General features: G+C 68.8%; 48 protein-coding genes (1 of these 48 cut by a window edge). 19 read left to right on the top strand and 29 right to left on the bottom strand.

Going from position 1 to position 57,457, the window contains the following annotated elements; genetic code table 11:
* Positions 1 to 747 precede the first annotated feature (747 nt).
* The 3 genes from ABD893_RS13725 to ABD893_RS13735 are packed head-to-tail and all read left to right on the top strand — an operon-like array spanning position 748 to position 3,917.
* Positions 748 to 1,209 carry a hypothetical protein gene (locus ABD893_RS13725; RefSeq protein WP_345081323.1) on the top strand — a complete coding sequence of 154 codons (462 nt, stop codon included), beginning with the start codon at positions 748 to 750 and terminating at the stop codon, positions 1,207 to 1,209.
* Between the two features lie 11 nt (positions 1,210 to 1,220).
* Positions 1,221 to 2,510: a hypothetical protein gene (locus ABD893_RS13730; RefSeq protein ID WP_345081326.1), complete on the top strand. Its 1,290-nt coding sequence runs from the start codon at positions 1,221 to 1,223 to the stop codon at positions 2,508 to 2,510.
* A gap of 57 nt (positions 2,511 to 2,567) precedes the next feature.
* Positions 2,568 to 3,917, top strand: a complete 1,350-nt coding sequence (locus tag ABD893_RS13735; RefSeq protein WP_345081329.1) for a tyrosine-protein kinase domain-containing protein — start codon at positions 2,568 to 2,570, stop codon at positions 3,915 to 3,917.
* On the opposite strand, the gene ABD893_RS13740 is transcribed toward ABD893_RS13735, so the two are convergent.
* From ABD893_RS13740 to ABD893_RS13750, 3 genes are read right to left on the bottom strand one after another with little or no spacing between them, the layout of a single operon-like run.
* The gene (locus tag ABD893_RS13740) at positions 3,893 to 4,975 is read right to left on the bottom strand and encodes an acyltransferase family protein (protein ID WP_345081332.1); all 1,083 of its coding nucleotides are present in this window, start codon (positions 4,973 to 4,975) and stop codon (positions 3,893 to 3,895) included. The genes ABD893_RS13735 and ABD893_RS13740 overlap by 25 nt on opposite strands.
* 3 nt (positions 4,976 to 4,978) lie before the next feature.
* Positions 4,979 to 6,478, bottom strand: a complete 1,500-nt coding sequence (locus tag ABD893_RS13745; RefSeq protein ID WP_345081335.1) for a lipopolysaccharide biosynthesis protein — start codon at positions 6,476 to 6,478, stop codon at positions 4,979 to 4,981.
* Complete coding sequence (locus ABD893_RS13750; protein ID WP_345081338.1) at positions 6,475 to 7,578, bottom strand: polysaccharide pyruvyl transferase family protein; 1,104 nt, start codon at positions 7,576 to 7,578, stop codon at positions 6,475 to 6,477. The genes ABD893_RS13745 and ABD893_RS13750 overlap by 4 nt, the downstream gene beginning before the upstream one ends.
* Before the next feature lie 347 nt (positions 7,579 to 7,925).
* Here ABD893_RS13750 and ABD893_RS13755 point away from each other — a divergent pair, with 347 nt between their 5' ends.
* On the top strand, positions 7,926 to 8,570 hold the full coding sequence (locus tag ABD893_RS13755) for a CDP-alcohol phosphatidyltransferase family protein (protein WP_345081340.1): 645 nt from the start codon (positions 7,926 to 7,928) through the stop codon (positions 8,568 to 8,570).
* Positions 8,571 to 8,572: 2 nt separating this feature from the next.
* Here ABD893_RS13755 and ABD893_RS13760 read toward each other — a convergent pair whose 3' ends face one another.
* The 4 genes from ABD893_RS13760 to ABD893_RS13775 are packed head-to-tail and all read right to left on the bottom strand — an operon-like array spanning position 8,573 to position 12,967.
* Entirely contained in the window at positions 8,573 to 9,736 is a 1,164-nt protein-coding gene (locus tag ABD893_RS13760; protein WP_345081343.1) for a glycosyltransferase family 4 protein, read from the bottom strand.
* Positions 9,733 to 10,632, bottom strand: a complete 900-nt coding sequence (locus ABD893_RS13765) for a hypothetical protein (protein ID WP_345081347.1) — start codon at positions 10,630 to 10,632, stop codon at positions 9,733 to 9,735. The genes ABD893_RS13760 and ABD893_RS13765 overlap by 4 nt, the downstream gene beginning before the upstream one ends.
* On the bottom strand, positions 10,629 to 11,744 hold the full coding sequence (locus tag ABD893_RS13770) for a Gfo/Idh/MocA family protein (protein ID WP_345081350.1): 1,116 nt from the start codon (positions 11,742 to 11,744) through the stop codon (positions 10,629 to 10,631). The genes ABD893_RS13765 and ABD893_RS13770 overlap by 4 nt, the downstream gene beginning before the upstream one ends.
* The gene (locus tag ABD893_RS13775; protein ID WP_345081353.1) at positions 11,741 to 12,967 is read right to left on the bottom strand and encodes a DUF1972 domain-containing protein; all 1,227 of its coding nucleotides are present in this window, start codon (positions 12,965 to 12,967) and stop codon (positions 11,741 to 11,743) included. The genes ABD893_RS13770 and ABD893_RS13775 overlap by 4 nt, the downstream gene beginning before the upstream one ends.
* Positions 12,968 to 13,148: 181 nt before the next feature.
* Between ABD893_RS13775 and ABD893_RS13780 the strand changes: the two genes are divergently transcribed.
* From ABD893_RS13780 to ABD893_RS13790, 3 genes are all read left to right on the top strand, one after another.
* Entirely contained in the window at positions 13,149 to 14,750 is a 1,602-nt protein-coding gene (locus ABD893_RS13780) for a sensor histidine kinase (RefSeq protein WP_345081356.1), read from the top strand.
* Positions 14,747 to 15,436, top strand: coding sequence for a response regulator transcription factor (locus ABD893_RS13785; RefSeq protein WP_345081359.1), 690 nt, complete (start codon positions 14,747 to 14,749; stop codon positions 15,434 to 15,436). The genes ABD893_RS13780 and ABD893_RS13785 overlap by 4 nt, the downstream gene beginning before the upstream one ends.
* A gap of 88 nt (positions 15,437 to 15,524) precedes the next feature.
* The gene (locus ABD893_RS13790; RefSeq protein WP_345081362.1) at positions 15,525 to 16,049 is read left to right on the top strand and encodes a hypothetical protein; all 525 of its coding nucleotides are present in this window, start codon (positions 15,525 to 15,527) and stop codon (positions 16,047 to 16,049) included.
* Positions 16,050 to 16,245: 196 nt separating this feature from the next.
* On the opposite strand, the gene ABD893_RS13795 is transcribed toward ABD893_RS13790, so the two are convergent.
* Together ABD893_RS13795 and ABD893_RS13800 are read right to left on the bottom strand one after the other, a co-directional pair.
* Positions 16,246 to 17,034, bottom strand: coding sequence for a ferritin-like domain-containing protein (locus ABD893_RS13795; protein WP_345081365.1), 789 nt, complete (start codon positions 17,032 to 17,034; stop codon positions 16,246 to 16,248).
* A gap of 1 nt (position 17,035) precedes the next feature.
* A complete protein-coding gene (locus tag ABD893_RS13800; RefSeq protein WP_345081368.1) occupies positions 17,036 to 17,968 on the bottom strand; it encodes a hypothetical protein in 933 nt (310 codons plus the stop codon).
* A 102-nt stretch (positions 17,969 to 18,070) separates the two neighbouring features.
* Here ABD893_RS13800 and ABD893_RS13805 point away from each other — a divergent pair, with 102 nt between their 5' ends.
* Positions 18,071 to 19,888: a hypothetical protein gene (locus ABD893_RS13805; RefSeq protein ID WP_345081373.1), complete on the top strand. Its 1,818-nt coding sequence runs from the start codon at positions 18,071 to 18,073 to the stop codon at positions 19,886 to 19,888.
* A 116-nt stretch (positions 19,889 to 20,004) separates the two neighbouring features.
* On the opposite strand, the gene ABD893_RS13810 is transcribed toward ABD893_RS13805, so the two are convergent.
* The gene (locus ABD893_RS13810; protein WP_345081375.1) at positions 20,005 to 21,450 is read right to left on the bottom strand and encodes a pyridoxal phosphate-dependent decarboxylase family protein; all 1,446 of its coding nucleotides are present in this window, start codon (positions 21,448 to 21,450) and stop codon (positions 20,005 to 20,007) included.
* A gap of 194 nt (positions 21,451 to 21,644) precedes the next feature.
* On the opposite strand from ABD893_RS13810, the gene ABD893_RS13815 reads away from it, so the two are divergent.
* Positions 21,645 to 21,974: a GNAT family N-acetyltransferase gene (locus tag ABD893_RS13815; protein WP_345081378.1), complete on the top strand. Its 330-nt coding sequence runs from the start codon at positions 21,645 to 21,647 to the stop codon at positions 21,972 to 21,974.
* A gap of 217 nt (positions 21,975 to 22,191) precedes the next feature.
* A complete protein-coding gene (locus tag ABD893_RS13820) occupies positions 22,192 to 22,701 on the top strand; it encodes a mycothiol transferase (RefSeq protein WP_345081381.1) in 510 nt (169 codons plus the stop codon).
* 40 nt (positions 22,702 to 22,741) lie between these two features.
* Here the strand turns inward: ABD893_RS13820 and ABD893_RS13825 are convergent, their stop codons facing one another.
* Together ABD893_RS13825 and ABD893_RS13830 are read right to left on the bottom strand one after the other, a co-directional pair.
* Positions 22,742 to 23,086 carry a hypothetical protein gene (locus ABD893_RS13825; protein WP_345081384.1) on the bottom strand — a complete coding sequence of 115 codons (345 nt, stop codon included), beginning with the start codon at positions 23,084 to 23,086 and terminating at the stop codon, positions 22,742 to 22,744.
* Positions 23,083 to 23,553 (bottom strand): hypothetical protein, encoded by a 471-nt coding sequence (locus tag ABD893_RS13830; protein ID WP_345081387.1) that lies wholly within the window; start codon positions 23,551 to 23,553, stop codon positions 23,083 to 23,085. Before ABD893_RS13830 ends, ABD893_RS13825 begins: the two co-directional genes overlap by 4 nt.
* Before the next feature lie 215 nt (positions 23,554 to 23,768).
* Here ABD893_RS13830 and dnaB point away from each other — a divergent pair, with 215 nt between their 5' ends.
* Together dnaB and ABD893_RS13840 are read left to right on the top strand one after the other, a co-directional pair.
* Positions 23,769 to 25,148, top strand: coding sequence for a replicative DNA helicase (dnaB, locus tag ABD893_RS13835; RefSeq protein ID WP_345081390.1), 1,380 nt, complete (start codon positions 23,769 to 23,771; stop codon positions 25,146 to 25,148).
* Between the two features lie 277 nt (positions 25,149 to 25,425).
* Positions 25,426 to 25,971 (top strand): 2'-5' RNA ligase family protein, encoded by a 546-nt coding sequence (locus ABD893_RS13840; RefSeq protein ID WP_345081393.1) that lies wholly within the window; start codon positions 25,426 to 25,428, stop codon positions 25,969 to 25,971.
* A 56-nt stretch (positions 25,972 to 26,027) separates the two neighbouring features.
* On the opposite strand, the gene ABD893_RS13845 is transcribed toward ABD893_RS13840, so the two are convergent.
* Both ABD893_RS13845 and ABD893_RS13850 read right to left on the bottom strand, forming a co-directional pair.
* On the bottom strand, positions 26,028 to 27,923 hold the full coding sequence (locus tag ABD893_RS13845; protein WP_345081396.1) for an HNH endonuclease signature motif containing protein: 1,896 nt from the start codon (positions 27,921 to 27,923) through the stop codon (positions 26,028 to 26,030).
* Between the two features lie 167 nt (positions 27,924 to 28,090).
* Positions 28,091 to 30,679 carry an excinuclease ABC subunit UvrA gene (locus ABD893_RS13850; protein WP_345081399.1) on the bottom strand — a complete coding sequence of 863 codons (2,589 nt, stop codon included), beginning with the start codon at positions 30,677 to 30,679 and terminating at the stop codon, positions 28,091 to 28,093.
* 381 nt (positions 30,680 to 31,060) lie between these two features.
* Between ABD893_RS13850 and ABD893_RS13855 the strand changes: the two genes are divergently transcribed.
* Entirely contained in the window at positions 31,061 to 31,432 is a 372-nt protein-coding gene (locus ABD893_RS13855; protein WP_345081402.1) for a DUF485 domain-containing protein, read from the top strand.
* The gene (locus ABD893_RS13860) at positions 31,432 to 33,018 is read left to right on the top strand and encodes a solute symporter family protein (RefSeq protein WP_345081405.1); all 1,587 of its coding nucleotides are present in this window, start codon (positions 31,432 to 31,434) and stop codon (positions 33,016 to 33,018) included. The genes ABD893_RS13855 and ABD893_RS13860 overlap by 1 nt, the downstream gene beginning before the upstream one ends.
* A 224-nt stretch (positions 33,019 to 33,242) precedes the next feature.
* Here ABD893_RS13860 and ABD893_RS13865 read toward each other — a convergent pair whose 3' ends face one another.
* The 4 genes from ABD893_RS13865 to ABD893_RS13880 all read right to left on the bottom strand — a co-directional run bounded on the left by ABD893_RS13865 (position 33,243) and on the right by ABD893_RS13880 (position 37,727).
* The gene (locus tag ABD893_RS13865; RefSeq protein WP_345081408.1) at positions 33,243 to 34,172 is read right to left on the bottom strand and encodes a hypothetical protein; all 930 of its coding nucleotides are present in this window, start codon (positions 34,170 to 34,172) and stop codon (positions 33,243 to 33,245) included.
* Positions 34,173 to 34,181: 9 nt separating this feature from the next.
* Complete coding sequence (locus tag ABD893_RS13870; RefSeq protein WP_345081411.1) at positions 34,182 to 34,745, bottom strand: pyridoxamine 5'-phosphate oxidase family protein; 564 nt, start codon at positions 34,743 to 34,745, stop codon at positions 34,182 to 34,184.
* 204 nt (positions 34,746 to 34,949) lie between these two features.
* Positions 34,950 to 35,387: an OsmC family peroxiredoxin gene (locus ABD893_RS13875; protein WP_345081414.1), complete on the bottom strand. Its 438-nt coding sequence runs from the start codon at positions 35,385 to 35,387 to the stop codon at positions 34,950 to 34,952.
* Positions 35,388 to 35,789: 402 nt separating this feature from the next.
* A complete protein-coding gene (locus ABD893_RS13880) occupies positions 35,790 to 37,727 on the bottom strand; it encodes a solute carrier family 23 protein (RefSeq protein WP_345081417.1) in 1,938 nt (645 codons plus the stop codon).
* A gap of 490 nt (positions 37,728 to 38,217) precedes the next feature.
* On the opposite strand from ABD893_RS13880, the gene ABD893_RS13885 reads away from it, so the two are divergent.
* The 3 genes from ABD893_RS13885 (at position 38,218) to ABD893_RS13895 (ending at position 41,051) form a co-directional block, all read left to right on the top strand.
* Positions 38,218 to 39,429 (top strand): MFS transporter, encoded by a 1,212-nt coding sequence (locus ABD893_RS13885; RefSeq protein ID WP_345081420.1) that lies wholly within the window; start codon positions 38,218 to 38,220, stop codon positions 39,427 to 39,429.
* A gap of 80 nt (positions 39,430 to 39,509) precedes the next feature.
* A complete protein-coding gene (locus tag ABD893_RS13890; protein WP_345081423.1) occupies positions 39,510 to 40,328 on the top strand; it encodes an alpha/beta hydrolase in 819 nt (272 codons plus the stop codon).
* A gap of 189 nt (positions 40,329 to 40,517) precedes the next feature.
* Positions 40,518 to 41,051 (top strand): hypothetical protein, encoded by a 534-nt coding sequence (locus ABD893_RS13895; protein WP_345081426.1) that lies wholly within the window; start codon positions 40,518 to 40,520, stop codon positions 41,049 to 41,051.
* A gap of 30 nt (positions 41,052 to 41,081) precedes the next feature.
* Here the strand turns inward: ABD893_RS13895 and ABD893_RS13900 are convergent, their stop codons facing one another.
* The 3 genes from ABD893_RS13900 to ABD893_RS13910 form a co-directional block, all read right to left on the bottom strand.
* Complete coding sequence (locus ABD893_RS13900) at positions 41,082 to 42,440, bottom strand: alkaline phosphatase family protein (RefSeq protein ID WP_345081429.1); 1,359 nt, start codon at positions 42,438 to 42,440, stop codon at positions 41,082 to 41,084.
* A 118-nt stretch (positions 42,441 to 42,558) separates the two neighbouring features.
* Positions 42,559 to 43,443, bottom strand: coding sequence for a hypothetical protein (locus tag ABD893_RS13905; RefSeq protein ID WP_345081432.1), 885 nt, complete (start codon positions 43,441 to 43,443; stop codon positions 42,559 to 42,561).
* The gene (locus tag ABD893_RS13910) at positions 43,440 to 43,721 is read right to left on the bottom strand and encodes a hypothetical protein (RefSeq protein WP_345081435.1); all 282 of its coding nucleotides are present in this window, start codon (positions 43,719 to 43,721) and stop codon (positions 43,440 to 43,442) included. Before ABD893_RS13910 ends, ABD893_RS13905 begins: the two co-directional genes overlap by 4 nt.
* A 108-nt stretch (positions 43,722 to 43,829) precedes the next feature.
* On the opposite strand from ABD893_RS13910, the gene ABD893_RS13915 reads away from it, so the two are divergent.
* Positions 43,830 to 45,200 (top strand): serine/threonine-protein kinase, encoded by a 1,371-nt coding sequence (locus ABD893_RS13915; protein WP_345081437.1) that lies wholly within the window; start codon positions 43,830 to 43,832, stop codon positions 45,198 to 45,200.
* A gap of 264 nt (positions 45,201 to 45,464) precedes the next feature.
* On the opposite strand, the gene ABD893_RS13920 is transcribed toward ABD893_RS13915, so the two are convergent.
* From ABD893_RS13920 to ABD893_RS13935, 4 genes are all read right to left on the bottom strand, one after another.
* Complete coding sequence (locus tag ABD893_RS13920) at positions 45,465 to 47,129, bottom strand: serine hydrolase domain-containing protein (protein WP_345081440.1); 1,665 nt, start codon at positions 47,127 to 47,129, stop codon at positions 45,465 to 45,467.
* Positions 47,130 to 47,134: 5 nt separating this feature from the next.
* Positions 47,135 to 48,019 carry an SWIM zinc finger family protein gene (locus ABD893_RS13925; RefSeq protein WP_345081443.1) on the bottom strand — a complete coding sequence of 295 codons (885 nt, stop codon included), beginning with the start codon at positions 48,017 to 48,019 and terminating at the stop codon, positions 47,135 to 47,137.
* Positions 48,016 to 51,123 carry a DEAD/DEAH box helicase gene (locus tag ABD893_RS13930; protein ID WP_345081446.1) on the bottom strand — a complete coding sequence of 1,036 codons (3,108 nt, stop codon included), beginning with the start codon at positions 51,121 to 51,123 and terminating at the stop codon, positions 48,016 to 48,018. Before ABD893_RS13930 ends, ABD893_RS13925 begins: the two co-directional genes overlap by 4 nt.
* 63 nt (positions 51,124 to 51,186) lie before the next feature.
* Positions 51,187 to 53,049 (bottom strand): MinD/ParA family ATP-binding protein, encoded by a 1,863-nt coding sequence (locus tag ABD893_RS13935; protein WP_345081449.1) that lies wholly within the window; start codon positions 53,047 to 53,049, stop codon positions 51,187 to 51,189.
* A gap of 65 nt (positions 53,050 to 53,114) precedes the next feature.
* On the opposite strand from ABD893_RS13935, the gene ABD893_RS13940 reads away from it, so the two are divergent.
* Positions 53,115 to 53,912, top strand: a complete 798-nt coding sequence (locus tag ABD893_RS13940) for a protein phosphatase 2C domain-containing protein (RefSeq protein ID WP_345081452.1) — start codon at positions 53,115 to 53,117, stop codon at positions 53,910 to 53,912.
* 843 nt (positions 53,913 to 54,755) lie between these two features.
* Here the strand turns inward: ABD893_RS13940 and ABD893_RS13945 are convergent.
* From ABD893_RS13945 to ABD893_RS13960, 4 genes are all read right to left on the bottom strand, one after another.
* Positions 54,756 to 55,517 carry a winged helix-turn-helix domain-containing protein gene (locus ABD893_RS13945; protein WP_345081454.1) on the bottom strand — a complete coding sequence of 254 codons (762 nt, stop codon included), beginning with the start codon at positions 55,515 to 55,517 and terminating at the stop codon, positions 54,756 to 54,758.
* A gap of 170 nt (positions 55,518 to 55,687) precedes the next feature.
* Positions 55,688 to 55,813, bottom strand: coding sequence for a hypothetical protein (locus ABD893_RS13950; RefSeq protein ID WP_345081456.1), 126 nt, complete (start codon positions 55,811 to 55,813; stop codon positions 55,688 to 55,690).
* A gap of 74 nt (positions 55,814 to 55,887) precedes the next feature.
* Positions 55,888 to 56,634, bottom strand: coding sequence for an urease accessory protein UreG (gene ureG, locus ABD893_RS13955; protein WP_345081459.1), 747 nt, complete (start codon positions 56,632 to 56,634; stop codon positions 55,888 to 55,890).
* A gap of 53 nt (positions 56,635 to 56,687) precedes the next feature.
* On the bottom strand, positions 56,688 to 57,457 hold the 3' portion of the coding sequence (locus ABD893_RS13960) for an urease accessory protein UreD (protein ID WP_345081462.1). The gene runs 136 nt beyond the window's last position; only the last 770 of its 906 coding nucleotides appear in the window; the start codon falls outside the window, past its right edge — the gene reads right to left on this strand; its stop codon occupies positions 56,688 to 56,690.

Below are 57,457 nucleotides of genomic sequence, written 5' to 3' on the forward strand. Positions count from 1 at the left end.
TACCGTTCGGGTTCGGCGACAGGTCAGAACGTGATCAGTGTTGATGATTACCGCCTCCAGGACCGCGCCGTGCAGGCGCGTGCCGCACGGGCGACCGCCGTCACTCCTCTCGAGGAGACGACTCCTGACCAGGACTCGGTCATCACGAAGGATGCCGCACCCGAAACTGAGGTGCCTGACGAAGCAGAAACTGCTCCCACGGATGACTCGTCGCCGACGAACGATGCCGACTCGGTAACCGAGGGGGCGCCTGAGCCGGATCCTGCGCCTGCTGCAGAGCCGGACACTGTGTCTGATGCAGGTGCAGATGCTGTGCCTACCTCAGATCCGGAGGAACCTGCTCCGGTCCAGGATGACGGGAGCGCCACCGAAACCGAGCCTGCTTCCGAGCCGGACTCGGATACTGAGAGCAGCACTGAGGGTGATGCCGTGACAGGCGATCCTGGGGAAGCACCGAACGCCGACGATGAGACCGGAGCGACCAAGGCGCCGGACGAGGCCGATACGAGTGAGTCTGCAGAACCGTCAGACACCGCAGGCGCTGAAGACACGGCGGGCATCCCAGGGGACTCATCGATGCCCCCGGGCGATCCAGTCGCGCTGGATGACTTCGAGCAGAGCTCCGATGCCGGATGGGGCGAAGCCACCCGCGGTGGCATGTGGAGTCTCGCCGGAGTGCCTGAGCCGGCGGCCAGTGTCGCCGACGGTGCCGGACGGCTGGATCTTGCGGCCGGCGAATCGGCGCAGGTGCTGCTCGAGGACACCTCGCTCTCGCAGGGCACCCTCGATCTGACGTTCCACATCGAAGGACCAGCTGAGACTGCCGACGGCAAGATCGGTGTGATCGCCCGAGCAACCGAGAATTCGCAGTACTCGGTGCGTGCAGAGTTCCAGCCGGACGGCACGGTGCAGCTGATCGCGCTGAGCGGAGACGAAGTCATCGCGACGCAGCAGCTCGATGGCGTGACCTCCAGGACGGATACGTTGTACACGCTGCGCGTATCGGTAACCGGCTCCTCGCCGACGACGATCTCGGCAAAGATGTGGGAGGTCGGAACGGATGAGCCTGAGAACTGGCAGCTGACCACGACGGATGCCACTCCAGCCCTGCAGGAGGCAGGGGCTGTCGGGCTCGTAGCAGAGCAGTCGGGTGACGCGGATTCGCTCACTGCCCGGTTTGAGAAGTTTGGGGTGGTCTCAGCCGACTAGGATCAGCAAGTATGACCACCGTTGCGCCGACTGCGCTGCTTGCCCTGGGCGCGCTCGCCTCTGTGGTCCTCGCCGCCTTCCTCCTGCGTGCCCTTCCTCGCGCTGCCTTCACCGCCTGGACCCTGGTGCTGTTTTTCGTGCCGATCTGGGTCGGTGCGAATGCAGGGGTGTTCTGGTCAGCTATCACCGCACTCACCGTGGTGCTCATCGCCTCGCAGTGGATGTGGGTACCCCTGCACCCGGCAGACGGCTGGATGGCGGTCTTCACGGCACTCCTGGTCGGTCTCTTCCTGATGAAGGGAGTGACCTACACATCGATGTTGACCGCGGTGCTCGAGTGGGTGATCCCCTATACGTGGGGTCGGATCGCTTGCGCCCGGATCGGCACGATGTGGACCACCCGCACCATCGCGCTAGTGGCGACCGCCGCCGCCGGACTCGCCCTACTCGAGTTCGTCACGTCGTTCAATCCTTTTGTGCTCATCCCAGGGCCGGAACCGCTGTACTCGGCGTGGGATGACCTGCAGCCACGAGGCGGATTCCTGCGGGTGGAGGGGGCATTCGGTCATTCGATCGCACTGGGAGCGGCGCTGGCGATGTCGTCGGCCTTCGTGATCGCTGCGCGATGGCGGGTGATCCCCACGATCGCCGCTATCGGAATCATCGTCGCGGCGACGATTGTGACGTTCAGCCGCGCAGGGCTGATCACCCTCATCATCACCATCGTGCTGTCGGTCTGCTTGTTGCCGGGAATCTCCACCCGGCTCCGTGCGACCGTCGCGGCGATCGGTGCAATCGGTGCCGCCGTGATCTTCCCTGTGGTCGATGGTGTTCTCGGAGCGGCAGGTGAGGAGGCCGCCGTGAGCGCTGGGTACCGGACCGACCTCCTGGTGCTGATCCAGCAGGTGAGGCTCTTCGGCTCCTCGGGGGACTGGGCCTCCTTGGTGCAGGGCGACTTCTATCTCGGATACTTCGCTCGCTCCATCGACAATGCCTCGATGCTGATGCTGCTGAGGTACGGCGTGATCCCGACTCTCCTGCTGCTTGCGACCATCGCCTGCGCAGTGCTGCTCGCGGTGCGGCGGGTCGGCCGAAACCCAGCCGCACTTGCGGTCGCGGGGCAGCTCCCGAGCTTGGTCGTCGTCGCACTCATCACGCAGTACGGCACGTTCCTGTGGTTCTGCGTTGGGCTCGCCGTCGCGTGGGGTTCAGTGCGGCGCGCGGCGAGCGACGTCGCCGAGGGATCGAGGCGACAGGAAATGCCTCGCACTGAGGGGAGAAGGCGGGTTCTTCGTGGCTAGGGGAGACATGAGTGGGATCATCAGCCTAGAGAAGGTGGGGGTATGTACGAACCAAGAGTGAATCTGCGATTCCTGATCGCCTCAGCACGGAAATTCTGGTGGCTCGCCGTGCTCATGGCGATCATCGGTGCGGCGGGGATGTTCGGGTACTCCTCGACGCAGACCCCGCTGTTCAAGGCGACGACCTCGCTCCACTTCGCGCTCGACCGGGGAGCCTCGGCGACGGACCTCAACCAGGGCTCCGCTTATACGCAGAGCCAGATGCTCTCCTTCGCCCAGCTGGTGCAGGGATCGAGCGTCCTCGAGCCGGTGATAGACGAGCTCGATCTGGAAACGACGCCCAAGGGGCTCGCAAAGTCGCTGCAGGTATCGATCCCGCAGGACACGGTGACGATGCGGATCACCGCGACGACGACGGATCCTCGGGGCTCGGCCGCGCTCGCCACCTCCGTGGGAGAACATCTCATCGAAGAGGTCCAGGGCGTCGCACCGAAGAACCCCGACGGCACGTCGACGATTACCGCAGTGATCTACGACGATGCCGTTGCCCCAGCATTCCAGACCTCACCAGACAAGAAGAAGGACGCTCTGCTCGGCGGCCTCGTCGGCGGTATCGCGGGGGCTGCTGCCGCGCTGGTCGTCGCTCTTCTGGATACCCGGGTCCGGAGCGAGGAGACGCTCGCAGAGGCTTCACGGCATCCCGTGCTCGGCGTTGTCACGAAATCGCCGCTGCTGTCCGGGCGGACGATCGCGATGGCGCAGCAACCCCTCAGCCACACGGCGGAAGAGTTCCTCCGCATCCGTTCTGCGCTCACGTACGCGAGCGTCAACTCACGGGTGAAAGTGCTGTTGGTGACTGCCTGTCTGCCAGGTGAGGGAAAGTCGACCGTCTCCGTCAACCTGGCCATGGCACTGGCCGGCAAGCAGGACTCGGTGCTGCTCATCGATGCGGATCTGCGACGCCCACGGGCCCATGAATACGCCGGGATCGATGGGTCCGTCGGCCTCACGAACGTTCTGCTCCACGAGGTCGATGTCGACATCGCCAAGCATCGGATCCGCGGGACGGGCCTGGATATCCTCCCCGCCGGGAAGATCCCGCCCAACCCCGCGGAGATGCTGACCTCGCAGCGAATGGCGGACCTGGTCGCTTCGATGACGGACGAGTACAGCTACATCGTCATCGACACTCCTCCGGTGCTCAGTGTTGCTGACGCCAACCTGCTGGCACCCATCGTCGACGGCGTGATCCTTGCCGTCGACGCCTCGAAGACCCGGCGAGCGAACCTGACCCGCACCATGAAGACTCTCGAGAGCGGTGGTGCTCGGATACTCGGAACCGTGCTGAACCGTGCACGGGGCGACAGCCATCGCGAGAAGTACTACTCCGAAGACCTCGTGGACTGAGATGTCCGCGCGCCAACCTGCGCCGTGGAGATCTCACCCCGTATCGTTATCATGCTGACCACCTTCGTGGAAGTGGCGGTGATCCAACGCGGCGCCTGGAAGAGCCAGATAGCCGGGGGCGCCGACTTCCACACAGCGAGCACGCTGCCGAGGAGCACCGAGGCCGCCAAATTGAGGGTGGCCAGCAGCAGGAAGCTTCCCTCTGCGAGCGAGGACTGTGACAACAGCGCCATGATCGGGAAGTGGCTGACGTAGAAAACGATCGAGGACCGGCCGAGGAACTGCAGGCCTCGGGTGATCGGGCCGTCGATACGCGGCCGTGCGAATGCCGCAATGAGCACGAGGGCACCGGCGATGCTCAGCGGTGCACCCCACACTAGGAATTGCAGTGACTCCGTCCAGATCACCGAGGCCGCACCGAAAGCGATCGCTGGGATCGCGAGCAGCAATGCGGCGCGCGGACGAGCCAGCCTGTCGACCAGCCCTGATGTGTTCGCGATCCAGCTGCCGGCGAAGAAGAAGATGGCGAAATACCCCATGCGCTGTTCCGTGGAGCCTTGTTCCAGGAACGCCCCCGCAACCGCGCCGAGTGCGATCGGCACCCAGGACGGCAGGCGCTTCAGCAGCGGTGCCGCCGCATAGTAAACGCCGATGAAGAACAAGAACCAGAGGTAGGACGCCGCATACCAGGCGTGCCAATGCCACCAGGGCACCCCGGGCATGTCGAGGAAGACGATCTTGGCGATGATGAGCCAGACCAGATAGGGCCACAGCACCATGGCGATCTTGCCTGCGTAGTACGCCGGGAGCGGCTTGCGCAGGGACCGCGTCAGCAGCATTCCGGACAGCAGCATCAGCGTGGGCATCCGATACGGGAAGAAGAAAGCGTTGGCCGAGCGGATGAGGTCAGGCATCGGCGTCTCGAAGAAAGCGGGGATGGCGCTCGCATGCCAGAGGAGCAGGAGGAGGATCGCAGTTCCACGCACCGTATCCATCCACCCCAGCCGTCGCCCGGTGGCGAGCACCGTGCTCTCGGCCTGTGTAGTGTCACTCGGCACCGTCTAAGCACCCTTCCGATTTTTCACGAGAATCATGACCTCGATGAGGTCCTTTGCATCTCGTCGAATGATCGGCAGCAGGCAGAGCAGACCAACCGTGCCGATGACGAGGACGGCCGTAAGGAGAATCGATAGGAGCGCTGGCATTGAGGGCAGCGCAGCCATGACAGAGAGTGTCGTGCCAGCGGACACGCCAGCAGCACCGATGATGCGTAGTGCTCCGGTGTACAGAGCTCGGGTGGGCACCGTGGTGACGCGGGAGAGCCATAGCAGGGAGATCGGCCATGCGAGCCATGGGGCGAGAGCAAGACCGCCGGCCACACCGATAACCCCCCATTGGGCACCTATGACGACGCAGACGACCCGGATCACCCCGGTCACCAGTGAGTATCGGAAGAGCGAGCCGCTCAGACCTCGTACGACATATACCCAGTACCCGACAAACGCCAGGTTTCGCGCGATTCCGGCGAGCGCGAAAAGTTGCAGCAGAGGTACTGCGGCGAGCCACTTCTGTCCGAGCATCAGCTCGACTACCGGTTCGGCTGCGATGGCGATGGTGACGAGGCCGAGGGAGATCGGATAGCCCAGGGCAAGTTGACCTCGAACGAGGTACGCCGAGAATCGCCGCTGGTCCTCCTGGATCTTGGACAGGATCGGGATCGCGACGGAGGTGACGGGCGACTGGATCTGGCTGAGAGGTGTGACCACGAGCTGGTAAGCCCTGTTGTAGAGCCCCAGTGGTGACGCGCCGTAGACGAAACCGACGAGCGCGGTATCGACGTTGTTCGTCGCGTAGTTCACGATTTGGGATAGCACGAGATTCGATCCGAATTTAACGAAGGAACGGACCGAGACGTCCCGTCGGGGCCACCCGGGGCGCCAGCGCGCTCCGAGAGCCGCGCCGACGAGGATCACCAGCGCTTGGGTGATCTGCTGTGCGACTAGTGCCCAGAATGCCCATCCGAGCAGTGCGCCGCCAATTGCGACTCCTAGAGCGAGCGCGGCGGCGAGAACGTCTACTGTCGCGAGCCAGCGAAACCGTAGTCCGCGCATGAGCTGGGCTCGGAATTGGGTTGCCAGTCCGTTCAAGGCGAATATGGCGGCCATCGCCTGGGCGATCGGTCGGATCTCGTCCTGACCGTACAGAGATGCAAGAGGCGCGGCCGCGACGAGGAGAAGGCCGCCCAGGAATACGCCGATCCCTGTGTTGATCCAGAACAGGTTGGTGCTTTGGTCTCGGGTCAGCTCCGGCGCGCGCACTGCGGCCGACGACAGTCCGAAGTCCCGAAAGATCTCGCCGACGCCGATGATGACGACGACGATCGCGATGAGCCCGTAATCGTGGGGCGAGAGCAGGCGGGCCAGAACCACGACCCCGGCGAACTGCAGCAGGATGCGCATGCCCTGGCCCGTGAGCATGGTGATTGCTCCGCGCGCTGCAGTCGATCCGAGACCGCCCGGCTGGGCTTCGGAAGAAGGAGAGCAAGTCGAGGTGGCCTTCACGGTGTAGCCCGCAAGATGTCGATGATCGGATCCAGGCTCTCCCTGCCGGCGGCGGCCGACGCCCGGGCGAGCGCGGGATCGAGGAGCGTGGTGGCCTCTGCGACCCTGCGCGCCATTGTCGCGAGGCTGTCGGTGCGGAGATCGAAACCTATGTTCCACCCCACCGAGTCCAGCAAGGGGGCGAACTTCCGCGAATAGGCGAGAGGCACCGCGGGCACCCCCATGGACAGCGCATTCAAACACGCATGCATACGGGAACCGATCAAAGCGTTCGCGCCGGCGATCGCCTCACGGACGGAATCTAGATCCGTCGGCACGAAGATCTCCAGATCGCCTCCGGCCTCCTTCGCGAGTGCTCGCACCGCGGGGACGTCGTTGTCAGGGTTCGGTGTATTCAGGACGTGTGCGAGCAGCGTGACCTCGCGGCCGTCGCTGCGGAGGTTATCGAGCACCTCCCGGACCACCCGGCGATAGCCGACGGCGTCGACGTGAGGGTTCTCGTTCCACAGCAGCCCGCTGACGTTGAGCAGCACGTCCCTGGAGGTTCCAGGAGTGGGCTGGTCGATGGCGAAGACCAAATCGGCTGAGGTCAGGTCCGGGATGCGCCCCAACGAGGTGGCTACCTCGGTGCTTACAGGATCCCGGGAGAACACGAAGTCGGAACGGGAGAGCGTCCTCCTTGCCAGGGCGCGGCCTCGACGTGTGGTGAACGGGCCGATGGTCTGAGGTGCCATGGCGACCTTCGCGCCAGCCTGGCGGGCGAACTCATGGACCATGCTCATCGTCATGTGGCGTCCCACCCCGTAGATGTCCGCGAAGCTGTCGCCCGAGCGGGTATCCCAGATGAGGTCGAAACCGCTGAAGAAGCCCTGCATCCCGTAGCGGGGAAGCATCCGCTCGCGCATCAGCGACCGAGGGCGCCCCCAGGGCACCGCGGGCGGCCTCGCGCCATAGTTGGCGAACGTGAACTCGGCATCCGGGAAAGCCTGGCGCAGGAGATCGTGCGAACCTCGGGCCAGAACGGCCACACCGAGATTCGGTGAGGATTCTGCAGCCCACAGGACGAGGATGCGCCTTGGACTTCTTGAGGTGTCGGCCATGGTTTCCATTCGAGGTGTAAAGGGGATGTTGAGCGAAGGTCTTTTGTATCATAAAAACGGCGCGACGAAAGGGCTTAAGAATCCTGCTGCGGACGGAAGGAATCGCCATCTGTTGTCGGATGGGTTTTGTGTATGGGTGGGTCGGGAGTATTCTTTGAGTTCGAGCGCTGAGTGATCTGCGCGTCCATCCGTGAGTTCGCCGCTGCTTGTACCGCTGTGGGCATAGATGCTGTCATCGACGTCCACTTGACCCCGGAGGTTTCCGCATGACAGTTCTCGAGTCCTACCGCAGCCTCGCTAAGGCGCAGAAGGGGCGTGCGCGTGGTGCCCCGGCCTATTCGCTGTATGTGAACCGCCCGCTGGGCCGACTCCTCGCTTCGGTTGCCCACGCGGCGGGACTGACCCCGAACCAGGTGACCCTGATCAGCGCGGCATTCACGTTCACCGGTATCGCATTGCTGACGGTGGTGCCGCCTTCCATCGGACTGGGTGTGATCGTCTGGCTCCTGCTGGCCATCGGCTATGCGTGGGACAGTGCGGACGGCCAGGTCGCTAGATTGCGCGGCGGTGGCTCGTTGGTGGGGGAGTGGCTCGACCACATCGTCGATTCGGCGAAGCTCGTGTCCCTGCACATCGCAGTCGCGATCGGTGCGTACCGCTTCTTCGAGCCGCTCGAGATCGAATGGCTGCTGGTCCCTCTCGTCTTCACCATCGTCGCGACGGTGACATTCTTCGGGATGATCCTCAATGATCTGCTCCGTGCCCGGATCGGGGCTCCCCAGGCGGCCCAGTCGGGCGGCTCGTCGCCCCTTCGCGCCATCTTGGGGATTCCTACTGACTACGGCACCTGGTGCTTCATGTTCGTGCTGTGGGGATGGGCGAGCGGATTCATGGTCGTGTATACGCTGCTCGCGCTCGCGGCAGTCCTGTATCTGGCGGCGGCGCTGGTCGTCTGGTTCCGCAAGATGAAGGCCCTCGAAACGCACCCGTGACCTCATCGGTCGAGCTCCTCGACGGCCCTGCCGAAACCTTCATGGAAGCGGTCCGTTCCGAGCCTGGCCTGTGCGACCACGGCCTCGACCATGGCGACCGCTCGGAAGTGTCCCCAGTCCTCCAGCACTCGCCTGACCGCGTCGGCCACTGCTTTCGGGTCGTCCGGAGCGACACGCACGGCACTCTCGAAGCCCGACGCCGCTTCGCGAAGACCGGTGTGGTCGGCGACGATTACCGGGCGCGCACTGAGGAGGGACTCGATCACGACGTTGCCGAAGGACTCATCGCCGCGAGACGGGACGATCATCATGTCCGCTCCGTCAATCGCTTCCCAGACCGGGGATTGGAAACCACGGAAGCGAACCACGCCCTCGAGGTGGAGCTCGCGGACGCGAGCACGTAGCTGGTCCTCGTACCACTCGTACCCGGGGAAGACGTCGCCCACCAGATCGACTGTGACCGCGATGCCCATGCTGCGCAGCAGGGCGGCGGCATCGATGATGAGGTCAGGTCCCTTTCGAGGTGACAGCCGCCCGACGAAGAGAAGGCGCGCGGGACCTTCGATGTGGTCCCGCGGTGGGCGTGACGTAGCTGGACCCTGCACCCCGTTGAGTACCACGCGGACCTTCCCGCGACGTTCCAGAGCTTGCGCTTTGCATGCGATGCGACTCGTCTCCGAGTTGAAGACTACGCCGTCGGCCAGCCCCAGCGGGGCGGTCAGCAATGTGCGTGCTGCCCGGGAGAGGGACGATTCTGCCTCATGGACATAGACGATGATCGGGCGGCGGCAGCTCCTCGCGGCGAGAGTCCAAAATGGCAAGGTCAGCGTGTTCGCGATGACGATATCTGCACGTGCAGCCCCGATCAGCCGCCGCATGCGGGGGAACGTCGACATCACGATGCGGGCCAGATTTAGCATTCCTCGCGGGGAGAGCATGCTCTTGCGAATGACCGGGACCTCTGTGATGTGGACGGTGACGCCGAGCTCCTGCAGCCTATCGACGAGCGGGCCCGTACGTGAGCAGGTCGCGATGACACGGGAGTTCTGTTTGAGCAGTCCGCGGACCGCCTCAAGCATCATCCGGTCCGATCCGTACAGATCTGCGGAAGGATTCGCCACCAGCACCGTGCGACCCGTGAGCGAGGCAGGGGCTGACGTGCTCACGGCGTCACCTCTCGTGGCCAGTACTCCTCTACGAGTCGAGCGGTGGACGCGATGTTGGCCCGGTTCGAGGCACCGAAGACGATCGACTCGAGATTCGGGAGGGCGCACGTCCATTCGATGGCCTCTCGAGGATCCAGCGCACCGCTCGCGAAGACCGACATGGCGACGGCGCGGAAGGGACGCTTCTCAATCGCATCCAGATACCCCTCCACACCGCCAGACATTCGGAAACCGAGCTTGTTGATGTTGGAGCACACGATGGGGTTCTCAATACCTGCGGCATCGAGATCATCCAACAGTCGAGGAAGATTCATCGTGATGAATCCCGGCTCGGCGTTGTATCGCGTCCGGACGTGGTCTGCGAAGATCCGGAAAGCCTCGGTGAAGCCGAGCCCGGACAGCAGATCGACGACGACATTCTGCATCCAGATCACGGGAGTGCGCAGGCCGGTGAACATCTTGAGCTCAGCGTCGATCAGGAGCGTAGAAATGCCTTCGATGTCCTTCCTTGCGAAGGAGGAAGTGCCTCGGGCGACGCTGTCCAGCAGCCCCGTTTCGGGCAGGAACTTCTTGACCGCACCGAGAAAGCCCTCCTCCGTGATCGCATTCGCATACTTGTGTGCGTAGGGCATGCAGGGATAGAACGTCATCCCTGCATAGCGGGCGGGTTCCTTCCGGACCCGATCGCAGACCTCCTGCACCCGATCATGAGTGGTGCACATGAAGGTCTTCACGCCCTCCTCGCGGGCGGCGTCCAGAACATCCATGATCGCGTCGGTGTTCTGGAATCGCATCTGCTGGCTGCGAGCCTTCTCCTCGGACATGTGGTTGATTCCGAAGAACTGGTTGTCGCCGAAGAGCAGGCGGTCCATAGTCGTCGTTGTCGTGATGGTCATCGGGCAACCTTTCCGCGCAGGACGCGCCATGCATTGCGTGCCCGGTCCGGGAGTCGCGGTGTTGTGAGGCGTGCGGATGCGGCCCGCAGGGGTGCTTCCGTTCTGCCGGCATCTTCGATGATCATCGCGATGCACTCGTCGGTGATGGCCGCTGAGGTGAAGTCATTCTGACCATCTGCTGCGGAGTCTTTGATGCGGTGGATGAATGCATCGAGCTGGCTGCTGTACTCCTCGCCGCGCAGATAGAACCAGGGCGCCTCGGTGAGCTCGGTCGTGTACTTCACGTTCCAGCCGGCGTGATACCCCTCCGGGGTCGGAGCGGTATCGCGCAGATACACCTGGATCTCCTGGCGGTCCGCGTGGATCCTGCCGTGGGTACCCCATAGCGTGATCTGAGTCGTCATCTTCCGTTGGGACTCATCGGACCAGTTGGCGATGAGCTGGGCCGTGGCATGGGGATAATGAAGGGTGGTCGCGACGGCATCGTCGATGTCCTTCGAGAAGATGTTGGTCAAGCGACTGCCGCTGACCCCCTCTGGCGCGCCGAGGTACCACGTGAGCAGGTTCAGGGGGTGTGCCGCGTAGTCGTACAGGCACCCTCCGCCGGTCGCGCGTCGGCTTCGCCACGTGGTGCCCGCTTCTTTCAGGACGACTGGGCCGTAAGCCTCTGCCAGTGCGGTGCTCACGGTCCCGATCGCGCCTAGCTCGAGGAGACGCTGCACCTCGGAGAAGGTGCCGACGAACCGATTGTGATAGCCGACCTGAGTGACGACCCCGGCAGCCCGCGCGAGATCGGCTAGCTCTACGCTCTCGGCGGGGTCGAGCATGAAGGGCTTCTCGCAGAAGACATGAATCTTCCGTCGCAGCGCCTCGCGCACCATCCCCGAGTGGAGATGGGTCGGGGTGGCCACGATGAGTGCGTCGGGCTGGGCCTCATCCAGCATCCGGGTGAGGTCCTTGAATGTCGGCAGCCCGGTGTACTTGGTCAGGATGTCCAGCATGTATCCCGTGGCATCGCATATGCCCACCACTTGCACCTCGGGATGCGCATTGATCATGGAGAGATGCGACAGCCCCATCTTCCCAAGTCCGACCACGGCCACTTTGATCATCGCAATGCCTCGTTGCTTTCGGGAATGGACGTGGACCGATGTGCCTTTATACGGCGGTGGAGGGCTCTATTCAGAGCTACCTCATACTCGTGTCCGATCTTTGACCAGGTGAATTCCCTGCGGAACCGAGCGCGACTCGTGGTGCCCATGCCTCGCCGTCGGATGTCGTCGTCGACCAACTCGTCGAGGATCCCGGCCAGATCGTCGATGCCAGAGAAGTATGAGTTTCCTTCTCCAGCAACCCACGTGTTGTAGTCATTCCGATGGGCGACGACGGCATTGCCAGCCGCCATGGCCTCGACCAGGGAGGGGTTGGTCCCGCCGACGGTGTGGCCGTGCAGGTAGAGCCCGGCGTGGTGGCGCAGTGCGGAGAGCCGCTCGGGCTCGAAGATCGCCCCCGGGAACAACACCTCCTCGGAGGCCGCGGCGAGAACGGACGCAGAGTACGGATCGCTGCTCTCGAAGGGCCCGACGACGACCAGCGGCATGCCTCGGTGCCTGCGGGACCAGGCGGTGACGATCTCCAGCACCGAATTCTCGGGGATCGGGCGGCAGACGACGATCCCGTAGCGTCCCGGCACCAGACCCTCCGCCTCGACCGGCTCGGTCGAGGCGTCGAGGACCTCGTGCGCCCCATAGGTGATGGTCGTGACCCGTCGCCGGCCGAAATGGCGGCTGAGGTATTCGGCGATGACGGGATGATCCGCGATCAGCACATCGCCGACAAGCCCGGCAAGTCGTTCGTTTGCCAGGAGGATCGCCTGCTTGGCGAAGCCCCAGCGCTTGCGAGTCCATTCCATGCCGTCCATGTTGATGACGTTGGGAATCCCTCGCAGGCGCGGCACGATGTCGAACACTCCGGTGTTGTACCCGAAGGTTAGCCACACTTCTCCCGCTTGGTGAGCGCGCAGGGCGTGGCGCACCGAGGTGAGATCGAACGCGGACGTCCCACGCCAGCCTTCTCGGGGTTCATGGATCAGGACTCGTTCGAGGCCTCTCCATTCATCGGTGCGCGTGGCACCGCGGCCGGGGAGCTGGCAGTAGACGATGACACGCCATCCCTGCTCTTTGAGATACAGGCCGACATTCTCGGCGGCCGTCTCGAATCCGCCGTACGCCGCGGGGACTCCATGAGTCCCGAGAATACGAACTGTCTGTTGCACGTTGAGTCCCCTCGCCAGCTGATCGCGATTGGTCTTGGTGTCTTGCAGTTGAGAGATCACCCTCGTATGCGTCGACCGGTCATCTGGGCTGTTCAGTGACGCAAGATCCCCTAGAGCTGCAGTATGTCCATATTGTCATGCATTGCCCAAATATAGTGGGCTTGGCTCCCAGCGTCCAGGAGCCGAGGTGCCCTGCGAGATGGCTGCATGACGTGCAGCCCCCTCGCCTACCATTCCCCACATGGCCAAGGAACGCCCCCGCGCCCGCCCCGCCAGCGCCTTGACGCGAGGGCGCACGGTCCGCATCCGTGTGCTGACGGTGATGATGGCCTTCATGGCCGTGGGTCTCGCCGTCACCGGGGTGCTCACCTATGCGGCGCAGTTCCGTGCGCTCGAGACGCGCATCAATGCAGAGCTCTGGCAGGAGCACAGCGAGCTCACCCTGATCGCCGAGAACACGAACGAGGACGGCAGCCGCGTCCACACCACCGTGGACAGCGTGCTGCTGCACGCGACAGATTCCGCGGCGCCCTCGGACTATGAATCGGTCATCACTTTCCTGGACGGGAAGCCTCTCTACCAGCCCCGGGAGCAGGACTTCGCGCTGCTCCCGAGCGAGTCCGCGGAGTCGCCGCAGGTGCTCGAACAGCTGCTGGCCGCCCATCAGCCGGGCTCCTCGGTGATCGTCCCGATGGAGGCTCACGGCAGAGACCTGCAGGTCCTGATCGTCTCCGTGAACGTCGAGGGGGACGAGGCCCAGGGCATCTTCGTGGTCGCCAACGACATCGGCGCCCAGCGCCGCGACCTGTGGCAGAGCGTCCTCACCTTCGCAGGGCTCGCGGTGATCACGCTGCTGGTCGCGGGGTGGGTCGGCTATGTGGTGACCGGCCGTCTGCTGCGCCCGCTGGAGGACCTCCGCGCGGCCACCGAGCAGATCACGGTCGACGATCTCGAGTACCGGGTGCCGGTCCCCGAGGAGCGCGACGACGTCGGCGCCCTCGCCCAGAACTTCAATCGCATGCTCGGGCGCATCCAGGCGGGATTCGCCGAGCAGCGCCGCTTCATGAGCGACGTCGGCCATGAGCTGCGCACCCCGCTGACCATCGTGCGCGGCACCCTGGAGACCACCGATATCGAGGACGTCGACGACGTGCGCGAGTCCCGCGACATCGCGCTCGAGGAGCTGGACCGGATGGGAAGGGTCGTAGGTGACCTCTCCGAGCTCGCCGCCTCGACGCGCCCTGACTATGTGCGGCCGAAGCCGCTAGACCTCGCCGGCTTCACACGCTCAGCCTTCGCCCGCATCGAGCACATCGCGGATCGGGAATGGATCCTGGAGGGCACGGCCGAGGTCGTGGCCGACGCCGATGAGCAGCGACTCGCGCAGGCAGTGGTGCAGCTGGCCGCGAACGCCGTGCGCTACAGCGAGGAGGGCAGCCGGATCCGCTTCGGGGTGGACCGCGTGCTGGGTGCGGAGGGGCCCGAGATCCACGTGACGGTGCGGGACGAGGGCATCGGCATCAGCACCGAGGATCAGCGCCGCATCTTCGAACGGTTCACCCGGGTGGACGGCACTCGGGGCTCGGGGACCGGTCTCGGCCTGCCGATCGTGCTCGCGATCGCCGAGGGTCACGGAGGGGTGGTGCGCCTGCTCTCCACACCGGGACAGGGCTCGACCTTCACCCTCGTGTTTCCCCAGTTCGCGGACAGACCAGCGGCGGACGAACGAGCCCCGGACGACCCCGCCGGGGATACTGACGGGCGGGGGCGAGCTTCAGCCGCCGACACGACGACTACGGCGACACCCACGACGAGACCCACCACGAGAAGGGACCAGGCATGAGGATCCTCATCGCCGAGGACGAGGCGCGCATCGCCCGGTTCATGGAGCGCGGGCTCAAGGCCAACGGCTTCGCCTCGACCGTGGTGGAGGACGGCATCTCCGCCCTCGACCTCGCCTCCAGCGGAGATTTCGACTTGCTGATCCTGGACGTGGGCCTGCCGCGGATGGACGGCTTCCAGGTCCTCAAGGCGCTGCGCGCGATGGACGTGCAGATCCCGATCCTGATGGTCACGGCGCGCACCGGGGTGGATGACACCGTGCAGGGCCTCGAGGGCGGGGCGAACGACTACATCGCCAAGCCCTTCCGCTTCGAGGAGCTGCTGGCCAGGGTCAAGCTCCGCGCCCGCGAGGCCACCGCCGGTGCGGGCAGCGTCAGCGCGGACGTCCTTCAGCTGGGAGACCTGTTACTGGACCTGCGCACCCGGATCGCGAGCAGCATCGCCGACGGCCAGCCGCGCTCGGTCGAGCTGTCCTCGCGCGAGTTCACCATGGCGCGCGTGTTCCTCGAGAACCCGAACCAGGTCCTCACCCGGGACCTGCTGCTGTCCAAGGTGTGGGGCTACGACTACGACGGCGCCTCGAACGTGGTCGACGTCTATGTGGGGTACCTGCGCGGAAAGCTCGGAGCAGCGCGCCTGGTGACCGTGCGGGGCGCCGGCTACAAGCTCGTCGATCCCGCAGCCTGAGCCGTGTTCATGCAGTTCAACGCATAGATGAGAGGTCTCTCATGTCGGCTTCACCGGTCTCTCATCGGCGGCGATGAACATGATTGACATGAAGATTCTGCGGACCCTCGGAATCATCGTGGTGGTCGCACTCGCGGTGATCGGTCTCGCGCTGCTGCCCTCGATGGATGATGCCCCGCAGGCGCGCGCGGGCATCTCGGTCGGGGAGACCTCCCCTGCCGAAGGCGGCTCGGCCCCGGCATCGGAGAGCGCTGCGCAGCCTGCAGGGGAATCGGTGGCTCTGCCCGCGCCCACCGCCTCCGAGCAGCCGGTGCGGGGTATCCACTCGGACACCGGGGTGGGCACGATGGAATCCGAGGCCTCGCCCGCGCCAGCGCCTGAGCCCGCTCCGCAACCCGCCCCTCGGCAGTCGGGTTCCTCGAGCTCGTCCTCCAGCTCATCCAGCGGCGGCTCATCCAGCGGGTCCGGCAGCGCGTCCTCGGGGTCGAGCTCCTCCTCTTCCGGCACCAGCAAGAGCACCCCGCCGCGTCCGGCGGGCGTCTGCGAGTGGGATGACGGCGAGCTGGAGTGCGAGGACGACGACGATGATGACGACGACGATGATGACGACTGATCGACGACGACTGATCGACGACGACTGAACGTCGGCCTCGCGGGTGATTGCCACCCCGCTCGACCCGCTCCGCTCCGTGCTACTCGCCAGTATCCCGTCTGAGCTGTCGCTCATCCCGCCGCATAGCGACAGTTGAGAGGGGATGAGAGGGGATGCCGCCGCGGCTCCTCGCGCCGCTGCAGCTCCTCGTGCCGCCTCAGGCAGGGACGCCGAGGCGGGCGAAGGCGTTGCGGAAGATGGTCAGCCCGTCCAGGCCCGGCATCTTCTGAACCCGCTTGTCGAGCTTGTCCAGCTCCGGGGACTGACCGCTGAAGAGATGGTTCATCACGTGCACCACCTCGGACTCGTCCATCATGCCGCTGCCCACGGGCTTCCAGACCCTGGACATGATCAGCCGCACGATCTTCTGCGCAGCCTCCGAGGCCTCGAGCCGCTCCCGGGCCTGGGTGGTGTAGAAGGCGACGTGGCGGGTCTCCTGCTGGGCGATCCGCTTCAGCAGCGGGGAGAGCACCGGATGGTCGGTCATCGCGGAGAGCCGACGGTAGGCGGCCACGGCGGAGAGCTCGTTGGCCGCGCCCCACACCATGTGCACGGCGACGAAGTCGGTGCCGGCGAGGTTGGTGAGCACGGACTGCTTGAGCGGCCCGAGCGCTCCCATCCAGCCCAGCTTCACGCGCTTGGCCTTGATCTCGTCGTAGTCCACGACGATCCCGTGCCGGGCCAGCACCATCGAGAGCGCCTCCCCGTGCCAGAACTCCTCGCGGTTCCACATCGTCATGAAGCCGCCGGCCTCCTCCTCGCGGTGCGAGGGGGTGACCAGCAGATCCCGCAGGAAGCAGGACGTGTGGTATTCGACGTCGCACATATAGCGCAGCGAGCGCAGGGTCTGGGCGTCCAGCGGCTGCGTCTCGAAGAGGTCGAAGTCGAGGTCCTCGTACTTGACGGGGACGGAGGTCTGGGCGAACTGGTCGAGGTCGAAAGCCATGTCACACTCCGGTGCTGGGCAGAGAGCTGAGAGAGGGATCCGGGAGATCAGGCCCGGGCAGCAGCCGGGTGATCTCGTACCGGGCGCGCCGCAGGGCGGCGCGATCTCGGGGATCGGCGCCGAGCACGGCGAGGGCGGGGCGGAGGTCCGGGTCGATGAGCCCGCCGCCGTGGAGCGGGGAGTCGAGCGAGAGCAGCACCCGCGCCGTGACCGCCTCGCGACGAGAGCGGGTGAGACGGGTGATCGCCTCGACGACGAAGAAGTCGACGGCGGCCTGATGTCGCGCAGCGACCGTGTCGAGGACGCGTCGCGCCTCCCCGGAGGTCTGTCGCGAGAGCGCCACCAGGGCGGCCTGCAGGGACGCTTCCTGGATCGCCATCCGCGCCATATGTCCGGCGGGCAGCGCCTCGCCGGCAGCTCCGTTCCAGAGCGGGGTCAGCAGCGGCTGCACCCGGTCCACATGGACTCGGCGCAGCGCAGCCAGCGGATGCGGGCGATGCTGGGGCTGAGGCCGGTCGGTCGGATGGTCCCCGGTGAGCAGGTCGCGCAGTGCGCGGGACTGCCAGAAGCGGTCCACCAGCCAGGTCGCCAGGAAGGCGGTGATCCGCGCCTCGTTGCCGGTGATGGTCGCGAGCATCGCCCGCGACTCCCCGAGCGCCGAGGACTCCAGGCGCTGCAGCACCCCGAGAGCGAGGCGGAGGTCCGCATCGAGTGGTCCTTCGGCGGCCAGCAGTGCGGTGTCCACCTCAAGCCGCGCAGTGCCCCGGCGCACATATTCCGCGACATCGAAGTCGGTGCGCAGCACTGGGGTGATGGTCTCGTCGAAATGGAGATGACCCGCGAAGCGTCCCTCGCGGGGGAGGGAGGCGTGAGGGTCCTGCACCGTGGAGACGGGGGTCGACGACGCAGCAGCCCCTGTCAGATCGACTGCCAACTTCTACCTCTTCTCTTCGGTCCTGACCCCGAGGGCCTCGGTCATTGTACGGAGAAGAGCTGGCTGTGGGCTGATACATGGTCACTTGGTAGGTTTCGGTCTGTGATCACATCTGGCGCCGCCTCGCTCCCGGGCCCCGGTGGTGAGGAGGTCGGCAGCGGCCTGCCGGATCTGGGCCGGTTCCGAGTCGCGCTGCGCCCCGCCGAGCTGCCGTTGCCGCACCCCGGGGACGTTCATGAAGCCGCGCACCGGGCGAGTGACCTGATCCACGCAGGACACCCCCGTGAAGCTCGCCGGCTGGTGGAGGAGTTCCGCCGCACTCCCGCCGCGCCTGCCGATCGCTTCCAGCTGCTGCGCACGGCGCTGCACGGCTCGCTGCTGATCGCCGATTCCTCCCAGTTCAGGGAGGACGCCGCCGATCTGGTCTCCCTGCTGCACCGCCAACGCTGCTCCGAGCAGGCAGCAGCAACGCTGGCCGTCCTGCTCGAACAGGAACCCGCCGCGCACGGCACCACCGCGCAGCGCACCCGCGCAGTGGACGCCTCCGCCCGACGCCGCGCGACGGAGGAGACCGTTCCCGCCTCCCGCGGACGGCGTCGCGGGCAGGCCCCGCAGGCGTCGGCCGAGATGCTGGTGGTGATGCGCGCCCTCACTCGTTCCTCGCTGGCCGGGACGCGCGCGGCCGCCACGGATCCGCGACGGGACGCGGCCCGGCTGCGCGCGGCACTGTCGGTGCTGCCCGAGGTGAGGGAGCGGATGCTGGTCGACCCGGAGCGCGAGCTGCGACTGCGCTTCGCCCAGGCGCTCGAAGGTGCCGGTGACCTCGCCGGCGCGACCACCGCGGCGCTGGACCTGCTGGAGCTGATCGAGCTCGAGGAGGTCGACGCCGACGGTCCGTTCAGCGACCCGGCCCGCACGCTCACCGGCGCGCACGCGGTGCTGGCCCGCACCCTCGGCATCAAGCATCCGCTGCAGGCGGTGCACCACGCACTGGAGGCGCTCGAGGCGCTGCACGAGATCGAGGATCCGCCGCTGCGGGTCGGGCTGATCACTGCGCTGCTTCGAGCGCTGATGGCTGCCGGCGCCACCGCCCATGCCTCCTTCACCGCGGGCAGGCTGCTCTCCCTTCAGCGCTCCCTCGGCGGGGACGCTCTGCGGGTCGAGCCGTTGCTCGCCGTGGCCACGCAGCGGATCCAGGCGGAACGTTATGACGCCGCCCGGGTGCCCCTCGAACAGGCACGCACCATCGCCCGCGAGCAGCGTGACCAGCACGGACTGCTCGAGGCCGCACGGCTGGCCGCCAGCATCCACGAGCGGACGGGCGAGCAGGCCGCCTCGCTGCGCGAGCTGCGGATACTGGCCACCGCGGCCCGTCGGCTCGCCGATGACCTCAGCACCCCGGGAGCGGCGCGCAGCGAGCTGATCCGCACCGAGCTCGAGGCGAATGCCCTGGTGCTGCGGCGGGCGCTCGACCTCGAACTGCTCGAATCCGTGATCGCGGCGGCACGTGCGATCGAGCGCCGCACCCGCCCCGACGGGGGCCGTCCGGTGCTGCCGACGGAGCTGCTCTGGGATCACCGGGTCGATGCCCGAGTGGGCCTGTTCATCGCCACTGGGGACGCCCTGGCCCGCGGCGTGACGGGGGTGGACGAACAGGACTGCGAGCAGCGCCGTCGCGAGGCGATGCAGGTGATCGACGAGATGCCTCCCGGCCACGATGCGCGCGCCCGCTACTGGGCGACCTACCTCGATGACCGCCATGCGCATCTGCTCACCGCCCGGGGAGAGCTGGCGCGGGCCCGCCGGGCCGCCCGCCGCGCCCGCGAGGGCTGGGCTCAGCTCGGCCGGGACGAGGATGTCACCCGACTCGACGCGCTGCAGGAGCAGCTGGCCCAGCAGGAGCAGCTGACGGGGGAGTGACGGGCCTGCCGGCGGCCCTGCTGCCGGTGGCCCCGCAGCTGTCGACAGCCGTCGACACCTCAGCCGTCGACACCTCAGCCATCGACACCTCGGCCGTCGACGCCGCAGTCGGTGGCTCAGCTGCCGTCGGCCTCCAGCATCGTGGTGCGCAGCACCTCGATCACCGCCGCCGGATCCGTCGCCGGATTCACGAAGGCGAGCCGCAGCGCCACCTCCCCGCGGAACGCGGTGGGCACGCAGAGAAGCGTTCCCTCCTTCGCCAGGCGTTGCGACCAGCGGCGATAGTCGGCCGGGGTCCATCCTGGCCGACGGAACACCACCACCGACAGCTCCGGCTCGAGCAGCAGCTCGAGATGCTCCGTCTCCTGGATCGCCCGCGCCACCGTACGTGAGGCCGCCAGGCAGCGCTCGATCGCGGCGGTGTACGCGGCAGTGCCATGGGTGGCCAGCGAATACCACAGCGGCAGCCCGCGGGTGCGGCGCGAGAGGTGCGCGGCGAGGTCGGAGGGATTGGACTCCCCACGGTCGATCGAGTCGAGATAGGCGGCGTGCTGGGAGTGCGCCGCAGCGGCCGGACGCGGGTCCCGGTACAGCAGGGCGCAGCAGTCGTACGGCGCGAAGAGCCACTTGTGGGGGTCCACGATGAAGGAGTCGGCCTGCTCGATCCCCGCGAAGCGCTCGCGGGCGCTCGGCGCGGCCAGTGCCGCCCCGCCGTAGGCGCCGTCCACGTGCACCCAGGCGCCATACCGATGCGCGACCTCGATCACGGAGGCGAGATCGTCCACGATCCCCGCGTTGGTGGTCCCCGCAGAGGCGACCACCGCGCAGATTCGCGGGTCGGCCTCGAGTGCCCGCGCGAGCGCATCGCCGGTGAGATGCCCGCGCTCATCGACCGGCACCGAGATCAGGTCCATATCCAGCAGCCGCGCGGCCGAGGAGATCGACGAATGCGCGGTCGAGGCGCAGGCCAGCGCCCAGCCGCCCTCGGGCCTGCGGCCCCGCATAGCCAGTGCGTGATCGCGGGCGGTCGCGAGCGCCGAGAGGTTCCCATGGGTGCCGCCGGCGACGAACACCCCGGCGGATTCGGCGGGCCAGCCCAGCAGATCGGCGAGCCAGCGCAGCACCTGGTTCTCGGCGAAGATCGCGCCAGCCCCGTTCTCCCAGATCCCCCCGAACACGTTCGCGGCGGAGACCACGGAGTCGAAGGCAACCGCCGCGCGGGTGGGAGCGGCCGGGATGTAGGCGAGGTTCATCGGATCCTCGGCGGAGCGGGTGGCAGGCAGCAGTACCTGGTCGAACAGCTCCATCGCCTGCTCAGCCCCGATGCCGCCCTCGGTGACGGTCTCGCCGACGTCCTCCTGCAGGGCGGCGGCGCTGCGGGCGGTGGTCTTCGGATCGGTGGCGACCGTGGTGTGGGCGGCGGCCCATTGCAGCGCGATGCTCACGGCCTCGCGCTCATCCCCCCAGACCTCTGACTGCGGACGATGGCTCTGCAGCGCGTCCGCCGCTCGGGAGAACGCGGCGGCGGGGGATGGCAGACGGTCAGCGATTTCCTCGGTCACGCCCAGCATGGTCGCACGACGACGAGGGCCGGCGGAGCAGAAACGGTGGAGCGATATCGCACCGCTGGACATTCCCGCCGCGGGCACTCACGCCGCCGGGCAGTCGCGCCGTCGGGCACTTCCCGCCTCCCAGTTCCTGACAGCCACGACTGCTGGGTCGTACCGTGGAGGCAGTGGCCGGAAGGAGCCCCCGGATGAGCAGCAGCGACGTCGAGGATCATGTCCACGGCCCAGACGAGACCATCGCAGTCCGCGACAACCCGGCCGTCAGCCGCTATGAGGCGGTGCGCGGCGGCGTGGTGGTGGGGATCATGCTCTATGAGCGCACCCGTCACCAGATCGAGCTGATCCACACGGTCACCGACCCCGCGCACAGAGGCGAAGGAGTCGCCTCCGTGCTGGTGCGCACCACCCTCGCCGAAGCACGGGCGATCTCCCTGCCCGTACTGGTGATCTGCCCCTTCATCGAGAGCTGGCTGCAGCGCCACCCCGAACAGGCCGACGGCGTCATCGTCGAGGACTGAACGGACGCGACGCAGCCACCAGAGCCCGAGACACCAGAGTCGTAGCCACCAGAATCCTGTCTCTGGTGAGCTTTGAACGGCTGGGGAGCGTTCAACCCTCACCAGAGACCGACAAGTGGTGGCGGCGGGGATGCCGGCGGGCTGGTGCGCTGGTGTGCAGATGATGCTGGCGGGCTGGCCGCAACAGGAGCTGACCGTGGCGGAGTACCGTCGATGCATGGACGCTCTCGACCTTCTTCGTGACCTGACCTCCCGCCCCCGCGACGCCGCCGAGCGTCTGCGGCACCAGCTGGGCCCGGTGACTCTCAACGCCCGTCCCGGCGGGCACCCCAACTCCGTGGCCTGGCTGCTCTGGCATTCCGGCCGCGAGATCGATGTGCAGCTCGCCGACCTGTCCGGCAGTGAGCAGGTGTGGACCGCGGGCGGTTTCGACCAGCGCTTCGGCCTCGGCTCGATCGGAGACACCGTCGGCTACGGACACACCGCCGCCGAGGCGCGCCGGATCATCATCGAGGACGGTGCGGGACTGCTCGACTACGTCCACGGCACGCTCGCCGCGATGGAGAGCTACCTCGGCACCCTCTCCGCCGCCGCGCTCGACGACACCATCGACGAGCAGTGGGATCCGCCCGTCACCCGCGGTGCGCGCCTGGTGAGCATCGTGGACGACGCCATCCAGCACCTAGCCCAGGCGGCATATGTGCTCGGTATGTCGCTCGAGGAGTGACCGCGGGCCCGCCGTGCTCAGGGCTGGAGGCAGCACGCGCTCAGACCAGCTCGTTCTCGATCCGTGCCAGATAGGCCAGACCCACCGGGGTGAGCGCGAAGTCCTGGCGCTTCGCCCCGGTGCGAGCCACGTCGACCTTCTCGAGGCTGAGCACACCCGACTCGGCCAGACGCCGCAGCGTGCGGTAGAGACCGCGATCGGTGAGGGTCCAGCCGGTGGTCTCCGCGAAGAGCGGGGCGATGCCGGCGGCCGAGATCGGGCCATGCTCGCGGATGATCCGCAGCAGCGAGAGGGTGGTGGCGGACTTCTTGTAGACCTCGATCCAGGAGCGGGCAAGCTCCTGGACCCATTCGTCGTCCGCAGAAGGGTCGGTGGGCGAAGTCATGCGCGCCGCGCCTCGAAGCCGCGCTCGCGCAGGGCCGCCAGCCCATGCGAGATCAGCCCGATCCCCCAGAATCCGGCCATGCCGAAGGTGGCGCCGAACCAACCGGCGTTCAGGGCGAGATGGCCATCGCCCTGGATGGCGGGAGAGGCCGACGCGATCAGCACATAGGCGTGCAGCAGGTAGCCGGTGTTGACGATCGCGTAGGTGAGGGCGTGGGCAACCAGACGCCCGTAGCGGACCCGGCCCAATGCCCGGCCGTAGGTCATCAGATACACCGCGTAGCCCAGTGCGATCACGAGCAGCGGAAGCGTGGTCAGCAGGGTGATGCGGTTGTTCGCGAGCACGATGATCAGGTGCACCGCAGCCGTGGCGATGAGGACGGCGAGGGCGTACGGGAACAGGGTCGCGTGCGCCCGGTCTGTGCGCGATGGCCTCTCGGCCGGGAGAGATGCGGAGGAGATGGTCATGATGCCCTTCCGTGGCGTGCATCGCCGGCGCCTACCGGCTGTGTACCACTGGTGCAGTGCGGGTCTGCACTGTACCTCTGGTGCACTACCTTCCGTCAAGAGGCTCCGGCGGGCGGTGTGGAACGACGGGCTGACCAGCCCTCCCGAGTGCCCTTTCGTCCACACTCGGCAAGGATCACGTCGCAGTGCCCAGCCGGACTTCCTACACTGGCTCGGTGACATCTACCGAGGCCTTCGAAGCTGGACCCGACCGCGGCCTGGAGCGCACCCCGCCCCAGGACCTCCCCGCCGAGCGCGGTGTGCTGGGCGGCATGATGCTGTCCAAGGATGCGATCGCCGACGTGGTCGAGATCGTTCGCGGCAATGACTTCTACCGGCCCGCCCACGAGATGGTCTTCGAGGCGATCATCGACCTCTACGGGCGCGGTGAGCCGGCTGACCTGGTGACCGTCTCCGATGAGCTCTCCAAGCGCGGCGAGCTGGCCCGGGTGGGCGGCGGAGCCTATCTCGCCGATCTCATCGACATGGTCCCCACCGCGGCGAACGCCGGCTACTACGCCGAGATCGTGGTCGAGCGCGCCACCCTGCGCCGCCTGGTCGAGGCCGGCACCCGGATCGTTCAGCTGGGTTATGCGTCCGACGGCGGCGAGGTCGAGGAGGCCATCAATGAGGCCCAGGCCCAGGTCTATGCGGTCACCGAGCGTGGACAGAGCGAGGACTTCCTGCCGCTGGGCGAGGTGATCGATGAGACCCTCAACGCGATCGAGGCCACGCAGAACCGTGGCGGCCAGGTCACCGGCACCCCTACGGGCTTCGCCGAGATGGATGAGCTCACCCAGGGCCTGCATCCGGGTCAGCTGATCATCTTCGCCGGTCGTCCCGCGATGGGCAAGACGACTCTCGGCATGGATGTGCTGCGCTCCGCGTCGATCCACAACGGCAAGACTTCGGTGATCTTCTCCCTGGAGATGGACAAGACCGAGATCACGATGCGTCTGCTCAGCGCCGAGGCGCAGGTGCCGATGAACCGGATGCGCGACGGCTCGATGGACGACCGCGACTGGCAGTCGATGGCCCGTGCGATGAGCCGCATCGCTGACGCTCCGCTGTTCATGGACGATTCGGCGAATATGTCGCTGATGGAGATCCGTGCGAAGTGCCGTCGGCTCAAGCAGAAGCATGACCTCTCGCTCGTGGTCATCGACTATCTGCAGCTGATGAGCTCGGGCAAGAAGGTCGAGTCCCGCCAGCAGGAGGTCTCGGAGTTCTCCCGTGCGCTGAAGCTGCTGGCCAAGGAGATCCAGGTGCCGGTCATCGCGATCTCGCAGCTGAACCGTGGCAGCGAGCAGCGCACCGACAAGACCCCGATGATGAGCGACCTGCGCGAATCCGGCTCGATCGAGCAGGACGCCGACCTCATCCTGCTGATCCACCGCGAGGACTACTACGAGAAGGAATCCGCCCGTGCCGGCGAGGCGGACCTCATCATCGCCAAGCACCGAAACGGCGCCACCAAGACGATCCCGGTGGCCTTCGAGGGGCACTACTCCCGATTCAAGGACATGGCCCACTCCGGCGGTGGCTTCAGCGGCTGAGCTGCGACAACGGATGAACACAGCGGCTGAGCTGCGACTGCGGATGAAGACAGCGGCTGAGGCCGAGCAGTGGCTGAGCAGGGGTCGTGGCTGAGCCAGGACGACGGCCGAGCCGGGACATCGATTAAACTGGAACGACGACTACGCAGGACCGGGTGCTGAGTGCGACAGCGGAAAGAGGACTGAGATGGACGTCGATATCCTGCCGGGCACCGACGTGACTAGGGACCACTGGCATTGGCGGCCGGGGTGGGGACCCGGACGCAGGATGTACACGATGCACCTGACTCTGCAGGACGCGCCCAGCGCGGAAGCCACGATTCGCCGAGTGCAGGAGTCGCTGGCTGAGGTCGACGCCGTCCGGCCGGTCCCAGTCCAGGGTCTGCACCTCACGATGGCCGGCGTCGGGTTCACGGACGAGGTCGCCGCCGGGCAGCTTCACGAGGTCTCCCAGCAGGTCTTCGCGAGAGCGGAGGCCATCGAGAGCACTCCGCTGGTCCTCGACTCGATGCTCATCGCTTCGGAAGCGGTCATGTTCTGTGCCCGCGAGGAGTCCTGGCTCGAGGAGCTCCTCACCATCCAGCGTGAGGCGGTGGATCAGGTGGTGGGTCGCCGCGAATGGGGGCCGTTCCACCCGCATGTCTCGATCGCCTACGCAGACGCGATGACCGCAGTCGATGAGGTGCGCGACGCTCTCGAGGATCACGTCGCCGTGCTCGAGCCCGTGGAGATCGAAAGGCCTGTGCTCACCCTCATGCGGCTCGGCCGTGACCGGAACGTCTACGAATGGGATGTGGTGCGCGAGCTCTCGCTGAGTCGCTGAGTCGTTCGGGCGTTCAGCCGTTCAGGTGAAGAGCCCGGGGAGAGCGGTCGCACGGCTCACGCGGCGAGTTCTACGATGCTGCTGCAGAGGACATCCACACAGTCAGCAAGGCGAAAACCTTCCCCGCCAGTCGTTGCGGCGATGCGCTCAGGGTCAGCCGCCGGAGGCGGTGCAGAGCACGTCGTATCCCTCGCCCCGTCATCCTTCGAATTGAGGGTGCTGCGGAACAGGAGATGCTCGAACATTGCGGGCCATCGTGCCTGTACGGGGCGCCCATTGGCGTCGACGACCGCGAATCGTCGGCCCAGCGACGTTGCGGTCGGGGACCCGGATCCGGGCACGAGGCGCAGGCCTCCTTCGTGGACCATCACGTGGTGTCGGCGGCATAGCAGGGCGAGCCCTTCGATGTCGGTGGGGCCGCCCTCCGACCAGGGAACGACGTGGTGCGCATCGAGATGCTGGGTCTGATGGCAGCCCGGGAAGTTGCAGGTCGTGTCCCGCAGGCGCAATGCGCGGCGCTGGGCTCGTGATGCCAGGCGCCGTGACCTGCCCAGATGGAGAATCTCGCCGCCGGCATCGGTGATCGTGATCGCGACCTTGCCGGTGCATGCGAGGCGCTCGGCGGTGCGAATCTCCAGCGGACCCATCCCGAGTGCTCCACAACGCTCGGACGTTCCCGCGGGAACGTTGTGCGGCGGTGTGCCGGACGTGGTGTCCGTCAGGGGCGTTCCTGCGGGAACGTCGATCCGGGCCGGCTCGGTGCCGACATCGACATCAGCATCGCCATCCACATCGAGTTCGTCCTTGCCCAGGTCAGCGAGCTCGTCAACGAGTTCGTCGTCGTAGACCGCGCCAGCGCCGTGGGTCTCGACCTCGTCGGCCGCCTCGAAGCTGTCGATGGCGGGCTCCCGACTGCGGAGAGATGCGGTGGCTTCCGGCTGGTCGGCGTGGGGGAGAGCCGTGAGCGGTGACGCGGAGGAAGGCGTTCCCGCGGGAACGTTCTGGGAGAGCGACTCGGCGCTGACCTGGATGATCACCAGATGGCGATCCTCGCCGGAGCGATCGTCGGGCTCTGCGTCGAGGAAGGTGCGTGCGAGGTCCAGGAAGGCGTCTGCCCGACGCTGCTCGAGAGTCGGCGCCGTCGTGACGTCAGCTGCGAGTTCAGCGGCCTGCGCGTCCGAAAGCTGCTCCACCCGGGTGGCTGTCGGCGCGGAGTTGCTGCGCGTGGAGTTGGGGTGAGGAGCGGCGTCACGTGCAGGGCGGTCTACCACTGATTCGCTCTGCGGCGGTTCCGTCCCGTCGCGGTCCAGGGCGAGTTCGAGGGCGGTGATGAGCTCGGCCCCCATCTCGGCGGGGAGCACCGCGCGGATCTCGACCATTCCATCGTCTCGGATCTGCCAGTGGGCCTGGCGCACGGCATCCTGGCCGAGGCGGGTGCCGTCCTCCGCGCGGAAGGAGGAGATGGTGTGGGCCAGCTGCGAGGCTGTCGTGGCACGGGCGAGCTCGACGAGCGCAGCCTCATCGATTCGGCCGACGAGGCGGGTCATCTCGCGGACCTTCGAGTAGGACAGGCGGCCGACCCGGAATTCGGCGACGGTCAGCGGCATCCTCGGCAGCGCGCGGGCAACGCGGACGTGCTCCCGGGCGGTGCCCGGTGACATGGAGCAGGACCAGCCCAACCAGTGCGCAGTGGACTTCAGGCCGTGGAACCAGGCGAATCCTTCTCGGGCATCGAACTCACCGACCATCAGGAGCATTTCGCACGTGGCCGCAGCGATCATCGCCGCCTGCTGCTGGATCCGTGCACCGAGTTCTTCGGCGTCGGGGCGGGTGAGCCGGGCACGTGCCTCGGGGCGGGGAACTTTCGAGGGGCTCTCAGGGCTCTCGGGGGTCTCTGAGCTCTCGAGATTCTCTGGGTTCTCAGGGGTCTGGGGTAGTGGGGTGCTGGTCATCGCGGTCTCCAAGTGACGTCGACTCTGATCGTCGGCTTCAGTCCATCAGAGGGGTGTGACAGATGACGCGCGGCGTCGCTCACGCAGCCGCCGTTTGGAGAGTTCCCTGCGAGGTGCGAGGTGCGAGGTGCGAGGTGCGAGGTGCGAGGTGCAGGGTGCGAGCCGGCTCAGGGCTGCCGGGGGTGGGCGGCCTTGCGCAGCTCCGCCCCGGTCGCACTGCCGGCGACCTCGAGGATCTGTGACGGAGCGCCCTGGGCGATGATCCGCCCGCCCTTCGCCCCCGCTCCGGGACCCATATCGATCACGTGGTCGCACTGGGCGATCACGCGCTGGTCGTGCTCGACCACGAGCACCGTCTGCCCGGCGTCCACCAGCCGGTTCAGCTCGCTCACCAGCAGGTCCACGTCCGCAGGGTGCAGGCCCGAGGTGGGCTCGTCCAGCAGGTACACGCTGTGCCCGCGCACGGTGCGCTGTAGCTCGGTGGCCAGCTTGATCCGCTGCGCCTCGCCGCCGGAGAGCTCGGTGGCGGGCTGGCCGAGGGTGAGATACCCGAGTCCGATCGCGTGCAGCGCATCCAGCGCCCGCGAGATCCTCGGATCAGCGGCGAACACCTCGCGGGCGCCTGCCACGGACAGCCCCAGCACCTCGGCGATGCTCAGTCCCTCCCACCGGATCTCGAGGGTCTCGGGGTTGTAGCGGGTGCCGCGGCAGCGCGGGCAGGTGGCATAGGAGCCGGGCAGGAACACGAGCTCCACCTCGATGTGCCCGGTGCCGCTGCACTCGGGACAGCGGCCCTCGGCGACGTTGTACGAGAAGCGGCCCACGCCCCAGCCGCGCGTCCGCGCCTCGGGGGTGTCCGCGAACAGCCGCCGCACCCGGTCGAACAACCCCGTATAGGTGGCCAGGCACGAGCGGGGAGTGCGGCCGATCGGCCGCTGGGTGATGTGCACGAGCCGGTCGATGCCCTCGGCGCCGCGCACCTCGCCGTACCCAATCCGGTCATCTGCGAGGCCGGACACGGCAACGGGCGCAGTGTCCTCGGGTCCGTCGGCCGACGGGTCGGGCTCGTCGGCCACCGTGGTGCGCACGCGCTCGCCGAGGATCGTGCCCAGGCAGTGCGTCACCAGCGTGGACTTGCCGGCCCCCGAGACGCCTGTGACCGCTGTGAAGGAGCGCAGCGGCAGGCGCAGGTCGACGTCGCGCAGGGTGCGCGTGCTCAGCCCGTCGATGTCCAGCCAGCCTCCGGGAGCGCGCACGTCGGCGGGCCCGCGCAACGCCAGCGGTTCCGGGTCGAGGTAGCGGGCGGTCACCGAATCCTGCGCCTCGCTCAGCCCCTCGGCGACGCCCGAGTAGAGGACCTCACCGCCGTCGGACCCGGCGCCCGGCCCCACGTCGACGATCCAATCCGCGTCGGCGACCAGCGTCATGTCGTGCTCCACCAGCAGCACCGAGTTCCCCTCGGCGAGGAAGGAGTCCAGCAGGTGCTGGAGCACCGCCTTCTCGCTGGGATGAAGCCCGGCCGACGGCTCATCGAGCACGTAGGCCACTCCGAAAAGCCCCGAGCGCAGCTGGGCCGCGAGCCGCAGCCGCTGCAGCTCACCGGTGGACAGGGTGCCCGCCGGACGATCCAGGGCCAGGTGCCCCAGGCCGAGGCCCACGATCGTGCGCAGCACCGGCAGCACGGAGGGCAGCAGGATCCTCTCGGCCTCCTGCTCCGGGGTGCCCTCCGCGCGGGGCAGCGCCTCGATGCGGGAGTTCAGCGCGGTGAGCAGATCATCCAACGGCAGCGCGGTGAGCTGCCAGATCGGCAGGTCCGCGTAGGTGACGCGCAGGGCGTCCGGTCCCAGCCGATGTCCCTCGCACAGCGGGCAGGGGGAGACCTCGAAGTGGGTGAGCGCGCGGCGGCGGGAGGACTCCGCCTTCGAGGTCGCGACCGTGTCGCGCAGATACCGCTCGACGCTGCGCCACTGCCCCTGGTAGGTGCCGTGGGCCTGGCCGGGCTCGCGCACCGGTTCGACGGTCACCACCGGCTGCTCCTCGGTGTGGAGGATCCAGTCGCGGGTCTCCTCCGGCAGCTCCCTCCAGGGGAGATGGATGTCGATCCCGAGGGTCGCCAGGATGTCGCGGAAGTTCTTGCCGAGCCATGCCCCGGGCCATGCGGCGATCGCGCCGCCCGCGATCGAGAGGGAGGCGTCGGGGACCATCGAGGACTCCGTCGGCTCGCGCAGCACACCCGCGCCGTGGCAGCGAGGGCAGGCGCCGTCCGGGGTGTTCGGGGAGAAGAAGTCCGAGGTCAGGCGGCCGCTGGGGAGGCCGCTGTGCTGGGTGGCATGGAGGTTGGTGCCGCGCTCGAGGACGTCGGCCGGATGGTCCCCGGCCCGCGAGTACAGCAGCCGGATCGCGTTGGAGAGGTTCGTGGTGGTGCCGACGGTGGAGCGGGCACCACCCGCCGTGGTGCGCTGTTCGAGGGCCACCGTGGGAGGCATCCCGGTCACCGCCTCGACGCGCGGATCCACGGCGCTGCCGATCAGCCGGCGCGCGAACGGCGCGACCGACTCGAGGTAGCGACGCTGGGACTCCCCATGGATCGTGCCGAAGGCGAGCGAGGACTTCCCGGAGCCCGAGACGCCGGTGAACGCCACGAGCCGACCGCGCGGAAGGTCCACATCGACATCCCGCAGATTGTGCAGCCGAGCGCCGCGCACGTGCACATAGCCGTCATCGCTGCCGGTCAGGGAGAGGTCGGAAAGTTCCATCCTGCCAACGTAGCAAGTGATCCCGAGGTCCCGACGGCCGGTGAACCCAGAGGTGGACCGGCGGCGCCCTTCCGGTCAGCCCGCCGCCGGAAGAGCGCGCGGTGCCAGTCGCCCGGAGCGCTCCGGATTCAGGGCGACATGCCCGGCGCTGCATCATCGGCCGATGAGAGCCGCCGGCATCGAAACTCCTGCAGCCGCATGCCGCACCAGCAGGGAGAGGCGTTCGAAACTTCTGTCACAGGGCGAGGGGAGGCGAGGCGAACGCCGAGAAGTCGAGCGGAGCAGGTTCTTGTGGGGGCCATCACAACTGCTACTGTCGCTCCGCACGAGCGACACCCCGCCCCCACTGGATGTCCCCGCAGAACAAAGGAGTTGTGCACCGTGAGCACCCCGTCCCACGCGTCCCCTGAGGCCGCGCCGGATCCCGGCGACCCGTCGGCCCCCACCCCTGAGCAGTTCCTCGCTGTCCAGCAGTCCGAAGAGTTCGGTCAGCTGCGTCGCAACTTCCGCGGCTTCGCGATCCCGATGACGGTCGCTTTCCTCGTCTGGTATCTGGCGTACGTGCTGCTGTCGACCTACGCCGAGGGCTTCATGTCGATCCACGTGATCGGAAACCTGAACCTCGGGATCATCCTCGGCTTCAGCCAGTTCCTGATGACCTTCGCGATCACCTTCCTGTACATCCGCCACGCGAACAAGAACCTGGACCCGATCTCCTCGAAGATCCGCATCGAGCTGGAGGGTGATCTCTGATGGAATTCGGCAACCCCGTCCTCAACATCGCGATCTTCCTGGCCTTCGTGGTCGTCACCCTGGTGGTCGTCATCAGGGTCTCGCGCACCACCACCAGCGCCAGCGACTTCTACCACGGCGGCCGCGCCTTCTCCGGGCGCCAGAACGGCATCGCCATCGCCGGCGACTACCTCTCCGCCGCGTCATTCCTCGGCATCGTCGGGGCCGTGGCCCTGTACGGCTACGACGGCCTGCTGTACTCCGTCGGCTTCCTGGTGGCCTGGCTGGTGGCACTGCTGCTGGTCGCCGAGCCGCTGCGCAACACCGGCAAGTACACGATGGCGGATGTCCTCAGCTTCCGCATGCGGCAGCGCCCTGTGCGCACCGCTGCGGCGACCTCGACCCTCGCCGTCACCTTCTTCTACCTCCTCGCACAGATGGCCGGCGCCGGCGCGCTGGTGTCCCTGCTGATCGGCATCGAAGGCCGGGTGGGGCAGTCGATCGTGATCGCCGTCGTGGGCGTCGTCATGATCCTGTACGTCCTCATCGGCGGGATGAAGGGCACCACCTGGGTGCAGATCATCAAGGCGGTGCTGCTGATCACTGCCGTCGGCGTCACCACCGTGTGGATCCTGGCGATGAACGGCTTCAACCTCTCCGCGGTGCTCGGCAATGCGGTCGACGCGCACCCGGACGGCACCGCGATCCTCGAGCCGATGCTCCAGTACGGCACCTCCGGCTCCTCGAAGCTGGGCTTCGTCTCCCTCGCGATCGCGCTGGTGTTCGGCGCGGCCGGACTGCCGCACGTGCTGATGCGCTTCTACACGGTGCCCACCGCGAAGGAAGCCCGCCGCTCGGTGGTCTGGGCGATCGCCCTGATCGGCTTCTTCTACCTGTGCACGCTGGTGCTCGGCTTCGGCGCCGCGTACATGGTGGGCGTCGACGTGATCGGCGACCTCCCCGGCGGCTCGAACTCCGCAGCCCCCGCCCTCGCCTACGCCGTGGGCGGCACCGTGCTGATGGCGATCATCTCCGCCGTCGCCTTCGCGACCATCCTCGCGGTGGTGGCGGGCCTGACGATCACCGCCTCGGCCTCCTTCGCGCATGACATCTACAACGGAGTCATCAAGCGCGGTCAGGCAGATCCGAAGAAGGAGATCAAGGTCGCTCGGCGCACCGCGCTGGTGATCGGTGCGGTCTCGATCGTCGGCGGCATCCTCGCCGCGGAGCAGAACGTCGCCTTCCTGGTCTCGCTCGCCTTCGCGATCGCGGCCAGCGCCAATCTGCCCTCGATCCTGTACTCCCTGTACTGGAAGCGGTTCAACACTCGCGGTTCGGTGTGGAGCATCTACGGCGGCCTGGCCAGCGCGATCCTCCTGATCGCCTTCTCGCCGGTCGTCTCCGGTGCGGAGAATGCGATGATCCCCGGCGCCGACTTCGCCTGGTTCCCGCTGACGAACCCCGCGATCATCTCGGTGCCGCTGGGCTTCTTCCTCGGCTGGCTCGGCTCGGTCACCTCTTCGGAGAGGAACGAGCTCAAGCAGGCCGAGATGGAGGTCCGCTCAATGACCGGCGCGGGCTCGGAGAAGGCCGCCATCGAGCACTGAGGAGGCGCGCGGCAACGCCAGCCAGCGTTGCCGCGCTGCCCCGCCACCGTGACGAGGTTGCCCCGCCACCGTGACGTCGCTGCCGGGCCAAGGCGACGTCCCTGCCCCGCCAATGGGACGAAGTGGGGGAATAGATCGTTCTATCCCCCCACTTCGTCACTCCGGCGGGGCGCGGGCGAGGCTTGGGGCCTACCGTCCGGCAGGCGCCCTCACGGCAGGCGCCCTCACGCCAGGCGCAGTCCCGACTCGGGGCGCACCGCGCGGTCGTGCAGGTCGATGATCTGCTGCTCCACGGCTGACGGCGCTGGTCCTGACACATCCAGCAGGCGGCACACGGCGACATCCTCCGACGCCGCCCGGTAGCGCGCCACCCAGGCGTGATGTGTCTCGTCGGCCGATGTGCGCGTGCCGAGATCCTCGAACCGGTCCACCTCGATCCGCCACGGCTTCGGGGTGAGCCGGGCCCGGTAGCTGTCGTGCACGCGGCACAGGATCATGTACAGCTCATCGCTCCTCAGCTGACCCATCAGCTCCCGTGCCCGCTTGCTCGATGGCCCCGCACCGGTGCCCGTGACCAGCAGCCGGAAGCCGTTGCGGGTGCGATAGCTGCGCACCCCCAGCTCCGGGTGCCGCGCACGGAAGTCCTCGATCAGGTGCAGCGTCCGCTCATGGTGCTCACCGCGTCGGTGCAGGCCCGGCAGACCGAAGGCATCGGGGTCCTGCTGCTCCGGGGTGAGCTCTGCCTGCCGGCCACCCCCGAACAGGCGCGAGAGCAGACCGCCCGCTGGCTTCGCACGATCCTGCGGGGAGGGCTCGACGAGGTCGACGTCGCTGATCAGCAGCGCATCTGTGTTCAGCACGGCGGAGCCATAGCGGTTGCGGCTGATCGCCGCGATCAGCTCACCGCCGGGAGAGCGGAGCTCCTCGAGCAGCTCTTCGGGCAGGCGCCGCAGCGGGTAGTACTCCAGGCCGCTGTCATGCAGCTGCCCGGGGCCGCCGGACGCAATCAGGAGTGCCATCCGCTCTTGGGCATCGCGCTGGGCATCCTCAAGAGAGAGGTCCGAGGCGCCGTGGATCGTGAGCGCATACTCCTGCGTGTTGGGGAAAGCGACGGTCTCGCGGACGGTGGCCCAATGGCGGGGGAGTGGCTGCATGCCGCGACGCTACCCGAGCACGGTTGTCCCCTCGGTGTCGACCAGCCGCCAGGGCTCACCAGACTGGCGCTCCAGCCGCACGGAACGCCTACCGAAGGGATCCGGTGCGATCACCGCGGTCCCGTCCCACACCTCCATCGCCGTGGGCATGCAGGTCACGTTGACGAAGCCGCGTCCCGGACCGGCGGGCCAGAATGCCCTCCAGAAACCGCGGAACCTCACCGGAGCGGAGGGATCGGCGAAGCGGGCATCGCATTCGAGGGTCACGCAGGCACGCCGGCGATCGTCCTGATAGACCAGCAGGCAGCGGCCGGTGCGGAGGATCTGCGCGACCTTCCGACTGCTCGGATCGGTGCCGAAGGTGATCATTCCGCCGGGATCGGGTCGCAGGGGCTCCACCACCCGGGCCGCGGGACCCTGCGGCCCCTCGGTCACCACGAGGCAGTACTGCTGCTTACTGATCACCCGCCAGGCCCGCCGTGCGATCTCGGACGGTGCATCGAGCCGGCGTGACAGCGCCCATCTGCGGTATGTCAGACCCAGGAGAGCGTGAAGCCTAGACATGGTGCTCATGCCCCGAACCTAGAGGGTGCGGAGCGATCCCGCCAGGTCCCGGCCGCATTGTCGACGAGACCTCGGTGGATCATCCCGGCGTGATGCGGCCCCGCATCGGCCGGCGTGACACTGCCCCGCATCGGCCGGCGTGACACGGCCCCGCATCGACCGACGTGACACGGCCCCGCATCTGCCAGGGCGATGCGGGGCCGAGAGGCAGGCTCAGGCGAGCGATGCCGTCAGGGTGATATCCACTCCGGACAGGGCCTTCGAGACTGGGCAGCTGCTCTTCGCTTCCTCGGCGATGCGCTGGAAGTCGGCGTCCTCGATCCCGTCGATCTTTGCGGTGACGGTCAGCGCGATGCCGGTGATGCCGCCCTCGGCGATGTTGAAGGTGACGTCGGCCTTGGTATCCACCGTGGTGGGAGGGGTGTCGTTCTCGGCGAGCATGTTCGAGAACTGCATGGAGTAGCAGGCGGAGTGCGCGGCGCCCAGCAGCTCTTCGGGGGAGGTGGTGCCCTGCGTGGACTCCTCTGCGCGGGCCTTCCAGCTCAGGTCGAGGGTGCCGAGCTGGGAGGTCTCCAGCGCGGTGGCCCCGGAGCCGGAGAGCAGGTCGCCCTTCCAGGCGGTGGACGCGGTGGAGGTGACGGGACGGGGCATGGTGACTCCTTTTGTCGACGGTCGCCCCGCGTTGCCGCGAAGGGCGCTCGCCTCCCACCGTAGTCCCGGCCCGTACCGAACGGGAGGGGCAGATCGTCCCGTCCCAGGGCCGAGGCGCGTTCCACGGCCTCCCGGGCGAGTCATCCGCGACCCCGCGGGCGCGTCATCCGCGCCCCCATGTCAGGCTCCGCCGCCCCGCCCCGCCCCGCCCCGCCCCGCCCCGCCCCGTGCCAGGCTCCGCCGCCTCCCGCACGAGTCAGCGGGGCAAACATGGGCGATAGATCGCGCCATTCGCCCCACTTTGCCCCGCTGGCGGGCCGGACCGGGCCGGGCCGAGGCGATCGGGGTGCGGGGCGAGGCGGGTGCGGGTGCGGGCGACGTGGGGACGTGTGGGGTCGGCGCTTACTGCAGGGACTCGAACTTGCGGATCCAGGCGGAGCCGATGGGGTTCGCGTCGGCCACCATGATCACGAAGCGGTCCCCGGCGATCTCGGCGACCTCGGTCAGCGCCACGCGGCGCTCGTGGGCGAGGGAGTGGTCCAGGCGCCGCACCCCGTTCTCGATGATCTTCGCGAAGGAGTCGGTGCGGCCGAGGTAGGCGACGAAGGGCATGTCGAACTTCTCGGCGTAGCGGGCCGAGAGGTCGCGCACGGCCTCCACGTCCTCCTCGGAGAGGTTCTCCAGCGCGAAGGAGCCCACGTCCTGGCTGATCGCGCCGGCCTGCTCCTCGTCGGCCGTGACCAGGGTGGCCATGTCCGGATAGGCGCGCACCAGCGCGTCCTGCTCGGAGCGTTCCGCAGTGAGCACCGCATCCTCGATCGCGGCGCGGAGGGTGGGGGCGTCGGTGAAGGGGCGGGCTTCCCAGGCGCGCTCGAGCGGCCAGGTGGCGCCGTTGAACAGGGAGCCGAAGGTGGACACGAAGGTCTCGCGGTCCATGTCGTTCACGTCGTCGATGCCGATCCGCTGGCCAGCGGCGGTGGTGGTGACCATCGAGCCGCGCTGGCGGCCGATGTGGAAGAACAGCACATTCAGCACGATCGCGGAGATCGCGCCGACGGTCACGCCCGAGGAGACGAACACCTGCGCCCAGGAGGGGAACACGCCTGCGATGTCGGGCTTGAAGCTCACCAGCATCGCCAGGCCCAGCGAGGTGCCGACGATGACGGAGTTGCGGTTGTCGGTGAGATCCACCTTGGAGAGGGTCTGGATGCCCACCAGCGCCACCGAGGCGAACAGCGCCAGAGACGCACCGCCGAGCACGGGGGAGGGGATCGCGGCGACCACGGCCCCGGCCTTGGGCAGCACGCCGAGGATGATCATCAGCACGCCGGCCCCGGCGACCACCCAGCGGGACTTCACGCGGGTCAGGCGCACCAGGCCGATGTTCTGTGCGAAGCAGGTGTAGGGGAAGGAGTTCAGCACTCCGCCCAGCAGGGTCGAGAGACCGTCGGCGCGGATCGCCTCGGAGATGTTCTTGGGGCGGATCCGCTTGCCCACGATCTCGCCGGCCGCGAAGACGTCGCCGGTGGTCTCCACCATCGTGATCAGCATGACGATGATCATCGAGATGATCGCGGTCGCCGAGAAGGTCGGGATGCCGAAGTAGAACGGCGTGGTGACGCCGAAGGCCGAGGCCTCGGTGACGCCGCTGAAGGAGGTGTCGCCCAGCAGCACGGCGACCACCGTCCCGACGACCAGGCCCAGCAGAATCGCGATGGTGCCGAGGAAGCCGCGGAAGAACCGCTGCACCAGCACGATGATCGCGAGCGTGCCCAGCGCGTAGAGGATGTCGCGGGTGGCGGGGGTGCCCTCGGCGTAGTTGGTGATGTCCCCGGCGGAGACGCCCAGCAGGGTGATGCCCATCGTGGTCAGCACGGTGCCGATCACCACCGGCGGGAAGAACCGCAGGATCTTCGCGAAGTAGGGGGCGACCAGGAAGGTGAACAGGCCCGCGACGATGATGGAGCCGTAGATCATCGGCAGGCCCTCGGCGCCGCCCTCGCCACCGGTCGCGGCCAGGCCGATCGCGATGATCGGGCTCACCGCGGTGGTGGTCACGCCCTGGATGATCGGCAGGCGCACGCCCACCTTCCAGAAACCGACGGACTGGATCAGCGTCGCGATGCCGCAGGTGAACAGGTCGGCGTTGATGAGGTGGATCGTCTGCTCGGCCGTGAGGTTCAGCCCGGAGGCGATCAGCAGCGGCACGATCACCGCGCCGGCGTAGAACGCCAGGACGTGCTGAACCGACAGCACGGCGAGCTTCCCGGCAGGGGGCACCTGGTCGACGGGATGAGTGCGGGATGCGGGGGCGCTCGGTGCGGCGGCGGCGGTGGTCATCAGGATCCTTGAGGTCCGTCGAGAGCGGGAATCTCGACGCGGGGGAGGAGGCGGGGCCGACGGGACGGCCGCGCACCAGAGTAGGCCCCTGCGCCGCACCGAGGGCAGCGTGCCCGCGGGGGAGAGGGGTGAGATGGGACAACGCGCGGGCGGGGCCAGCCGCAGCGTCTGCGGGCAGGAGCTGAAGACACCCGCTGATGACGGCATCTGATGACAGCGGTGTCAGGCCGGGGCGTGAGATCGAAGGCAACGGGTGGCGCCGCCGTCGCAAGCGGGGTAGAAGGGAGCGGTGACAACTTCCCCGCCCCGCGACAGCGCCCCCTGTCCGACCGGCTCTCTTGACGCCGGTGCGCAGCGGGTTGACGCAGGCCCGGCTGCTCCGGCCCACGCGGGCCCGGCTCACGCAGATGCGGCTCGTGCGGGCTCCGCCCACGCAGACTCGGCTCACGCGGACCCGGCTGACGCAGGCCCGGATCGTGCGGGCGCAGCCTTGCCGAGGCGGGTCCCGGCGCGCACCACGGCCGTCGGCAGTGCGCTCGCAGTGCTGGCCATCGCGACCATCGCACTGAACCTGCGCCCCGCCGCGACCGGCGTCGGCCCCCTGATGGAAAACATCGTGGGCGCCTATGGGCAGGGAGCCTTCGCCTCCGGGCTGCTGGCCGCCCTGCCGTGCCTCGCCTTCGGCGTGCTGGGCCTGCTGGCGGTCCCGATCTCCCGCCGGGTAGGGCTGACCGGCGCGATCGTCGCCTCCTTCGTGCTGGTCGCGATCGGGCTCCTCCTGCGGCCCGTCTCCGAGCTGTTCTCGGTGTTCGTGGCCCTGTCGGTGCTGGGACTGCTGGGGCCGGCGCTCGGCAATGTGCTGGTGCCGGCGTGGGTCAAGCTGCACGGCGGGAAGCGCACGGTGGCGCTGATGACCCTGTACAGCGTGGTGCTCGCGATCGGTGGCTCGCTCGGCGCCGCCCTCGCGGTGCCGCTCGCAGGTGGCGGGGCCGACGGCTGGCAGGACTCGCTGCGGTTCTGGGGAGTCATCGTGGTGGTTCCGGTGGTGGTCTGGGCGATCGTCCTGACCCGCACCGGCCACGATTTCCCACCGGCCCCGCCCAAAGGGGAGTTCGGTGGCTCGCTGCTGCGCTCACCCACCGCGATCGCGCTGATGGTGACCTTCGCGATGCAGTCGCTGAACGCATACACCCAGTTCGGGATGCTCCCGCAGATCCTCACCGACGCCGGTGTCACGCCCGCCCGCGCCGGGGTGCTGGTCGCCGTGATCGCTGGCTGGGGCCTGGTCGGAGGACTCACGATGCCGAGCGTGATCGCGAAGGTGAGCGGCTTGCGCTGGATCGTGGGCGGCTTCGGCCTGCTCACCACGGCCGGCTACATCGGCCTGCTGCTGGCGCCCGGGGTGAGCCCGCTGCTGTGGGCCTGCGTGCTCGGCATCGGCGGTTTCGTCTTCCCCACCACGATCGCACTGATCCCCGCCCGCACCCGGAACCCCCTGGTCACCGCCCGACTCTCCGGGATGGCCCAGCCCTACGGCTACCTGCTGGCCGCGCTCGGCCCGATCGTGGCCGGCGCGCTGCTGGGAGCGACCGGATCGCCCGACGTGGTGCTGTGGTTCCTCGCCGCGACCGGCCTGGTGATGGCGGTCTCGGGCTTCCGAGCGGCGCTGCCGCGGATGGTCGACGACGAGATCGCGGCCTGAGAGAGGGTCTGAACGGGGCCTGAGCGGGGACCCGAGAGGAAGACCCCTGGCAGCGGGTCCTTTCGTGGCAGGATGATCCCATGAGCCTCGTCCGCACCCTGCGCATCCTGGCCTCTCAGCGGCCGTCCACGCCCCCGCGCGACATCGCCGCCCCGTCCCGGGTGAGGCGTCGTCGACACGGGCAGGTGCCCGTCACCTGGCTCGACCAGGAACTCGCGGGCGCAGCGACCATCGTCCATCTGCACGGCGGCGCCTATCTGCGCGGTGAGAGCCCGCAGACCTGGAGCTGGCTCGAGGAGATCGCCCGCCGCTCCGGCGCTGCGGGCGCGATGATCCACTACCGTCTCGCCCCGCGCCACCCCTTCCCCGCCGCGATCGAGGACGTCCTGCATGCCCTCGACGCCATGTCCCACGCAGCGATCCTGCGCCCCGGCCGCTGGGTGCTCTCGGGGGACGGTGCAGGTGCCGGCCTCGCGCTCGCGGTCGCCCAGGTGCTGGCGGAGAAGGGCCACGATGCTCCGGCCGCGCTCCTGCTGGAATCCCCCTGGGCTGATCTCAGCCGGGAGGAGCACGGTCTCGACGAGCTGAGCACCGCGGCCCGACTGTATGCGGGCGCTGTCCCGGCCACCGACCCGCGCCTCAGCCCGCTGTACGGGGCACTGGCGGGCCTGCCCCCGGTGCACCTGGTCACAGGTGCCCGCGACGAACTGATCGGTGACAGCCGGAGCCTGGACCGCGTGCTCACCGACGCCGGTGTCGAGCACGAGTACCTCGAGATCCCGGAGGCGCCCCACGCCGTCGCGATCCGCGGGGAGGGACCCGCTTCGCAGCGTGCCCGCCGGTTCCAGATCGCCGCGGTGCGGGGCGCTCTGGGGATGGACGCGGGCACCGCGCACTGACCGCGTGGTCGCCGTCCATGGAGGTGCGCGCCTGCGGCTACTCTGTGCCTCATGGCGCGAGGTGATCAGCGGGTCCGCCGCAGCGACGACAGCGGTGACCACAGTGGTGACGACGGCAGTGACAGCAACAGTGACGACAGCGAGAGCAGCCGCAGCAGCTCGGGCTGTCGCAGCGCGCACAGCGAGAGAGTGACCTGGACCAGCAGCCCCTCCGCGGTGAAAGAGATCCGTGACGCGCTGATCGTGCACTCCCCGGCGGGAGCTCTGCGCCTGGTGCTGCAGCAGCTCACGCTCCGCGACCAGGGCGCCGTCGTCGGGCGCCACGAGGTGATCGACGTGATCGTCGACGTCGAGGGCAATCTGGTGGTGGTGCCGCTCGCGGAGGCAGTGCGCGCAGATCCCGCAGCCTCCTCCGTGCTCGATGCGGCGCTCGCCCGGCTGCGAGCTGAGATCTCTGCAGAGCTCGGGTCCGCACCGGACTCCCTCGAGGTGGTGATCGACGCCGACCGCACGCGCCGTGTCCACGTCGTGCCCTCGGTGCAGGTCACCCCCGCCGACGCCACCGGCCCGCCCCCGCACCCGGAGCTGCGTGACGGCCGCCACCACATCGTGCACTACGCCCCCGTCCTCGACGAGCTGCGGGACCGGTTGTCCCCGCCGCCACCCGGACTCCTGGCCCGGCTCCGGGGCATGCTGGGTGGGATCGTGCGTCGCCGCCGCTGAGTGCGGGGTGTCGTCTCGCGGAGGCGCCGGTCAGGCGGATGCTGCTGTCGGCGCGCCCATCCCGGCCGCGGTGGCGCCCGGCAGGCTGAGCCCGATCGCGTGCGCGAGCGTCACCCCGAGGTCGGCCCACGATCCCTCGACGGTGTGAGCGGGCAGCCCGGGCCCACGGGCGAGCGCCACGGCGGCGGCCGACGGGTCACTGACCGTGCACGGACCTGCGTAATAGGGGTCGTCCCCCTCCACCAGCGAGCGATTCGTGGCGGAGAGCCCGAAGACGGTGCCGGGACCTCCTTCGAGCACCGCCACCACATCGGTCTGTGCGCTGGCCCCCACCCCGTCGTCCACCTCTCGGAGCGACAGCCGGTCATGAGCGCCGGTCTGGCTGGCCTGGCTGAGCGTGCCGAGCGCGTGGAGGACAGCGCCCCGCACCGCAGCACCCGCCTCGCGCCGGATATGCACCACGCCGCGGGGACCGTCGGGCCAGACCAGCGCCTCGAAGTCCTTCACCCGATTGCCCTCGGTGCGGAGCAGACCGTGCGCAGCCAGCGCCGTATTCGGGTGCACCAGCAGGACAGTGGGGATCAACGGTCGCCCCGGGACCAGGAGCACCCGGTCCTCGGCGGAGGGAGCGAAGGCGGCGAGGATCTGCTCGAGCACGTCGGCCGTGTCCAGCAGCGCACGCTGCGACCGAGCAGTCTCCGGGCCGGAGGTGCGGCGCACGATCGCGAGCCCGGTCAGCCGCGCGGCAAGCAGGTCGATGCGTCCGTGCTCGAGCGCTTCGGCGGCGATCTCGGCGACCAGGTCATCGGGAGGGACCTGCGAGAGCTGGACCCCGGCCTCGCGACGGAGGGCGAGGTGCTCCGTGACCATCCGCGGTGAGCTGGTGCCTATCGCCATCTCCCAGCGATTGCGATAGCGGTGCAGATCCTCGACCAGGGGGAGGCAGAGATCGATCTCGGCGCCGGCGGTCGCGGGCCACTGCAGCGCAGCGGTCACCAGTCCCGCCTCTCGGGCCTGCGAGAACAGGGTGGGCGCCACCATCGAGCTCGCATACCAGGCGGAGCGGCTCTCGGGTCGGTCCAGGGGGAACGGTTCCGCGGTGGCGACCCCGGTATGGGCGACGGATGCCCCTGTGACCAGGCTCGCCAGGGCCGGTGCTGGCTCCGAGGGCCCTCCTGGGCGGACCCGCAGCTCCGTCATCCCGGTGAGCACGGTCCGTGAGAGCACCGGGAACGGGGAGTCGCCGTCGGAGGGCCCGTCGGCCCCCGCAGCGCCGGTGGCGCCGTCGGTTCCAGCAGCACCAGTGACCCCAGCGGCGTGGCGGAGAGTCTCGAGGTCGTGCTCGTCGAGTCCGTCGACGGCGAGCAGCAGAGTGCGGGAGTGGTCCATGGGATCCCTCCTTTGGGTCCTCGACATTGGTCCAGTAACCATAGGAGGGCCCTCTGGCCGCGACACGAGGACCCGGTGAGCGCCGGGCCACTGCAAGATGAACAGCGCGTGCGGAGGCTCAGTCGCAGGTGAGGTACGTGCGATCGTTCTCGACGAACAGCGCAGACTCGTCCGCCAAGAGCTCCTCGAGGGAGATGTGGGGCGAGGCGAGGACCTCCTCCTGGGTGGCCTTCTGGACGTCCCGGTGCTGCTCGTCATCGGCGAGGGCAGGGACCAGCAGCCCCTCGTTCTCCGTGATCCCGCAGCCGTCCAGGCCGTGGATGGTCATGCGGAGCTCGGCCGCGCCGGCGCTGCCGTCCTCTTCGAGCTTGGCGACGATGCCGAGACGATAGGCGAATACGCCGACGGCGCGGGACTCGGTGTGCAGAGCCGTCCAGGCGACGGTGGCTCCGAGGGCGAGGGCCGGACCCTCCTCGTGCTCGGTGCGGTACCAGTCGGCGGCGATCGCGGGGCGGCCGACGGTGCGGAACGGCTCGGCGAGTGCGATGGCATAGAACAGCCGGTTCCCGTCATCCCAGGCCGTGCGCAACCCGTCCTGCCAGGATTCGGGAGAGTTCTTCGAGATGTGGTCGTGGGCGGCTTCGTCGTCCAGGCCGCGCAGGTCCTCCGGTGCGAGATAGGCGGCGCTCACGAAGGTGGTCAGGAGGTCGCGGGTCGAGTCGACGAAGCTGTCGTCAGCGCCGAGATCGGCCCAGCTGCCCAAGTCGCCGGCCGCCCCCTGGATGCTCAGGCCGCGCAGCTCCTCGGCGGAGCGTGCATTCCATATGGCGGGGTCGAGCGAGGCGAGCGGGTCGCGGGCGATATCGGCGGAGGTGGAGACCGGCTGGGGTCCGCCGCAGCCGGCGGCCAGCAGCATGACGCCGGGGATGGTGAGCAGCGCGGCCAGAGAGCGCCGGTGCAGGTCGGGGGCCTGTCCGGCCAGCGGGGCGCTGTGGGCCCTCATCTCAGCTCGGGGTCCGCGGGATCGGCGCGGCCGCTGTCCGCATCCAGTCGGCGCCGGATGGTCGCCGCGCTCTCGCGATCGTGTCGAACGGCGTTATCGACCAGCGGCGCGGTGCTGCTGTCGGGCTCGTCCGGCTGCACCAGCAGCCAGACGACGAAGCCGAGCGTGAGCAGCAGGCAGAGGGCGACCAGGATCAGCAGCAACGGCCAGGAGAAGGGGACCGGGTCCCAGAAGGGGTCGCCGCCGAAGGCGAGGACGCTCCCGGCGACGATGCTCACGTATGCCCCCTCGGAAGTGATGCACGGGCCGCAGGGAGGTCCCCCGAGCCGCTGAGATGACGCCCAGCATAACGCCGTGCCGCTTTCTGACGTTATGCTGGAAAGACTATGGCTGACGTTATTGTCGGGCGCTTCGCGCTCATCGACCTGATCGCGAAAGGCGGATCCGGGTCCGTCTGGCGCGCCTGGGACTCGAAGGCCCAGGAGCTCTGCGCCGCCAAGGTTCTGCGCCAGCGCGACTCCGCCGACCTGATGCGCTTCGTGCGGGAGAAGGGCGTCAGCTTCGACCATCCGCACCTGCTCACCCCCTACGGCTGGGGCGCGGAGGACGAGCACGTGGTGATCGCGATGCCGCTGATCTCCGGAGGAACGCTCGAGTCCGTGGTGAAGAAGAAGGGCAAACTGGCCGAACCCGCTGTGGTGGTGATCCTCGATCAGCTGTTGGACGGCCTCGCGCATATCCACGCCGAGGGCTGGATCCACCGCGACGTGAAGCCCGCGAACATCATGTTCGAGGCCCGCGGACGTGCCCACCCCGCGTCTCGGCTCGCCGACTTCGGCATCGCGGTCCATGAGACCGACGTGCGCTTCACCCACGTCGGCATGGTCAACGGCACTCCCGGCTATATGGCCCCGGAGCTGTTCTCGATGGCGGAGCCGACGCCCTCCCATGACCTCTACGCCGCAGGCGTCGTCGCCCTGGTCGCGCTGAACGGGTCGATCAAGCTGCACGACGGCGCCTTCCGCCCCGACGAGCTGTCCCAGCATCTGCGCGGCGTCACTCCGAAGCTCTCGGCGGTGATCCGACGCCTGCTCGCCGCGCAGCCCGAGGAGCGCTACCAGGACGCCGCCACGGTGCGCCGCGACCTGCCGCGCGTCCCACAGGGCTATCCGCTGACGCATGCCGACGGCACGCCGCTCGAGTTCGCCGATACCCTGGACCCGATGCCGGAGAACGCGCCCGGCGCCGCACGTCCCGAACGCCCGGCGCCTCAAGTCGCGCCGTCCTCGCTCGAGGCGATCCGTGCCGGGCAGGTGCAGCAGGGCTTCAGCTCAGGCTCCCCCTCCCCGCAGACCGGCCCGCAGTGGGCGCAGCAGACCCCGCCGGGCACCCCGCCGCAGCAGGCGGCCAGGTTCAATCCCCAGGGCTTCACCGCCACCCAGACCTCCACCGGCTTCACCGGTCAGAGCGGTGCGCGCAATCGCGGGACCCTGATCGCGATCGTGCTCGGAGCGGGTGCCGCGCTGGTGCTCGGCGTGATCGTCGCGGCGGTGCTGCTCATGGTCTTCAAGGAGAGCCCAGCTTCCGCATTCGGTGGCACGACGGGCCCCGTCAGCAGCATCGACGCCTCCTTCGCCGAGGTCGAGCCGGGGCAGGAGTGCGCCGCCGAGGATGAGGGCGTCATCGCGCTCACCGCCGACGGTGACTACCTCTCCTGCACCCTCACCGCGGAGGGCGACAGCCGCACCTTCGGCTGAGGGCTGAGCGCTGAGGGCTGAGGGCTGAGCCCTGACCACAGTCCTCGGTCCGTCGTCCATCCCCTCTGAGCTGTCGCCTGACTTACACCCAAGCGACAGCTGAGAGGGGACCGACGCAGCCCCCTCTGGCGATCCACTCTGAACTGTCGCCTGACCCGTCTCTAGGCCACAGCCGAGAGGGGATGCTGGGGCCGGGCCTGGGGCTGGGGCTGGGGCTGGAGCTGGAGCTGGAGCTGGCCGCGGCCGGGGCTGGAGGGGCCGGCGTCAGCGCGCAGCGACGGCGATGGTGTCCAGCGACTGCAGCAGGGCTCCGCGGCGGGGATCCATCAGCAGGTCGATCCGCAGCGACGGTGCGCCGTCGCCGGGGCCGGGCACCGTCCAGCGCAGCTGGGCACGGCTGAGGACCTGGGCATCCTGGGCCCGGAGCTGACCGAGAGCCTCGGCCTCGACTCCGGACGCTGCGAGTGCGGCGGTGAGGCGGCGCCGACGTTCGGCGCGCGGCACGTCGAGGTCCATGTTGTCCGCGAACCAGGCCTCGGCCACGGAATCATCGTCGGTGCGAAGCCACTGAAGTGCCGCGTCGGCCGCCTCGAGGGTGCGGGCCGCAGCCTGCACCGGGCGCCGGGCCAACAGCCCGGGGATCTGCTGCTGGAGCAGGCGCAGCGCTTGCATCGACAGCGGAGTCGCCGGGGCGTACTTCGAATTCGCGAGCGCCACCACCCCCACTCCAGAGTCACGGTGCCAGACCATGAAGGAGCCGTAGCCGGGATAGCCGCCCGAGTGGGAGATGACCTGACCGAGGTCCGGGAAGTGCTCGATGACCAGGCCGAAACCGTAGCCACGCACCCGGTCGAAGCCGGGAGAGACGCTGCGCGAGTCGCCCTGATCGGCGGATCCGGCGGCGGAGCCACCGGCGGCAGCGGAGCCACCCGGGGCAGCGGAGCCGGCGGCGCTGGTGGAGCCGACGGAGCCAGCAGGGCCGACCGAGCCTGCAGGGCCGGCGGGCAGCGCCGCGAGGGCGTGGTGGCGGTGCAGCTGCTGCATCTCGCGCCGGGAGGCGGTGGCCAGCGGGCCGGCCTCGCGCTGCGCCGCGTAGGGGGCGTCGGCCGCGGCGAGGAAGCGCACCCAGGCCGCGATGTCGTCGACGGTGGAGAACAGTCCGGCCATCGCCCCGTACACGCCGTGCTCGTCCAGCGGCACCGGCTCGAAGCGGCTGGCGTCCGTGCGATCGGCGAGGCGGTGACCGGTTGCGAGGTACGCGGTGTCGATCTCCCGATCGGACCAGCCGCTGGCCGTCATCCCCAGCGGGTCGAGGAAGCGGCGCCGGATCTCGCTCGCGAAGTCGCTGCCCGTGACCTCGTCGATCACGCGACCCAGCAGTGCGTAGCCGGTGTTGGAGTACTCGAATCCGGTGCCGACGGGGTGGACGTGGCCCAGGCCTCCGCGCAACGTCGCAGCGAACGCCTCCTGGCTCATCGCCTGCTGCCGGTCGCCCCAGGGGTTGTCGGTCACGAGCCCGGCGCTCATGGTGAGCAGCTGACGCAGGGTGGGCTCACGCTCATCGGCGGCGAGGTCGAAGGCCCCGGTGGCTTCAGGGACATAGGTGGAGACGGGATCGTCCAGGCGCAACTGGCCCTCGTCCCGCAGCGCGAGGATGGTCGCAGCGGTGAAGGACTTCGTCATCGAGGCGATGCGGGAGACGGTGCCGCGATCCATCGGCCCTGAACCCGCGGCCTGCACGCCGCCGTCGAGCTCCCGCGATCCGGCGGCGCCCGCGGCGAGCACCGCCTGCTGATGGTCGTGGCCTCCGATGATCGCCCAGGTCACCCCGGCCATGCGGTGCTGGGCAACGGAATCGTCGAACAGTGCGGTGACGGCGGTGATCACGGCATCGGGCAGAGCAGGGAAGCGATGGCTGGTCTCGGGCATGGCTCTCACTCTAGAGGCTGAGGCGGGGTGGGATCGGCGCTGGTGTAGAAGCTGTGGATCATGGCCGCGACCTCCTCGCCGAGCATCTCGGCCAGGCGCGAGGGGTCCGTCCGTGCCGGGTCGAAGGGAGGCTGCGGGGCTGCCTCTGCCGCGCCGTGAGTGCCGCCGGGCGCGTCCTCCCCGGAGCGGCCAGGCTCACCGGCGGGCCCTGTCGCGCCGTCGGCTCCCGTCCCGGCGGAGGCTCCTGCCCCGCCGGAGTGCTCTGTTCCGCCAGAATGCTCTGCCCCGTCGGAGTGGCGCTGCTCGCCGGGCACGCCCGTGCCACCGGCAGTCCCCGTCGGCCCGCGGGAGGCAACCGGCGCCACCGGTGCCACCAGGTCTTCGAGGGTCAGCCCGCGCAGGGTCAGCAGCAGCACCGGGCGCTCATCGACCGCTTCGACCAGCACATACAGCAGCGCGGCCACATGCCGGCAGGGCCCGGGCCAGTCCAGACAGGAACAGTCGTGAGTGAGCTCGGCGCCGCTCCGCGGCAGCAGCGACATCTCGGATCGGGCCAGCTCTGCCTCGACTTCGTGAGGGTAGTTCCCCCCGGCCATCCGGGCTGGCAACTCGGGTCGAGCCCGAGCGACCTGCAGGAACGCCTGACGGTCACCATCTCGGAAGGCGGGCAGCTCGAGGCGTGCCTGGTACAGCTCGCCGTCGGCGTCCAGGACGTCCCCGCGCGCGACTCCCTCCGCGACATCCAGCCACTGCACCCTCCCGGCGCGGGCGTCGGCCTTCCCTCGGCCCACCCGTGCCGACCCCAGAAGATCCTCGCCCGCTTCGCGCAGGGCGACGGCGTGCCAGCCCTTCCCGATGGGCCCGCGGCGGGAGGCCAGCTCGATGCTCATAGCCCGTCCTCCTCATCGTCGAGAGAGAGCAGGTCGAACAGGCGATCATCATCGAGGGAGGCCAGCCAGTCCTCACCGGGGCCGACGGTGAGATCCGCGAGGGACTGCTTGTCCTGGAGCACGGTGTCGATCTTCTCCTCGACGGTGCCAGCGCTGACCAGCTTGCTCACGGTCACATCGCGGCGCTGGCCGATGCGGAAGGCGCGGTCGGTGGCCTGGTTCTCCACGGCGGGATTCCACCAGCGGTCCAGGTGCACCACGTGGTTCGCGGCGGTGAGGGTGAGCCCGGTGCCGCCGGCGCGGAGGCTCAGCAGCATCAGCCCGGGTCGGTCCCGATGCTCCTGGAACTCGGCGACCATCTGATCGCGGTCCCGTTTGGAGACCCCGCCGTGGAGGAACGGTACGGACGAGACTCCCAGTTCCGCGAACTTCTCCTCCCAGTAGGGCACCAGCAGATGCCCGAAGGTCGTGAACTGGGTGAAAAGCAGTGCCTTCTCGCCCTTCTCGAAGGCGGCACCGAGCAGGTCATCCACCAGCTCCAGCTTGCCCGAGCGATGCTCCCCCTCGCGCACCAGCGGGGATCCGTCCCCGAGATAGTGGGTGGGGTGGTTGCAGACCTGCTTGAGGCGGGTGATCGCGGAGACGACCAGGGTGCGGCGGTTCTTCTCCTCGGCGCCGTCGATCTGGACCATCAGGTCCTGCACGATCGCCTCGTAGAGCCCGGCCTGCTCCGGGGTCAGGTTCACCACTCGTGTCAGCTCGATCTTGTCCGGCAGGTCCTTGATGATCGAGCGGTCCGTCTTGAGTCGTCGCTGGATGAACGGGGAGGTGACGAGCTTGAGCCGGCTGATCGCGGCACCGTCCCCGTCCTCCTCGATCGGGGTGGCGACACGGTCCTGGAAGCTCTTCGCGCTGCCCAGCAGCCCAGGGTTCACCACTTCCATCAGGGAGTGGAGGTCCGCCAGCCGGTTCTCGACCGGGGTGCCGGTCAGCGCCAGCCGGTGCGGGGCCTGCAGGGAGCGAGCCGCCCGGGTGACCTGGGTGGCGGGGGTCTTGACGTGCTGGGCCTCGTCGAACACCAGGCGGTGCCAGGGCACGGCAGAGAGCACCCGCAGGTCGCGGGCGAGCAGTGCATAGGTGGTGACCACCAGGTCGAGGTCCGCCGCGCCTTTCACGAACGCCTCATCCCGCAGCCGGTTGCCGCCGTGATGGACATGCACCTTCAGCTGCGGCGCGAACGTCGCGGCCTCACGCTGCCAAGCCCCGACCACGGACATCGGGCACACCAGCAGAGTGGGGCCCGGCGAGTGGGGGCTTGCGGATCGGGGACCTGCGGAGAGGATCCCCTCAGCCTCGCTCCCCTCCGGCTGGGTGCCCGCGGCCGGGGAGGTCGCCTGACCGGGCAGCCCTTCCCGCTCCCGGCACAGCAGGGCTAGCACCTGCATCGTCTTGCCGAGGCCCATGTCGTCGGCGAGGATCCCGCCCAGACCCTGCTGGTCCAGGGCCCACAGCCAGTTCAGGCCGTCGAGCTGGTAGAGCCGCAGCGTGGCCCGCAACGAGCGCGGCTGGGGATAGTGCGCCGCGCCGCCTCCGCCCGGCAGCAGCCGGGCCAGACCCTGGCTGCCCCCGGAGACCAGTGCGGAGACCCCGAAATCGACGTCCGCCGCGTCGGGGGAGAGGATCAGAGAGAACATCTCGATCCAGGGGGCGCGTCCGGTGACCTCGGCCGGCTCCGGGATGGGTGGCAGCGCTGCGGCACCGTGGTCGCCGCGGACCCGTGGCGGGACCACCTGCTTCCGCGTCTCGCGGGTGCGGGCCCCGAAGGCGTCGAGGAACTTCTCCGCGGCGCGCAGGGTGGTCGCGTCCAGCCGCACCCACTGGCCGCGCAGCTGCACCAGCTCGGACTGCGCCTCCCGGATCGTGTCCATCTCCTCCTCGGTCAGCTCAGTCTCACCCACGGCGACCCGCCAGCGGAAGGAGGCCATCGCCCCCAGGCCCACTCCGGAACCCTTGCGCTCGCCGGGTTCCTCCTCGACCTCCTGCGGGCGCAGCGTGGTCTTCTGCTTCGTCCAGTCACGCGGCAGCAGCACCGTCACCCCGGCCTCCTCGAGGGCGGGGGTGTCACGGGAGAGGAACGCCGAGGCTTCGGCGGTGGTCAGCAGCCAGTCCACCCCGGTCTCGTCGACTGCGGCGCCGCGCACGGTGGGGGCCAGGCGCATCACCGCGGCGGACGCCTCGGCGGCGCCGGAGGTGCTCAGATCTCCCACCGCACGCAGATCGGCGACCGGATGCACGGTCCCGTCAGGCTCCCGCAGGCAGGTCTGCAGCGGCCAGGCCGTCCCCAGCGGCGGCTCGAACAGGCGCACCACCAGCTCACTGTCCCCGGAGCCGAGCTTCACTCCGGGACGGCCGGAGTCCACGAGGGCGTCGAAGGCGGCGGTGATCCGGCGCTGGGTGGGCAGGTCGGCGCGCAGCTCTCCCTCGTCGGCCAGAGCCCACAGCACCCCGTACCCGTCCGCGGCCGGGGGCGCGGCGCGGCGAAGGTGCGCGGCGAAGGCATGCCGGGCATGCCCATCCACCAGGGCGTGCAGCATCCGGGGTGCATCGCTCTCGGGGGCGCGCCACTGCATCAGCGGACGCCCATACCGCTCCACGGCCCGAGCCCGCAGATGGCGCTGCTCCACCAGGGCCTGGGCCCGCAGATCCAGCACGATCGCGGCCACCAGATCGGGCATCGCGATCAGCTCGTCCCCGAGCCGCGCCGCGGCGCCGTCGCTGATCAGAGCGGCGAGGTGGTCAGTGAAGTCCTCTCCGAACCGTTCCTCGAGCAGCGTGGTCGCCCCGCCCACCAGCGCGGTCAGCGCCGCACCGTCGAGCGCGAGGGCGGGCACCCGGCGGTCGCCGTCACGGCCGGGGATCCGCACCCGATGCCGCAGCTGGTCGGGGGCATCGCTCAGGGCCTCGGCGATCACCGGCGGAGCCTCGCCGCGCAGGGCGGAGAGGTCCTCGAGCGCACGCGATCGCCCCGGTCCGGTCTGTTCACGCACCCACAGCGCAGGACCCAGGTCGTCATCGACGACGAGGTGCAGGCGGCGGACAGGCATGACCTCAGACTATGCGGCAGGACGGACAGACGCCGGGCTGGGCGCCCGATTGTGGATGAACGCTCAGAGCCCGTCGATGATCAGCGCCGTTGCGTCGAGCCAGGCTTCCTTCGTCTTGGGGGAGACCCGGGCCCAGTCCAGATGGGAGCCGTCCACGAACTGCTGCTCGTAGGGCACTTCGGTGACCGCGCGGGTGTGGGCGCCGAAGTGGGCGAGCAGGCGGCTGCGCAGGGTGGGGTCGAACTTCCCCTTGGAGGAGTGGGACAGGATCGTGACCGCATGGTCGACCTGCTCGGCGAGGCCCGTCGCGCGCAGCTCGTCGATCATCCAGGCCGCGGCGTTGAAGGTGTCCTCGCGCACGGTCGAGACGATGACCAGCTGATCCGCGCTCTTGACCGCGGCGAGCCAGTTGGAGGCGCGTACGTTGTTGCCGGTGTCGATGACCTTGATCCGGTAGAACCGGGAGAGGGCGTCGTTGAGGTCGGCGAAGGCATGTTCGTCGATCGACGCGGCGGAGCCCGGGTCCTCATCGGAGGCGAGGATGTCGAAACGCATCTCGCCCTGGGGACGCACATAGGGGTCGAGGTCCGCGTTGCTCGCCGCCGGGGCGCGCAGCTTCTCGATGTCGTGGAGCAGGTCCACTGCGGTGCGGTGGTGGTCCGTGGGGACGCCTCGCCAGCCCAGCGTGCCGCGGGTCTCGTTGTTGTCCCAGGCCAGCACGTTTCCGCCGCGGGTGACGCCGAGGGTCGCCGCGATCATCAGGGAGGCGGTGGTCTTGTGGGCGCCGCCCTTGAGGTTCACCACCGCAATATTGCGCGGGCCTTCGAGCGGCCGACGGATCCGTTCCAGACGCTCGGTCTCCATCCGCTCACGCCGATTCGGCCTCGGGGAGATCGCACCACCGGTCAGACGGGTGATGAAGCCAGGCACCCCGCGGGTGGCTTTGACCTTCTCGCGCTTGGAGGTCGAGGACTGCAGATCCTGCAGAGTGGGTCGGCGGGAATCCTTCTCCGGGACGGTCCGTGCAGGCAACGGGCGCTTCTGGTCAGTCTCCCGCGAGACCCGCGGCGCGGATGCCGTGGACGGAGCGAGCGATGCCGCCGGGGCACGCGACGCCGAGGAGCCCGACGGAGCCGATGGGGCTGACGGAGCCGACGAGGCTGACGGAGCCGACGAGGCTGACAGCGCCGACGGAGGAGAGGAGACGGAGCGCGCCGACGACGCTGAGGATGCAGAGTCAGCCGACGGGGCGGACGCAGCTGACGACGCCGAGGACGCGGAGACAGCCGATGGGGCGGACGCGGCCGACGAGGCAGAGCCTGCCGACGGCGCAGATCCGGCCGATGATCCGGAGGCGGTGTGCGTCGCGGATGACCCTGACGTGGCGGAGGCGCCCGACAAGCCGGCACCGTTCTGCGCAGCGGGCAAGGTCGAGGGCGGCATCGCTGCGGCCCGACGGCGGCGGGCTCCGTGCGGGCGCACGGTGGGCAGCTCCCCGGTGGCGGGCGAGCCGATCGCGGCATGCTCACCGGTGGCAGGGCCGCGCAGCGCCGCCTGGTCGATGCTGCTGAGGTCCGCAGTGTCGTCGGTGGGCGGTGCGAGCAGCGGGTCGTCGATCCCGGGGCCGTACAGCGGGCGGTCGTCCGCCTCACGGCCGGTGATCCTCCCCGTGGGCTCCACCAGCAGGTGATGACGAACGTCCGGCTCGACGATCACCACGTCGATGTCCTGCCCGGTGGCCTTCGCGGAGGTGATGAAGGCCTGCTTCACCCGGTCGCGGATCTCCGGGAGATCAGCGCCGGAGACCTCGAGCGTCTCCTCGGCAAGATGCACGGTGGCAGTCGTGTCGGAGGTGATCCGCGCCTGCGCGATCATCTGGGTTCCTTCCGCGTACTGAGCGCCGCCGCGTCCGAGGACGGGCGGCATGGTCCGAGGCCACTCTACGGGCGCTGGGCCAGGCGCTCCTGCTATGACCCACCTACAGTGGCGGCGTGCACACCACAATGCTCAGTGACCCTGCCGTCCCCGGGAGCGATGAGGACGCCGCGGGCGTGCTCGGCGAGGTCGCGGTGCTGCTCGACGGCGCCGGGGTGCCGGGGCGCTTCCGGGCCGGCTGCCACCATTCGGTGAGCTGGTTCTCCCATGTGCTGGCCGCGCATCTGCTCGGCCGTGCCCAGGACCCGACAGTTCCGCTCCGGGCCGCGCTGGCTGCTGCCATCGAGGACGTTCGCGCCCTGCACCAGAGCACGTGCGATCTCGAGCAGGGCGGGCCCTCCGCAACCGTGGTCGTGGTGCGTTGCACCGAGGAGCAGCTGGAGCATCTGGTGCTCTGCGATTCCTCGCTGCTGCTCCACGGCGGCAAGGGCGACGTGGTGCGGGTGACGGACACCAGGATCGATGAGGTGGTGCGCAGCGAACGCACCGCAGAGGCGATCGAGGCGCGACGCAACACGCCGGGAGGCTTCTGGGTCGCTCGACACGAACCCGAGGCGGCCGACGAGGCGATCGTGGGGGCCACGCCGCTCGCACGGTGGGAGCGGGCGCACCTGGTCTCCGACGGAATCACCCGCGCCGTGGATCTGCTCGGCCTGCACGATGACGCCTCACTCGCTGCGTCCCTGACGCGGGATCCACAGGCGCTGCTGCGCCAGCTGCGCACCGCGGAGGACGCTATGCCTCAGGCTCGCCGTCCCCGGAAGCTGCACGATGATGCGACCGTCCTCACACTGCGGCTCGCGCGCTCCACACCTTTGCTGACCGGGCCTCTCCTGACCGGACCCAGAGGATGATCCGGAGGCTGGGAACTCCCCGGGTGCCGACCGAAGGGTCGGGCCCGGGCTCCATGGCCCACAGCACAGGGCAAGGACTCGAAGGCAGCCCCGCGACCTGGTGATTTGCCCGATTCGTGACGATTTCTTGAACTGCGCAGCACCGAGGAATACCTTTGCCGAACCTGCATGTCACCTGCATGAATGCTTAGAGTTGCTGCGTTTACAGAGTCGGGTTGAGGGCCTAGACTCAAGAGCAGGACGGGGACGCCGCGAAGGGCTCCTGTCCGGAGGCCAGGGGTGGCACACATCCCCGGTTTCGGCTGATACTCTTCCGAATGTCGGAAGACGTTGAAAATTTTATAGATGTGCCGTTCCTCAAGACCCCCCTCATGGGGAGCGGCCAGACGGGCATCAATGCCAGGTTCCCCCAATTTGGCAGCCCGTCCGCCTGTTCGCCCGCACCCACCCCTGACGGACGACAGGCTTGACGAGCGGTCCGAGAGCCCCCGACATTGTCGGTTGAGCGCTCCGGGCCGCTCGTCGCTTTTTGCGCCAGGCCCCGCCTGTGCCGCGTATCTCTTCACCGCGTCCAGCCTGTCGGCGCTCAGCCCGTCGTCGCGCTCACCCCGGATCCCGGTCGATTCCGAGCCACGATCAGTGCATATCTGGCTCAGAATCGACCGAAACCGTCCGGCGGAGCTCAGCCGTGCTGAGTGGCGTCGCTCCTATCGCTCGCAAGCTCGCAATACGTCGCTCAGCCCTGCCGACTGGCTGCGCTCCTATCGCTCGCAAGCTCGCAATACGTCGCTCAGCCCTGCCGACTGGCTGCGCTCCTATCGCTCGTTCCTCGCAATACGTCGCTCAGCCGAGGATCGCGACGTCGCTGCCGGGGTCGAGGCGGTAGCCGGCTCCGCGGACCGTCGAGATCAGGCGGCGGTACCGGCCGAGCTTGGTGCGCACCCGGCGCACATGCACGTCGACCGTGCGCTCGCCGGTCTCCTCAGGAGCCTCGACCCAGACCGTCTCCATGAGCTCCGTGCGGGAGATCGTGCGTCGGGCGTTCTGCGCGAGCTGGGCCAGCAGCTCGAACTCCTTGTAGGTGAAGTCCACGTCGTGGCCGTCGATCCGCACCCGGCGGCCGAACAGGTCGATCACCAGGCTGTCCTCCGGCGCGGAGGACGGGCTCGACGGGCTGACCGCGGTGGCCTGCAGCGTGCGCCGACGCACTGCCTCAGCATCCCGGCGGGCGGGCGCATTCGGGGAGACGATGCCGGTGCGGCGCGGACGCAGCGGGCTGACCGCGGCGACTCCCTGGCTGCGCGGCGGCAGGGTGCGGGAGGTCGCGCGGCCGGTCGCGGCGAAGGCGTTCGGGCTGTTCACCGCGACAGTGGTGCGCCCATCACGGGCCGCGACCAGGCGCTGAGCGCGGGTGCGCAGCTCGTCGGCGATCAGTGCCGTCTCGACGTCGCCGGTGCCGGCGGGCAGGGTGATGGACACGGTGATGGTGACCGCATCCTCGGTGGCCCGAGGTCGCGGGGCGGTGCCACCGACCCGGTACAGCGGGCGCGGGGCAGGGGAGCGGAAGTCGGTGTGGTGAGTGGGGCGATCCAGGGTGATGGTCATGATGCGAGTTCTCCGAGGTGCGGCGCGGTGAGCGCGGCGGCTGGTGGACCCGGGATCCCTGGAGATCAACGCCCTCAGGCGGATCATTCAGGGGGTGTGCTCCCGGTAGCACCTGGAGCCCGCGCCTTCCGGCCGGCTCCTGTCAGCCGACCCTGGAGGTGTCTTGAGCTCTAGAGGCTCGGCTGACGATGCATCATCGGCATCATCATCATGAACATCATCGAGCGCATCGCGGAGCTGACCACCCGGCGGGTGGTCTCGCGGATTGCGGCGATCGAGGTCATAAGCAGGAGCATGCCCCGTCCCGTCCCAAGGCGCAAGAGCGTGTTCATATCTTGGGACAGCGACGGGGCACGGCAGGGAGCTCGGCTCAGTGCGAGTGACCGCTCACCGGCTCCTCGTGGGAGTGCGTGTATCCGCCTTCGCCTTCCTCATCGGCGTGGAAATGCGGTGCCATGGGGCCGGGATCCTGCGGGGTGTGCCCGCCCGCGGTGAAGGCGGTGTGCAGTTCCCGCACCCAGTCGGAGAGGGCCTGGACCGTCTCGGGCTGCTTGCGCGAGACGCCCAGCACGGCGCGGCCCTCGCGAGCGGCGGAGGCATCGGCGAGCATCCGGTCGACGTCCACATCGACATAGGGGGCGAGATCGACCTTGTTGATCACCAGCAGATCTGCGCGCCCGATCCCCGGACCGCCCTTGCGCGCCACGTCGCCTCCGCCGGCGACGTCGAGCACGAACAGCTGGGCGTCGACGAGAGAGGGGGAGAAGGTCGCGGTGAGGTTGTCCCCTCCGGACTCGACCAGCACGATATCCAGCGGGTCGAAGTCCCGCTCGAGGTCCTCGACGGCCAGCAGGTTCATGGTGACGTCGTCACGGATGGCCGTGTGCGGGCAGGCTCCGGTCTCCACGGCGCGGATCCGCTCCGCCGGCAGAACGCCCTCGGCGCGCAGGAACTGCGCGTCCTCGTCGGTGTAGATGTCGTTGGTGATCACGCCGATCCGGAACTCCTCGGCAAGAGTCCTGCACAGGCTCGCGATCGTGGAGCTCTTGCCGGTGCCGACGGGTCCGGCGACGCCCAGGCGCAGCGCGCGACGGGGGGTGGTGCTCTCAACGGTCATGATTCCTCCAGGTGATAGATGGGGTCGGTGGGAAGGAGCGGCCGCCGCGACGGTCATCGCGGCACCGCGCTCCAGGTGGGTGGCCGCTCGGCCGCCCAGGGCGGGCCGAGCAGGTCCATCCCGGCATCCAGCCGGTGGCGCAGGGTGGGGGCGTCGGGGGCGACGGCCGAGATCTGCACGGTGCACGGATCCTGACGCATCACCGCGCTCCCGGCGTCCGGGGTGGCGGCGGCTGGTCCCGGGGCGCCGTCCGGATCGACGACGACCACGTTGCCGACTGCCCGATGCCCGCCGATCACACTCGGGGCGCGCGATCCCGCCGCAGTCGGGCCGAGATCGATCTGCTGGATCACCGCGGGCACGCCCTCGCGCCGCACGCCGAGCCGAGCGGAGAGCGTGCCGGGATCCTCGCGGTGACGGCCCAGCACCAGCTCCTCTCGCAGCAGCAGCCGGGCGCCTGCGGCGAGGTCGGCCTCGATGGTGTGCTGATGGTGGCAGTTCCGGGCAGCGATCACCGGTTCGGGGATCCAGAGGCAGGTCGCGCCGTCCTCGACCCGCAGCCGGGTCACCCAGCGGGAGGGCTCGCCATGGGGGCCGGGCAGCACCAGCGTCGCGCTGACATCGCGCAGCACCAGCGTGGAGCCGGCGCCGACGTGGATGTCCAGGAGGTAGGTGTCGCCGCCGACGGGACCGGCCGCGCTTGCCGACATCCGGATGCGGGCCGCGTCCCCGCCGCGGACGAACGGCTCCTCGCCGCTGGCGATCGTGGGCCGCGGGGACAGCGGGGTATCGGCGCGCAGGCGCGAGATCGCGGTGCGCCCTG

This window comes from Brachybacterium paraconglomeratum, from assembly GCF_039541415.1.
In the GTDB taxonomy this organism is placed as follows: domain Bacteria; phylum Actinomycetota; class Actinomycetes; order Actinomycetales; family Dermabacteraceae; genus Brachybacterium; species Brachybacterium paraconglomeratum_A.

Bases quoted from the DNA above. Each gene is read 5' to 3' on its own strand.
- ABD893_RS13730 (WP_345081326.1), top strand. From the start codon at position 1,221: ATGACCACCGTTGCGCCGACTGCGCTGCTTGCCCTGGGCGCGCTCGCC.
- ABD893_RS13750 (WP_345081338.1), bottom strand. From the start codon at position 7,578: ATGGCCGACACCTCAAGAAGTCCAAGGCGCATCCTCGTCCTGTGGGCT.
- ABD893_RS13765 (WP_345081347.1), bottom strand. From the start codon at position 10,632: ATGACCATCACGACAACGACGACTATGGACCGCCTGCTCTTCGGCGAC.
- ABD893_RS13770 (WP_345081350.1), bottom strand. From the start codon at position 11,744: ATGATCAAAGTGGCCGTGGTCGGACTTGGGAAGATGGGGCTGTCGCAT.
- ABD893_RS13780 (WP_345081356.1), top strand. From the start codon at position 13,149: ATGGCCAAGGAACGCCCCCGCGCCCGCCCCGCCAGCGCCTTGACGCGA.
- ABD893_RS13785 (WP_345081359.1), top strand. From the start codon at position 14,747: ATGAGGATCCTCATCGCCGAGGACGAGGCGCGCATCGCCCGGTTCATG.
- ABD893_RS13790 (WP_345081362.1), top strand. From the start codon at position 15,525: ATGAAGATTCTGCGGACCCTCGGAATCATCGTGGTGGTCGCACTCGCG.
- ABD893_RS13795 (WP_345081365.1), bottom strand. From the start codon at position 17,034: ATGGCTTTCGACCTCGACCAGTTCGCCCAGACCTCCGTCCCCGTCAAG.
- ABD893_RS13815 (WP_345081378.1), top strand. From the start codon at position 21,645: ATGAGCAGCAGCGACGTCGAGGATCATGTCCACGGCCCAGACGAGACC.
- ABD893_RS13820 (WP_345081381.1), top strand. From the start codon at position 22,192: ATGGACGCTCTCGACCTTCTTCGTGACCTGACCTCCCGCCCCCGCGAC.
- ABD893_RS13825 (WP_345081384.1), bottom strand. From the start codon at position 23,086: ATGACTTCGCCCACCGACCCTTCTGCGGACGACGAATGGGTCCAGGAG.
- ABD893_RS13830 (WP_345081387.1), bottom strand. From the start codon at position 23,553: ATGACCATCTCCTCCGCATCTCTCCCGGCCGAGAGGCCATCGCGCACA.
- ABD893_RS13840 (WP_345081393.1), top strand. From the start codon at position 25,426: ATGCACCTGACTCTGCAGGACGCGCCCAGCGCGGAAGCCACGATTCGC.
- ABD893_RS13845 (WP_345081396.1), bottom strand. From the start codon at position 27,923: ATGACCAGCACCCCACTACCCCAGACCCCTGAGAACCCAGAGAATCTC.
- ABD893_RS13850 (WP_345081399.1), bottom strand. From the start codon at position 30,679: ATGGAACTTTCCGACCTCTCCCTGACCGGCAGCGATGACGGCTATGTG.
- ABD893_RS13860 (WP_345081405.1), top strand. From the start codon at position 31,432: ATGGAATTCGGCAACCCCGTCCTCAACATCGCGATCTTCCTGGCCTTC.
- ABD893_RS13865 (WP_345081408.1), bottom strand. From the start codon at position 34,172: ATGCAGCCACTCCCCCGCCATTGGGCCACCGTCCGCGAGACCGTCGCT.
- ABD893_RS13870 (WP_345081411.1), bottom strand. From the start codon at position 34,745: ATGAGCACCATGTCTAGGCTTCACGCTCTCCTGGGTCTGACATACCGC.
- ABD893_RS13875 (WP_345081414.1), bottom strand. From the start codon at position 35,387: ATGCCCCGTCCCGTCACCTCCACCGCGTCCACCGCCTGGAAGGGCGAC.
- ABD893_RS13880 (WP_345081417.1), bottom strand. From the start codon at position 37,727: ATGACCACCGCCGCCGCCGCACCGAGCGCCCCCGCATCCCGCACTCAT.
- ABD893_RS13890 (WP_345081423.1), top strand. From the start codon at position 39,510: ATGAGCCTCGTCCGCACCCTGCGCATCCTGGCCTCTCAGCGGCCGTCC.
- ABD893_RS13900 (WP_345081429.1), bottom strand. From the start codon at position 42,440: ATGGACCACTCCCGCACTCTGCTGCTCGCCGTCGACGGACTCGACGAG.
- ABD893_RS13905 (WP_345081432.1), bottom strand. From the start codon at position 43,443: ATGAGGGCCCACAGCGCCCCGCTGGCCGGACAGGCCCCCGACCTGCAC.
- ABD893_RS13915 (WP_345081437.1), top strand. From the start codon at position 43,830: ATGGCTGACGTTATTGTCGGGCGCTTCGCGCTCATCGACCTGATCGCG.
- ABD893_RS13920 (WP_345081440.1), bottom strand. From the start codon at position 47,129: ATGCCCGAGACCAGCCATCGCTTCCCTGCTCTGCCCGATGCCGTGATC.
- ABD893_RS13925 (WP_345081443.1), bottom strand. From the start codon at position 48,019: ATGAGCATCGAGCTGGCCTCCCGCCGCGGGCCCATCGGGAAGGGCTGG.
- ABD893_RS13930 (WP_345081446.1), bottom strand. From the start codon at position 51,123: ATGCCTGTCCGCCGCCTGCACCTCGTCGTCGATGACGACCTGGGTCCT.
- ABD893_RS13935 (WP_345081449.1), bottom strand. From the start codon at position 53,049: ATGCCGCCCGTCCTCGGACGCGGCGGCGCTCAGTACGCGGAAGGAACC.
- ABD893_RS13945 (WP_345081454.1), bottom strand. From the start codon at position 55,517: ATGACCATCACCCTGGATCGCCCCACTCACCACACCGACTTCCGCTCC.
- ABD893_RS13950 (WP_345081456.1), bottom strand. From the start codon at position 55,813: ATGCTCCTGCTTATGACCTCGATCGCCGCAATCCGCGAGACCACCCGC.
- ureG (WP_345081459.1), bottom strand. From the start codon at position 56,634: ATGACCGTTGAGAGCACCACCCCCCGTCGCGCGCTGCGCCTGGGCGTC.